At 63.1% G+C, this 54,228-nt stretch carries 62 protein-coding genes and 1 tRNA gene (1 of these 63 only partly in view); 24 read left to right on the forward strand and 39 right to left on the reverse strand.

Features of this window, described 5'->3' with window-relative positions; all coding sequences use genetic code 11:
• The 10 genes from EN949_RS02250 to EN949_RS02295 all read right to left on the reverse strand — a co-directional run.
• Positions 1 to 1,247: NAD(P)-binding domain-containing protein (locus EN949_RS02250; RefSeq protein ID WP_127371623.1), on the reverse strand; the 1,247-nt coding region annotated here is incomplete at its 3' end.
• 44 nt (positions 1,248 to 1,291) lie between these two features.
• Entirely contained in the window at positions 1,292 to 1,609 is a 318-nt protein-coding gene (locus EN949_RS02255) for a metalloregulator ArsR/SmtB family transcription factor (protein ID WP_063168657.1), read from the reverse strand.
• A gap of 63 nt (positions 1,610 to 1,672) precedes the next feature.
• Positions 1,673 to 2,095: an arsenate reductase (glutaredoxin) gene (gene arsC / locus EN949_RS02260; protein ID WP_063168658.1), complete on the reverse strand. Its 423-nt coding sequence runs from the start codon at positions 2,093 to 2,095 to the stop codon at positions 1,673 to 1,675.
• Positions 2,092 to 3,156 carry an ACR3 family arsenite efflux transporter gene (gene arsB / locus EN949_RS02265; RefSeq protein WP_164747183.1) on the reverse strand — a complete coding sequence of 355 codons (1,065 nt, stop codon included), beginning with the start codon at positions 3,154 to 3,156 and terminating at the stop codon, positions 2,092 to 2,094. The genes arsC and arsB overlap by 4 nt, the downstream gene beginning before the upstream one ends.
• A gap of 92 nt (positions 3,157 to 3,248) precedes the next feature.
• Positions 3,249 to 3,581: a metalloregulator ArsR/SmtB family transcription factor gene (locus EN949_RS02270; protein WP_013530549.1), complete on the reverse strand. Its 333-nt coding sequence runs from the start codon at positions 3,579 to 3,581 to the stop codon at positions 3,249 to 3,251.
• 72 nt (positions 3,582 to 3,653) lie between these two features.
• Positions 3,654 to 4,352: an RES family NAD+ phosphorylase gene (locus EN949_RS02275; protein WP_127367436.1), complete on the reverse strand. Its 699-nt coding sequence runs from the start codon at positions 4,350 to 4,352 to the stop codon at positions 3,654 to 3,656.
• On the reverse strand, positions 4,346 to 4,768 hold the full coding sequence (locus EN949_RS02280; protein ID WP_013530547.1) for an MbcA/ParS/Xre antitoxin family protein: 423 nt from the start codon (positions 4,766 to 4,768) through the stop codon (positions 4,346 to 4,348). Before EN949_RS02280 ends, EN949_RS02275 begins: the two co-directional genes overlap by 7 nt.
• Before the next feature lie 144 nt (positions 4,769 to 4,912).
• Positions 4,913 to 6,346: an aldehyde dehydrogenase family protein gene (locus EN949_RS02285; protein ID WP_127371061.1), complete on the reverse strand. Its 1,434-nt coding sequence runs from the start codon at positions 6,344 to 6,346 to the stop codon at positions 4,913 to 4,915.
• 160 nt (positions 6,347 to 6,506) lie between these two features.
• Complete coding sequence (locus EN949_RS02290; RefSeq protein ID WP_064994015.1) at positions 6,507 to 6,890, reverse strand: ACT domain-containing protein; 384 nt, start codon at positions 6,888 to 6,890, stop codon at positions 6,507 to 6,509.
• A 15-nt stretch (positions 6,891 to 6,905) separates the two neighbouring features.
• Positions 6,906 to 7,385: a GNAT family N-acetyltransferase gene (locus tag EN949_RS02295; protein ID WP_024501788.1), complete on the reverse strand. Its 480-nt coding sequence runs from the start codon at positions 7,383 to 7,385 to the stop codon at positions 6,906 to 6,908.
• A gap of 318 nt (positions 7,386 to 7,703) precedes the next feature.
• Between EN949_RS02295 and EN949_RS02300 the strand changes: the two genes are divergently transcribed.
• The gene (locus EN949_RS02300; RefSeq protein WP_127368568.1) at positions 7,704 to 8,294 is read left to right on the forward strand and encodes a cation diffusion facilitator family transporter; all 591 of its coding nucleotides are present in this window, start codon (positions 7,704 to 7,706) and stop codon (positions 8,292 to 8,294) included.
• A 97-nt stretch (positions 8,295 to 8,391) separates the two neighbouring features.
• Here the strand turns inward: EN949_RS02300 and EN949_RS02305 are convergent, their stop codons facing one another.
• Together EN949_RS02305 and EN949_RS02310 are read right to left on the reverse strand one after the other, a co-directional pair.
• On the reverse strand, positions 8,392 to 8,673 hold the full coding sequence (locus EN949_RS02305) for a hypothetical protein (protein ID WP_245461865.1): 282 nt from the start codon (positions 8,671 to 8,673) through the stop codon (positions 8,392 to 8,394).
• Between the two features lie 14 nt (positions 8,674 to 8,687).
• Positions 8,688 to 9,083, reverse strand: coding sequence for a cupin domain-containing protein (locus EN949_RS02310; RefSeq protein ID WP_027160872.1), 396 nt, complete (start codon positions 9,081 to 9,083; stop codon positions 8,688 to 8,690).
• 151 nt (positions 9,084 to 9,234) lie between these two features.
• Here EN949_RS02310 and EN949_RS02315 point away from each other — a divergent pair, with 151 nt between their 5' ends.
• The 6 genes from EN949_RS02315 to EN949_RS02340 all read left to right on the forward strand — a co-directional run bounded on the left by EN949_RS02315 (position 9,235) and on the right by EN949_RS02340 (position 15,788).
• Positions 9,235 to 10,134, forward strand: coding sequence for a LysR family transcriptional regulator (locus EN949_RS02315; protein WP_127371062.1), 900 nt, complete (start codon positions 9,235 to 9,237; stop codon positions 10,132 to 10,134).
• A gap of 121 nt (positions 10,135 to 10,255) precedes the next feature.
• Positions 10,256 to 11,701, forward strand: a complete 1,446-nt coding sequence (locus EN949_RS02320) for a PAS domain S-box protein (protein ID WP_127367500.1) — start codon at positions 10,256 to 10,258, stop codon at positions 11,699 to 11,701.
• Between the two features lie 109 nt (positions 11,702 to 11,810).
• Positions 11,811 to 12,188: an ester cyclase gene (locus EN949_RS02325; RefSeq protein WP_024501791.1), complete on the forward strand. Its 378-nt coding sequence runs from the start codon at positions 11,811 to 11,813 to the stop codon at positions 12,186 to 12,188.
• Between the two features lie 140 nt (positions 12,189 to 12,328).
• Entirely contained in the window at positions 12,329 to 13,384 is a 1,056-nt protein-coding gene (locus tag EN949_RS02330; RefSeq protein ID WP_127366025.1) for a YeiH family protein, read from the forward strand.
• A 99-nt stretch (positions 13,385 to 13,483) separates the two neighbouring features.
• Positions 13,484 to 14,563 carry an AraC family transcriptional regulator gene (locus EN949_RS02335; protein WP_127366026.1) on the forward strand — a complete coding sequence of 360 codons (1,080 nt, stop codon included), beginning with the start codon at positions 13,484 to 13,486 and terminating at the stop codon, positions 14,561 to 14,563.
• Between the two features lie 175 nt (positions 14,564 to 14,738).
• The gene (locus EN949_RS02340; RefSeq protein WP_063168666.1) at positions 14,739 to 15,788 is read left to right on the forward strand and encodes a dienelactone hydrolase; all 1,050 of its coding nucleotides are present in this window, start codon (positions 14,739 to 14,741) and stop codon (positions 15,786 to 15,788) included.
• Positions 15,789 to 15,796: 8 nt separating this feature from the next.
• Here EN949_RS02340 and EN949_RS02345 read toward each other — a convergent pair whose 3' ends face one another.
• From EN949_RS02345 to EN949_RS02355, 3 genes are all read right to left on the reverse strand, one after another.
• Entirely contained in the window at positions 15,797 to 16,294 is a 498-nt protein-coding gene (locus EN949_RS02345) for a GAF domain-containing protein (RefSeq protein ID WP_013530535.1), read from the reverse strand.
• Positions 16,295 to 16,544: 250 nt separating this feature from the next.
• A complete protein-coding gene (groL, locus tag EN949_RS02350; protein ID WP_127371624.1) occupies positions 16,545 to 18,176 on the reverse strand; it encodes a chaperonin GroEL in 1,632 nt (543 codons plus the stop codon).
• Positions 18,177 to 18,209: 33 nt separating this feature from the next.
• Positions 18,210 to 18,572, reverse strand: coding sequence for a co-chaperone GroES (locus tag EN949_RS02355; protein WP_013530533.1), 363 nt, complete (start codon positions 18,570 to 18,572; stop codon positions 18,210 to 18,212).
• 251 nt (positions 18,573 to 18,823) lie between these two features.
• Here EN949_RS02355 and EN949_RS02360 point away from each other — a divergent pair, with 251 nt between their 5' ends.
• Positions 18,824 to 19,072, forward strand: coding sequence for a hypothetical protein (locus tag EN949_RS02360; protein WP_013530532.1), 249 nt, complete (start codon positions 18,824 to 18,826; stop codon positions 19,070 to 19,072).
• Complete coding sequence (locus EN949_RS02365) at positions 19,069 to 19,335, forward strand: DUF1488 domain-containing protein (protein ID WP_013530531.1); 267 nt, start codon at positions 19,069 to 19,071, stop codon at positions 19,333 to 19,335. Before EN949_RS02360 ends, EN949_RS02365 begins: the two co-directional genes overlap by 4 nt.
• 31 nt (positions 19,336 to 19,366) lie before the next feature.
• Here EN949_RS02365 and EN949_RS02370 read toward each other — a convergent pair whose 3' ends face one another.
• The 4 genes from EN949_RS02370 to EN949_RS02385 all read right to left on the reverse strand — a co-directional run bounded on the left by EN949_RS02370 (position 19,367) and on the right by EN949_RS02385 (position 20,320).
• Positions 19,367 to 19,588: a DUF6500 family protein gene (locus tag EN949_RS02370; protein WP_127367757.1), complete on the reverse strand. Its 222-nt coding sequence runs from the start codon at positions 19,586 to 19,588 to the stop codon at positions 19,367 to 19,369.
• A 53-nt stretch (positions 19,589 to 19,641) separates the two neighbouring features.
• Positions 19,642 to 19,833 carry a hypothetical protein gene (locus tag EN949_RS02375; RefSeq protein ID WP_027160878.1) on the reverse strand — a complete coding sequence of 64 codons (192 nt, stop codon included), beginning with the start codon at positions 19,831 to 19,833 and terminating at the stop codon, positions 19,642 to 19,644.
• A gap of 5 nt (positions 19,834 to 19,838) precedes the next feature.
• The gene (locus tag EN949_RS02380) at positions 19,839 to 20,042 is read right to left on the reverse strand and encodes a hypothetical protein (protein WP_127367758.1); all 204 of its coding nucleotides are present in this window, start codon (positions 20,040 to 20,042) and stop codon (positions 19,839 to 19,841) included.
• A gap of 202 nt (positions 20,043 to 20,244) precedes the next feature.
• Positions 20,245 to 20,320: transfer RNA gene (locus EN949_RS02385), tRNA-Cys, on the reverse strand.
• A 458-nt stretch (positions 20,321 to 20,778) separates the two neighbouring features.
• On the opposite strand from EN949_RS02385, the gene EN949_RS02390 reads away from it, so the two are divergent.
• The 5 genes from EN949_RS02390 to EN949_RS02410 all read left to right on the forward strand — a co-directional run bounded on the left by EN949_RS02390 (position 20,779) and on the right by EN949_RS02410 (position 27,182).
• The gene (locus tag EN949_RS02390; RefSeq protein ID WP_127370713.1) at positions 20,779 to 21,822 is read left to right on the forward strand and encodes a LacI family DNA-binding transcriptional regulator; all 1,044 of its coding nucleotides are present in this window, start codon (positions 20,779 to 20,781) and stop codon (positions 21,820 to 21,822) included.
• 63 nt (positions 21,823 to 21,885) lie between these two features.
• Positions 21,886 to 23,133, forward strand: coding sequence for a sugar ABC transporter substrate-binding protein (locus EN949_RS02395; protein ID WP_013530526.1), 1,248 nt, complete (start codon positions 21,886 to 21,888; stop codon positions 23,131 to 23,133).
• Positions 23,134 to 23,407: 274 nt separating this feature from the next.
• Positions 23,408 to 24,331, forward strand: coding sequence for a sugar ABC transporter permease (locus tag EN949_RS02400; protein WP_024503911.1), 924 nt, complete (start codon positions 23,408 to 23,410; stop codon positions 24,329 to 24,331).
• Entirely contained in the window at positions 24,331 to 25,188 is an 858-nt protein-coding gene (locus EN949_RS02405) for a carbohydrate ABC transporter permease (protein WP_127366280.1), read from the forward strand. The genes EN949_RS02400 and EN949_RS02405 overlap by 1 nt, the downstream gene beginning before the upstream one ends.
• A 14-nt stretch (positions 25,189 to 25,202) precedes the next feature.
• Positions 25,203 to 27,182: a glycoside hydrolase family 127 protein gene (locus tag EN949_RS02410; RefSeq protein ID WP_127366281.1), complete on the forward strand. Its 1,980-nt coding sequence runs from the start codon at positions 25,203 to 25,205 to the stop codon at positions 27,180 to 27,182.
• On the opposite strand, the gene EN949_RS02415 is transcribed toward EN949_RS02410, so the two are convergent.
• From EN949_RS02415 to EN949_RS02425, 3 genes are all read right to left on the reverse strand, one after another.
• Positions 27,169 to 28,320, reverse strand: coding sequence for an acyltransferase (locus EN949_RS02415; protein ID WP_063172681.1), 1,152 nt, complete (start codon positions 28,318 to 28,320; stop codon positions 27,169 to 27,171). The two genes, EN949_RS02410 and EN949_RS02415, sit on opposite strands and share 14 nt — an antisense overlap.
• A gap of 196 nt (positions 28,321 to 28,516) precedes the next feature.
• The gene (locus EN949_RS02420; protein WP_063172682.1) at positions 28,517 to 29,251 is read right to left on the reverse strand and encodes a gamma-glutamylcyclotransferase; all 735 of its coding nucleotides are present in this window, start codon (positions 29,249 to 29,251) and stop codon (positions 28,517 to 28,519) included.
• A gap of 126 nt (positions 29,252 to 29,377) precedes the next feature.
• Entirely contained in the window at positions 29,378 to 29,899 is a 522-nt protein-coding gene (locus tag EN949_RS02425) for an Hsp20/alpha crystallin family protein (protein WP_013530520.1), read from the reverse strand.
• A 476-nt stretch (positions 29,900 to 30,375) separates the two neighbouring features.
• Between EN949_RS02425 and EN949_RS02430 the strand changes: the two genes are divergently transcribed.
• On the forward strand, positions 30,376 to 31,068 hold the full coding sequence (locus tag EN949_RS02430; RefSeq protein ID WP_063168672.1) for a DUF2270 domain-containing protein: 693 nt from the start codon (positions 30,376 to 30,378) through the stop codon (positions 31,066 to 31,068).
• 97 nt (positions 31,069 to 31,165) lie between these two features.
• Here EN949_RS02430 and EN949_RS02435 read toward each other — a convergent pair whose 3' ends face one another.
• A complete protein-coding gene (locus tag EN949_RS02435) occupies positions 31,166 to 31,309 on the reverse strand; it encodes a hypothetical protein (protein ID WP_013530518.1) in 144 nt (47 codons plus the stop codon).
• Between the two features lie 435 nt (positions 31,310 to 31,744).
• Here EN949_RS02435 and EN949_RS02440 point away from each other — a divergent pair, with 435 nt between their 5' ends.
• From EN949_RS02440 to EN949_RS02450, 3 genes are all read left to right on the forward strand, one after another.
• Entirely contained in the window at positions 31,745 to 32,188 is a 444-nt protein-coding gene (locus tag EN949_RS02440; RefSeq protein ID WP_013530517.1) for an SRPBCC family protein, read from the forward strand.
• A gap of 153 nt (positions 32,189 to 32,341) precedes the next feature.
• Positions 32,342 to 33,490 carry an amidohydrolase gene (locus EN949_RS02445; protein WP_127366510.1) on the forward strand — a complete coding sequence of 383 codons (1,149 nt, stop codon included), beginning with the start codon at positions 32,342 to 32,344 and terminating at the stop codon, positions 33,488 to 33,490.
• Between the two features lie 43 nt (positions 33,491 to 33,533).
• The gene (locus EN949_RS02450; protein WP_206523580.1) at positions 33,534 to 34,007 is read left to right on the forward strand and encodes a VOC family protein; all 474 of its coding nucleotides are present in this window, start codon (positions 33,534 to 33,536) and stop codon (positions 34,005 to 34,007) included.
• Between the two features lie 20 nt (positions 34,008 to 34,027).
• On the opposite strand, the gene EN949_RS02455 is transcribed toward EN949_RS02450, so the two are convergent.
• Both EN949_RS02455 and EN949_RS02460 read right to left on the reverse strand, forming a co-directional pair.
• Positions 34,028 to 35,029 (reverse strand): NADP-dependent oxidoreductase, encoded by a 1,002-nt coding sequence (locus tag EN949_RS02455; RefSeq protein WP_127366512.1) that lies wholly within the window; start codon positions 35,027 to 35,029, stop codon positions 34,028 to 34,030.
• 65 nt (positions 35,030 to 35,094) lie between these two features.
• Entirely contained in the window at positions 35,095 to 35,910 is an 816-nt protein-coding gene (locus EN949_RS02460; protein WP_127366513.1) for an oxidoreductase, read from the reverse strand.
• 104 nt (positions 35,911 to 36,014) lie between these two features.
• Here EN949_RS02460 and EN949_RS02465 point away from each other — a divergent pair, with 104 nt between their 5' ends.
• On the forward strand, positions 36,015 to 36,584 hold the full coding sequence (locus EN949_RS02465; protein WP_063168675.1) for a TetR/AcrR family transcriptional regulator: 570 nt from the start codon (positions 36,015 to 36,017) through the stop codon (positions 36,582 to 36,584).
• A 118-nt stretch (positions 36,585 to 36,702) separates the two neighbouring features.
• Here EN949_RS02465 and EN949_RS02470 read toward each other — a convergent pair whose 3' ends face one another.
• The 4 genes from EN949_RS02470 to EN949_RS02485 form a co-directional block, all read right to left on the reverse strand.
• Positions 36,703 to 37,566, reverse strand: a complete 864-nt coding sequence (locus EN949_RS02470; protein WP_245459244.1) for a sigma-70 family RNA polymerase sigma factor — start codon at positions 37,564 to 37,566, stop codon at positions 36,703 to 36,705.
• Between the two features lie 62 nt (positions 37,567 to 37,628).
• Positions 37,629 to 38,387: an SDR family oxidoreductase gene (locus EN949_RS02475; RefSeq protein ID WP_127366515.1), complete on the reverse strand. Its 759-nt coding sequence runs from the start codon at positions 38,385 to 38,387 to the stop codon at positions 37,629 to 37,631.
• Between the two features lie 245 nt (positions 38,388 to 38,632).
• Positions 38,633 to 38,830 (reverse strand): hypothetical protein, encoded by a 198-nt coding sequence (locus EN949_RS02480; protein WP_013530509.1) that lies wholly within the window; start codon positions 38,828 to 38,830, stop codon positions 38,633 to 38,635.
• Between the two features lie 120 nt (positions 38,831 to 38,950).
• A complete protein-coding gene (locus EN949_RS02485) occupies positions 38,951 to 39,184 on the reverse strand; it encodes a hypothetical protein (RefSeq protein WP_013530508.1) in 234 nt (77 codons plus the stop codon).
• Positions 39,185 to 39,596: 412 nt separating this feature from the next.
• Here EN949_RS02485 and EN949_RS02490 point away from each other — a divergent pair, with 412 nt between their 5' ends.
• The 4 genes from EN949_RS02490 to EN949_RS02505 are packed head-to-tail and all read left to right on the forward strand — an operon-like array spanning position 39,597 to position 43,485.
• The gene (locus EN949_RS02490; RefSeq protein ID WP_127366886.1) at positions 39,597 to 40,601 is read left to right on the forward strand and encodes a substrate-binding domain-containing protein; all 1,005 of its coding nucleotides are present in this window, start codon (positions 39,597 to 39,599) and stop codon (positions 40,599 to 40,601) included.
• Positions 40,598 to 41,599 carry an ABC transporter permease gene (locus EN949_RS02495; RefSeq protein WP_127366885.1) on the forward strand — a complete coding sequence of 334 codons (1,002 nt, stop codon included), beginning with the start codon at positions 40,598 to 40,600 and terminating at the stop codon, positions 41,597 to 41,599. The genes EN949_RS02490 and EN949_RS02495 overlap by 4 nt, the downstream gene beginning before the upstream one ends.
• Positions 41,596 to 42,360, forward strand: a complete 765-nt coding sequence (locus tag EN949_RS02500; protein ID WP_013530505.1) for an ATP-binding cassette domain-containing protein — start codon at positions 41,596 to 41,598, stop codon at positions 42,358 to 42,360. Before EN949_RS02495 ends, EN949_RS02500 begins: the two co-directional genes overlap by 4 nt.
• Positions 42,361 to 42,399: 39 nt before the next feature.
• Positions 42,400 to 43,485, forward strand: coding sequence for a Gfo/Idh/MocA family oxidoreductase (locus tag EN949_RS02505; protein WP_127366884.1), 1,086 nt, complete (start codon positions 42,400 to 42,402; stop codon positions 43,483 to 43,485).
• A gap of 48 nt (positions 43,486 to 43,533) precedes the next feature.
• Here the strand turns inward: EN949_RS02505 and EN949_RS02510 are convergent, their stop codons facing one another.
• A complete protein-coding gene (locus EN949_RS02510) occupies positions 43,534 to 43,809 on the reverse strand; it encodes a hypothetical protein (RefSeq protein ID WP_013530503.1) in 276 nt (91 codons plus the stop codon).
• Between the two features lie 143 nt (positions 43,810 to 43,952).
• Here EN949_RS02510 and EN949_RS02515 point away from each other — a divergent pair, with 143 nt between their 5' ends.
• A complete protein-coding gene (locus tag EN949_RS02515; RefSeq protein ID WP_127370715.1) occupies positions 43,953 to 45,977 on the forward strand; it encodes an amidase in 2,025 nt (674 codons plus the stop codon).
• 10 nt (positions 45,978 to 45,987) lie between these two features.
• On the opposite strand, the gene EN949_RS02520 is transcribed toward EN949_RS02515, so the two are convergent.
• The 9 genes from EN949_RS02520 to EN949_RS02560 form a co-directional block, all read right to left on the reverse strand.
• The gene (locus EN949_RS02520; protein WP_063168681.1) at positions 45,988 to 46,401 is read right to left on the reverse strand and encodes a hypothetical protein; all 414 of its coding nucleotides are present in this window, start codon (positions 46,399 to 46,401) and stop codon (positions 45,988 to 45,990) included.
• A gap of 94 nt (positions 46,402 to 46,495) precedes the next feature.
• On the reverse strand, positions 46,496 to 46,873 hold the full coding sequence (locus EN949_RS02525) for a hypothetical protein (protein WP_245268615.1): 378 nt from the start codon (positions 46,871 to 46,873) through the stop codon (positions 46,496 to 46,498).
• 26 nt (positions 46,874 to 46,899) lie between these two features.
• Positions 46,900 to 47,547, reverse strand: a complete 648-nt coding sequence (locus EN949_RS02530; RefSeq protein ID WP_027160895.1) for a ThuA domain-containing protein — start codon at positions 47,545 to 47,547, stop codon at positions 46,900 to 46,902.
• Positions 47,548 to 47,588: 41 nt separating this feature from the next.
• Complete coding sequence (locus EN949_RS02535; RefSeq protein ID WP_063168683.1) at positions 47,589 to 48,611, reverse strand: LLM class flavin-dependent oxidoreductase; 1,023 nt, start codon at positions 48,609 to 48,611, stop codon at positions 47,589 to 47,591.
• A gap of 69 nt (positions 48,612 to 48,680) precedes the next feature.
• The gene (locus tag EN949_RS02540) at positions 48,681 to 49,568 is read right to left on the reverse strand and encodes an ABC transporter permease (protein ID WP_013530497.1); all 888 of its coding nucleotides are present in this window, start codon (positions 49,566 to 49,568) and stop codon (positions 48,681 to 48,683) included.
• Positions 49,565 to 50,524: an ABC transporter permease gene (locus EN949_RS02545; RefSeq protein WP_013530496.1), complete on the reverse strand. Its 960-nt coding sequence runs from the start codon at positions 50,522 to 50,524 to the stop codon at positions 49,565 to 49,567. Before EN949_RS02545 ends, EN949_RS02540 begins: the two co-directional genes overlap by 4 nt.
• Before the next feature lie 7 nt (positions 50,525 to 50,531).
• Positions 50,532 to 52,169, reverse strand: a complete 1,638-nt coding sequence (locus tag EN949_RS02550) for an ABC transporter substrate-binding protein (RefSeq protein WP_127367223.1) — start codon at positions 52,167 to 52,169, stop codon at positions 50,532 to 50,534.
• A gap of 35 nt (positions 52,170 to 52,204) precedes the next feature.
• Positions 52,205 to 52,981 carry a DUF427 domain-containing protein gene (locus tag EN949_RS02555; RefSeq protein ID WP_013530494.1) on the reverse strand — a complete coding sequence of 259 codons (777 nt, stop codon included), beginning with the start codon at positions 52,979 to 52,981 and terminating at the stop codon, positions 52,205 to 52,207.
• Between the two features lie 14 nt (positions 52,982 to 52,995).
• Positions 52,996 to 54,228 carry the 3' portion of an LLM class flavin-dependent oxidoreductase gene (locus EN949_RS02560; RefSeq protein ID WP_127370716.1) on the reverse strand. Its footprint extends 126 nt past the window's final position, so only the last 1,233 of its 1,359 coding nucleotides appear in the window; the start codon falls outside the window, past its right edge — the gene reads right to left on this strand; it ends in the stop codon at positions 52,996 to 52,998.

Below are 54,228 nucleotides of genomic sequence, written 5' to 3' on the forward strand. Positions count from 1 at the left end.
GCACTGCACACGCCGGTCTCCGGCAGCACCAGCCGCACCTCGCGGGCCGCGGCATGGTCTCCGGCAATATCGGCCACCACCGAGCGGACCTGCTCGTAGCCGGTCGCCATCAGGAAGGTCGGGGCACGGCCGTAGGATTTCGAGCCGACGATGGTGAAACCGGGTTCGGGATGCGCGAGCTCCGCAATGCCATGCGCGGGAACCGTGCCGCATGAGTGGAAGTTCGGATCGATCAGCGGCGCCAGTGCCGGCGGCGCTTCGACGACGGGATCGAGCGCGATGCGGATTTCGCCGAGGAACGACAGGTCTGGCCTGAAGCCGGTGGTGACGACGATGCGGTCCACGGCCATGCTGAACGGCTTGCCGGCGAGGTGGGCGTCGACGGCAAGCTTCTCGCCTTGCGTCTCGATGCGGTCGACGGCGAAGCCCGTCAGCATGTTCAGCCTGCCGTCCGCCATCGCCTGCCTGGCGGCCAGCCCGAGCGCGCCACGTTCCGGCAACTGGTCGTTCAGCCCGCCGCCGAGCAATCTCTCGATGCTGGCGTGCCGCAGCGCCCAGAAGATTTCGGTGCCAGGCACGCCATCCTGCAACTCCATCAGCGCCAGCGCGACGTTGATGGCCGAGTGCCCGCCGCCGATGACCAGGATGCGCTTGCCCGCATAGTCTTCTCTCGCCTTGCCGACCACGTCGGGAATGCCATAGGCGATGCGTGCCGACGCCTTGCCTTCGCCGGCAACCGGCAGCCCGTCGATGCCGATCGGGTTTGGCCGCCACCATGTTCCGGATGCGTCGATGACGGCGCGTGCGAGAAAGCGGTGCTCACCGCCGCCATCGCGGTAGCGGATGACGAAGGGCGCGTCCTTGCGGCCGTCATTGGCGACCTTGTCGTGCCCCTGACGGGTGATCGCGGTGACCTCGGCGCCGAGCTTCAGATTGGCGGCGATCGCCGGAAGCCGGCCAAGCGGCGCCAGATAGTCGCGCACGATCTCGCCGCCGGTCGGCAGGCCCTGGCTGTCCGGCGCCGTCCAGCCGGAGCGGTCGAGCAGCGCCCGCGCCGCCGCGTCGATGTTGTATTCCCAAGGCGAGAACACCCGCACATGGCCCCATTCGAGCAGTGCGGCCCCAACGCTTTCGCCGCGCTCCAGGATGAGTGGACAGATGCCGCGCTCGACCAGATGCGCCGCGGCGGCAAGGCCGACCGGGCCGGCGCCAATTACCGCGACGGGAAGATCTGTCATCATGTCCATAGGTTCGATCCTTCCGGTATCTTCGAATTATACGCGCAGAAAAATCAGGCCAGTGCTTTGCCGACGGCGGGCGCACAGGCGTCGGCGCAGCACTCGTCGGCGAGATAGCCGATCAGCGCATTCATGCCGGGATAGTTGGCGCGGCAGATCAGCGTCGTCGCTTGCCGTTCCTGCGTGACAAGCCCGGTATCGACCAGCCGTTTGAGGTGATGCGACAGCGTGGAGGACGGAATGTCGAGCCTGCCCTGGACGCTGCCGACGGCAAGCCCGTCATCACCGGCCCGCACCAGGATGCGATAGAGCTGAAGCCGCGTCGGATTGCCGAGCGCTTCAAGCTGCGCGGCTGCTTTTTCGAGTCTCATGGAAATAAGCTACGCAGCACTTTTCGCGCCGTCAACCCAATTTCGAAAATTATGGAAATAGCGTCAACCGGGGCGCTTGCCCGAGGCGTAAATGACCACCTCGCCATCCTCCTTGGTGAACGTGCCGATGTCCGGATTGGGCAGAATGTCCAGCACCTTTTCCGACGGCCGCGCCAGCACGACGCCGAGCGGACTGACGACGATCGGCCGGTTGATCAGGATCGGATGTGCCAGCATGAAATCGAGGATCTGCTGGTCGGACCATTTCGGGTCGGCAAGGCCGAGTTCGGCATAGGGTGTGCCCTTCTCGCGCAGCAGGGCGCGCGGTGTAATGCCCATCGCCGCGATCAGGTCGACCAACCTTTCGCGCGATGGCGGCGTCTTCAGATATTCGATCACCTCCGGCTCCTCGCCCGACTGGCGGATCATGGCCAACGTGTTGCGCGACGTGCCGCAATCGGGATTGTGGTAGATGGTGATGGTCATTTCGAGGTCCTCTCAGCCGACATGGTATTCCGGACGGCGCCGCCCATCTCGTACCAGCCCTTGCTGCGGTTCACGATCCACACCACCGACAGCATGACCGGAACCTCGATGAGCACCCCGACCACAGTGGCAAGGGCCGCGCCAGAATTCAGCCCGAACAGCGCGATCGCGGCGGCCACCGCCAGCTCGAAGAAGTTCGACGCGCCGATCAGCGCCGATGGTCCAGCCACGCAGTGTCGTTCGCCGCTGAGGCGGTTGAGCAGATAGGCAAGACCGGAATTGAAATAGACCTGGATCAGGATCGGCACCGCCAGCAGCACGATCACCAATGGCTGCGCGATGATCTGCTCGCCCTGAAAGCCGAACAGCAGCACCAACGTCGCCAGCAAGGCAACCAGCGACAGGGGCTGCAGCGTGGCAAGCAGGGCCTCAAGCCCGGCCTGTCCCCTCGCTGCCAGCAGCCGGCCACGAACCAACTGCGCGACGATCACCGGCGCGACGATGTAGAGTGCGACCGACAGCATCAGCGTGCCCCATGGCACGGTGATCGCCGACAGGCCGAGCAGCAGGCCGACGATTGGCGCGAAAGCAACGATCATGATAGCGTCGTTGAGCGCTACCTGCGACAGCGTGAAATTCGGCTCGCCGCGCGTCAGGTTCGACCAGACGAAAACCATCGCCGTGCACGGCGCCGCGGCAAGGATGATCAGCCCGGCAATGTAGGAATCGATCTGCACGGCGGGCAGCCACGGCCGGAACAACCAGCCGATGAAGAGCCAGCCCAGCAGCGCCATCGAGAACGGCTTCACCGCCCAGTTGATGAACAGCGTCACGCCGATGCCGCGCCAATAGGTGCCGACCTTGGCCAGCGAGGCGAAATCGACGCGCAAGAGCATCGGCACGATCATCAGCCAGATCAGCACGGCGACAGGAATGTTGACCCTGGCGATCTCGGCCAACGCGATGGCGCCGAACACGCCCGGCAGCAGATGGCCAAGCGCGATGCCCGCGACGATGCACAGTGCCACCCACACCGTCAGATATTTCTCGACGAAGCCGATGCCGGGCCGCACCGCCTCAGCTGTGTTCAGAGCATGATCGGTCATGATGGCTTCCTTGTTCGAACGGCGCGCGGCGGACAGTCACAAGCCCCTCAGCAGTCACAGGTCACGGCATTGATGACCGGGCGGCAGAGCTCCGGCGCGCCATTGCAGCAATCTTCCATCAGATAGGCCAGCAGGTCGCGCAAGCCGGTCATGTCGGCGACATAGCGCACGGTCCTTCCGTCGCGTTCGGGACGGATCAGCCCGGCATGGGCGAGCACCTTCAGATGCGCCGACATGGTGTTCTGGACCGTGTCCAGCCTCGTTGCGATCTCGCCGGCTGGAATGCCTTCCGGGCCGGCACGCACGAGCAGCCGGAAGACATCCAGCCGCGTCTCCTGGCCAAGTGCGGCCAGCGCGTTCAAAGTACCCTTCCTATTCATATATCCGAATCCTTGGATTTATGGATTCGTGAATACCGACTCCCCCACGATCTGTAAAGGGTCCGCCCACCATCACGTGACGGCCAGCACCTTTCCCGTATCGTGCTGGCGCACGAAGTCGACGCGGGCGCCGTCCCAGTGGTAGCTGTAGTGGCGGCCCTGCACTGGAATGGCAATGACATCGGGCCAGAAGATGCCGATGCAGCCGCCGCCCGGCATGCGCACGCTGTTCCACACCAGCCCGTCGCTGCCGGCTGCCCGCAGCGCCCGCCCTTCCGCCTGCGAGGCGGAATAGTCGTCCGGGTCGAGCACGCCGGGCACGGCGTTGACGTCATCGAGGTCGCGGTCGACGTTGCCGATCAGCACGCGGAAATCCGCCGTCCAGCCCGGCCCTTCGTTTGTGGCGCGCATGAATTTCTGATGGTGGTGGATGGTCTCGGCAAGCGCGACGTCCTCGCTGTCGCCGGCATAGTAGATGCCGTAGCTGCCATCCGAGAAGCGTCCCGGCCGCAGCGTCGAACAGTGCACGAAAGGCGCCATCACGAAGCTGGCGCCGGGGCCGGAAACCCGCCTTGCGGCCGAAACCTTGCCGAGATCGCCAATCTCGAACCTTATGCGTGGGTTTGTCTTCGCCTCGACGGCGGCAAGCGCCTCCCAGTCGCGCGGGTCGGCAATGTCTTCGAACAGGTCGATCGGTGGGTGGATGGAACGGATGATGCGGAAGGTCTGGTGCCAGTCGACGCGGCGACGGACCGCAAGCCCACTCACCATGCACCACGCTCCGCATCGAGCCATTCGCGCATCGCCGAGAGATCGGAGATTTCGCCGCGCAGCATCAGGTCGAGCGCCGACTGGCCGCCAAAGGTGGCATTGGGCTTGCGGATCCAGGCATAGCCGCGCGCCGGTTCCGTGAAGAGGTAGCGCAGGCCCTTGTGGATGCCCATCAGATGCGCCATGCGGGTGCGCAGGTCGCGGTCGATCCTGCCGATGCCACCTTCCTTCGCCCCAGTCTTCCAACGCGCCCAGGTGCGCGCCGACATGCCGCCGAGCAGAATGCAGGCCTCCAGGTCGGTGAGATTCCAGGCCTTGAACAGATTGACCGTGGTGCGCGCCAGCGCGCCCGCTTCTTCATCCGAGATAGCGGCTCCGAACGTGGCCGGCGTGGTGACGATGGACTGAAGCTGCATTGCGTTCACCTTGCTGATTGGCAGATATATAGCATGTATTTGCCAATTGGCAAGAATGCGGAGATGGCAAGGCTTGGCTGCAAAATGAAAAGGCGCGGCCCACACCGCAGGCCGCGCCCTTTATTGCATCACACTGTACGGTGCCTACTCAGCCGCCTCATATCCCGCGATGCCCTTGATCTCGAGGAAATCCTCAAGTCCGTATTCGGCATATTCGCGGCCATTGCCCGACTGCTTGTAGCCGCCGAACGGCAGGCCGGCGTCCCACTGGGGATAGTTGATGTAGACATTGCCGGTGCGCATGCGCGCCGCGACTTCGCGCGCCTTCTTCATGTCCTTGGCCTGGATGTAGGAGGCGAGGCCATAGACGGTGTCGTTGGCGGTCTCGACCACCTCGTCGACGCTGTCATAGGGCATGATCGCCAGTACCGGCCCAAAGATCTCCTCGCGCGCGATGCGCATGTCGTGGGTAACGTCGGCGAACACCGTCGGCCTGACATAGTAGCCGCGGTTGAGTTCGGCCGGACGGCCGGGGCCGCCCGCGACCAACGTCGCACCCTCGTCGATGCCGGCCTGGATCAGGTCCTGGATCTTGTCGAACTGAACCTGGCTGACGACCGGGCCGAGCTTGGTGCCGGCAGCGTCGGCCGGACCGACGGTGAATTTTTCCGCCGCAACCTTGGCATAGCGGGCCGCCTCGTCATGGCGCTCGCGCGGCACGAACATGCGCGTTGGCGCGTTGCAGGACTGGCCGCTGTTGCTGAAGCAACCGGCCACGCCCTTGCTGACCGCGCTTGCGAGGTCGACGTCGGGGAACAGAATGTTGGCCGACTTGCCACCAAGCTCCTGATGCACGCGCTTGACCGTGTCGGCAGCGGCCTTGGCCACCAGGATGCCGGCGCGGGTCGAACCGGTGAACGACATCATGTCGATGTCAGGATGGCTGGACAACGCCTGGCCGACGCCCGGTCCGTCGCCATTGACGAGGTTGAAGACGCCCTTCGGCACGCCGGCCTCGTCGAGGATCTCGGCGAAGATGATGGCGTCGAGCGGCGCGATCTCGGATGGCTTGAGCACCATGGTGCAGCCGGCGGCGAGCGCCGGACCCACCTTGCAGGTGATCTGGTTGAGCGGCCAGTTCCACGGCGTGATCAGCCCGACGACACCGATCGGCTCCTTGACCACGAGATGATTGCCCTTCACGTGGCGGAATTCGAAAGCCTTCAGCGTCTCGGCCATTTTGGTCAGATGCGCCAGCCCAATGCCGACCTGGCTGTCCAACGCCATCTGGCGCGGCGCGCCCATCTCGCGCGACACGGCAACCGCAAGATCGCCACTGCGCTTCTTGTAGACCGCGATGATGCGGTTCAACAGGTCGAGCCGCTCGCTAACTTCGGTGAAACCAAAGCTGTTGAAGGCACGCTTGGCGGCAGCCACCGCCTTGTCGACATCGGCCTTGGAGCCGAGCGAAATCTGCGCAAAAGCGTCCTCATTCGAGGGATCGATGACGTCCAATGGGCTGGGCACAACAGGATCGACCCACGCGCCATCGATGTAGAACTGCAGATTGTGTGACATGGTTTTCTCCTTGGCCGCATGGTCGCGCCGGGCCGTCATATCTGGCTGGAGATAACGATGCACAAACGCCGCTGTCAAACACAACCCCCGAAGTGGTTGAGCCAGTGCGGCAGTGATTGAGCCAGAGCGGTTGGGCAGCAACCGGCTTGGTGAGGATGGACTACAGCAAGGTATGCCCGGCCTCGACCAGAAACCGCCTCGCCGCGGCCTGATCCGTGGCTTTCACCAGGAGATGGTCGCCATCGAAAGTGGACACCACGAAGATGCCCAACCCGTTTTCCGACAACGGCCTGATGACCGACAGCACGATACCGGTTTCGTCGAAGGCGAACGGGCCCAGGAGCTTGAAGGCCACCCAGTCGATATCCTGCTTGATGGCATGCGGCACGCGGTCCTGCAGGCAAACGATCGAAAGCTCGTCGTCGGTCCTTGTGATGCTGACGAAGCCTGGTCCGTCCGCCCAACCGGGAATGGTTTCGCCCGCCGCCAGCCGGGAAACCGCGTAAGACCCCGGGAGTTGCTTAAGCCTGACCTTGGCAGCCATTATCGAAATCCTTCCTCAGATCGCCGGTGATCCCGCTAGCCTCTTGCTCATATAGACCGTCATGCCGCCCATGAACGGCTCGTCCCGATCCACGATATAGCCCTGCCTCTTGTAGAGCGATACGTTCGCCTCGAACGCGCCATTGGTCAGCAGGCGAAGCTCGTCGCGGCCCGACTCGATCGCCTTGCGCTCGGCCCACTCCAGCAACAGCCGGCCAATCCCCCTGCCCTGCGCATCCGGTGCGACACAGACATTCTCGATCCACAGGTGATCCTCGGCCAGCATGGTTTCAATCATTCCCACGATCCGATCATCCTCGACGGCGAGATCGAACGGATGCTCGGCAACAGCCTTCTCGTAGTCGGCGCGCATCGGCAGAGGCTCGCGGCCGATCACCGCTACCCATTTGGCATAGGCGGCGCGCACGATATCCCGGATCGCGGCGGCGTCAGCGGGCGCGGCCGGCCGAAGCCGGATGGAAGAATTGTTTGTCATCAAACTGCTCCAGACATGAAAAATCCCGCCGGCGGTTTCGCGGGCGGGGCTGGAAACGAAAGAACCGGGTCTATCCTGCCGGTCTTTGTCGTCGCGCAGTCAGCTTGCCGCTCCGCACTGTGCAGGGGCGACGTCGCTTGGTGTTGGCAGGCGCGAAAACGAACATGGCGCCAAGTTGGAACAGGAAGCGCGGCGATGTCAAGGCGACCGCTCGATCGACAGTGTCTCGCATCGGCGACAAGGTTCTGGTCCTCGCGCCCGCAGGGCATAGAATCGCTATATGCTTTGTGCCAACGGCAGCTAATCGATGGGCAAACTATGACCGGGACGCTGAACAAAGCGGTGCGGATGGTGGCCATCCTGAACCTGGCCTATTTCGGGATCGAATTTGCCGTAGCCGTTTGGATCGGATCGGTATCGCTGTTCGCGGACAGCATCGATTTTCTGGAGGACGCATCCGTCAATCTCCTGATCATGGTCGCGTTGGGCTGGACCGTCCGCAATCGAGCGCGGCTCGGAATGGCGCTGGCCGGGATACTTCTGATCCCCGCATTGGCGACCCTTTGGACAGCCTGGGAGAAATTCAACATTCCAATTCCGCCAGCTCCCGTTCCGCTAACGCTCACAGCGGCTGGCGCGATGCTCGTCAACCTGTCGTGCGCGCTCATGCTCGCTCGCTATCGCCATCACAGCGGCAGCCTCACCCGCGCCGCCTTCCTGTCGGCGCGCAACGACGTCCTGGCCAATGTGGCAATCATTGCCGCCGGCCTGGTCACGGCATTTGTGTGGAATTCGGCTTGGCCAGATATTGTCATTGGGCTGGCAATCGCCATCATGAATGCGGATGCTGCCCGCGAGGTTTTCACGGCCGCAAGACGCGAGTTCGCAGAAGGCCAAATTTCAAACTGAAACGCTGCCACCCGATCCGCGCACGATCCCCTCAACTCCTGCGCCGTCGGCCGGAATGGCTACCCGGTCGTCGAGTGCCCTCAGCCTGCGCCTGGCTCTAGCGATCGATCCTTGCTTCCTGTTGCGGAGAATAGCGCGCTCCCTGTACGGCGATCACCGAGACCGCGTCCTCGATGTCGGCAAGATCGTTCGCCGTCAGCGCGACAGTGACCGATCCGATGTTCTCTTCGAGGCGATTGAGCTTGGTGGTGGGGATCGGAACGATCCAGGGCTGTATCTGCCAAGCGCGGGAGCGATATCGGAGAATGGGCTTTTCAGCCTTGGAACATCGGTCATGGTGGTCTCCTTCGTAGAGTGCGGGCGTTGAACTCGGCGCCACGCGCCGATACCTGGTCAAATCCCGTATTGTTCGTCGCTGACATGCTCCAACCAGTCGACGACCTTGCCGTCGAGCGCTTCGGCGATAGCGATGTGGCTCATCGCCGTGGTCGGCGCGGCGCCATGCCAATGCTTCTCTCCGGGCGCGAACCAGACGATGTCGCCGGGCTGGATCGATTCGATCGGGCCGCCCTCGCGCTGCGCCAGGCCGGCGCCCGACAGGACGATCAGCGTCTGGCCGAGCGGATGCGTGTGCCAGGCGGTGCGCGCGCCGGGCTCGAAAGTCACGGTGGCGCCGCCGACCCGGGCGGGCTCGCTGCCCTTGAACGGCGCGTCGATGCGCACCGCACCGGTGAAATAGTCGGCCGATCCCTTGGCCGAGGCCTGAGAGCCGTTTCGCGTGATGTCCATGGTTTTGTCCCTTCCTGGCAACAGCCATGACACGACCCGCCCGGCTTTAGAGACGGCCGGAGGTGCCCGGTGTGATAACGCCTATCTAGGGTCTGCGATTGGTGCCGATTAGGTGCTATATCCAGCATGATCTTATGAAGGGGGCTCATGAATGCCACGTGACAACCTGAATGAGCTAACCGCCTTCCTCGCTGTGGCGCGCGAGGAAAGCTTCACCAGGGCGGCGGCCAAGCTCGGGGTTTCCCAATCGGCGCTCAGCCACACGGTGCGGGCGCTGGAGGAGCGGCTGGGTGTACGGCTCCTGACCCGAACCACGCGCAACGTGTCGCCCACCGAAGCCGGGGAGCGGCTGCTTCGCACCGTCGGGCCGCGGCTGGACGAGATCGAGACCGAGCTCATTGCCTTGAGCGCATTGCGGGAAAAACCCGCCGGCACCATCCGCATCAGCGCCGGTGAGCACGCCGCCGATGCGGCCCTGTGGCCGGCGATCGCCCCGCTGCTGCCCGACTATCCCGACATCAAGGTCGAGATCATCGTCGACTATGGACTGACCGACATCGTCGCCGAGCGCTTCGACGCCGGCGTGCGGCTGGGCGAACAGGTGGCGCGCGACATGATCGCGGTGCGCATCGGCCCCGACATGCGCATGGCGGTGGTCGGCTCGCCAGCCTATTTCGCTACCCGACCAAAGCCGCGCACGCCGCAGGACCTGACCACCCACAATTGCATCAATCTGCGGCTGCCCACCTATGGCGGGCTCTATGCCTGGGAGTTCGAGAAGGCCGGACGCGAGCTGAAGGTTCGGGTCGAAGGCCAGCTTGTGTTCAACACGGCCGCGCTGCGCATGAACGCGGTGCTCGCCGGCCTCGGCCTTGCCTATCTGCCTGAGGAGCAGGTGACGGCCCATCTGGCCAACGGCCGGCTGGTGCGTGTGCTCGCCGACTGGTGCGGGCCCTTCCCCGGCTACCACCTCTATTACCCCAGCCGCCGGCAAGCCACGCCGGCCTTCTCGCTGCTGGTCGACGCGCTGCGCTACCGGGGCAAGGTGTAAATCGGTGAGCAGCTTCCACCCGGCTTTGACTCGCCGCCGCCTGCGGTGACTATCCCCGGAAATGGTCGCGGAACCATTTCCGCGGCACCGCGTTCACTGCGGTTAACTGGAACTCCTATACGTGGCGCAAGTGACGAAAACCTCGAGCTCGACCTTTGATCTGCCCCACCAAATCCTCGATAATCTTCCCGTAGCAATCTACACCACCGACACCGAAGGCAAGATCACCTATTTCAATCGGGCCGCGGCAGATTTCGCTGGGCGCGAACCCGAGCTCGGAAAAGACCAATGGTGTGTGACGCACAAGCTGTTCACGACCGACGGTGAAATGTTGCCGCATGACCAATGCCCGATGGCTGTCGCGCTAAAGGAGAACCGGCCGGTCAGAAACCAGTCGGCTATCTCCCAACGCCCGGACGGCACGCGTGTGCCGTTCCTTCCCTATCCCACACCGCTTCATGACGAGCAGGGCAGACTGGTCGGCGCCGTCAATATGCTGTTCGATCTCACTGACCGCCATCATGCCGACGAGGCCAGGCATCATCTGTCAGCCATCGTGGAGTCTTCCTTCGATGCCATCGTCAGCAAGGATTTGAACGGAGTCATCAGGAGCTGGAACTCAGCCGCCCAACGTCTGTTCGGTTACACCGCCGACGAAGCAATCGGAAGGTCGGTAACTATGCTGATACCGGACGACCATTTGGACGAAGAGCCGCGCATATTGGAGCGCATCCGCAAAGGCGAGCAGGTCGAGACCTACGAAACCATCCGCCGCCGCAAGGACGGCAGCCTTGTGCCCGTATCCCTGACAATCTCGCCGGTGCGCAACGCCGTCGGGCAGATCGTCGGCGCCTCGAAGATCGCCCGCGACATATCAGTAGCCAAGGAGAACGAATATCGCATCCGCATGCTGATGCGCGAGGTCAACCACCGGGTGAAGAACCAGTATTCCGTCATCATCTCGATGATCCGGGAGACCAGCAAGCGGTCATCGACGCCGGCCCAGTTCGAACGTCAGGTGCGCGAGCGCATCATGGCGTTGTCGCTCTCGCATGACCTTCTGGTTTCCGGCGACTGGAAGGGCGCCACGATCTTCGAACTGCTGCTTGCGCAGGCCAAACCGTTCGGCAACGAGGAGCGGATCTCAATGTCGGGCCCTTCCCTGACGCTGAGCCCCAATGCCGTCCAGTACCTCGGCATAGCGTTTCATGAACTCGCGACCAATTCCGCTAAATACGGCGTCCTTTCGGCCGCAGTGGGAACGATAACGGTGCAATGGAAGGTAACCGGACTGGTCGGCCAGAAACAGTTCCAGCTGATCTGGAAAGAGAGAGATGGTCCTGAAGTACAGACGATCGGCCATGGTGGTTTCGGCAGCGTGGTGCTGCGGCGCGTCGCTCCAGCCGCGGTGAGCGGCACCGGTGTTCTCGAGCATGATAGCCACGGTGTCACCTGGACGCTGCAAGCACCGTTGACCCAACTTGAGGCCTCGGTTGACAGCGAGCACGTTGATCAGCGTGCATTGGACCAGGTGATGAGCGGACACGAATTCGGAATTGTTCCCTGAACTTGGGCACTGGCAACAGGACTACGGCCCGCTATGTGTTGCTTTTATTGTACGTCCTGGCCTTCAGCCCTGTCGCAATATGGCGGGCATCAGCACCGGAGCCATCGCCGTGACCGTGACCGACCTCTATCGAGGCTATATCGCCTGCCTCAACAATCAGGACTGGCAGAAGCTGCATCGCTTCGTTCATGACGAGGTGCACTACAATGGTGACCGCGTCGGACTGTCGGGTTACCAGGACATGCTGGAGCGCGATTTTCGGGAAATCCCAGACCTCTATTTCGATATCCAGTTGCTGATCGCCGAACCGCCGTTCCTAGCCAGCCGGCTTCAGTTCAACTGCACGCCGAAGGGAACCTTCTTCGGGCTCCCTATAAACGGCAGGAAGGTGTCCTTCAGCGAGAACGTCTTCTATGAATTCCTCGACGACCGGATCAGGAACGTCTGGTCGGTGATCGACAAGGCCGCGATCGAGGCGCAGCTTTAGTCAGGTCGCCCAGAAAGCGACGTCTGCGCGGCAGCGTCCGTGGATCGTTCGCAAAAATCGATCATTCTAACGAAAATAATTCGTTGGAAAGATTGGTTTAGGAATGGCATTCTCCCGGCATACTCGCCTGGAGCATTGCATTGTCTTCCGTTTCCCACTTTGCGAACGATATTCCAAAAAGCGCGTTTCCTGCCGATGTCGCGCAAGGGCGAAAATCCCTCAGCTGGAATGGCATCGTCCCCGGCATCGTGCTGGTCACGATGATCACTGCCGTCGCCTTCTCGGCCCGCAATGTTTCCGGCTTCGCGCTGTTCAGTCCAATGATCCTCGCCGTCGTCGCCGGCATGATCTACTCCAACGTGCTCGGCACACCCGTGCACGCCAAAGCCGGTATCGCATTCTCGCAAAAGCGCCTGTTGCGCTTCGCCATCGTGCTGCTCGGCTTCCAGCTGACGCTCGGCCAGGTGGTCTCGATCGGCGCTGGCGGCGTCGGCATTGTCGCGGCGACGCTTGGCGCCACCTTCGTTTTCACCATCACGCTTGGCCGGCTGATCGGCGTCGACGCCAAGCTGGCGCAGTTGATCGCCGCCGGCACCTCGATCTGCGGCGCTTCGGCCATCGTCGCCACCAACATCGTCACCGATGCGCGCGACGAGGACGTCACCTACGCCGTCGCCTCGATCACCTTGTTCGGCACCGTCGCCATGCTCGGCTTCCCACTCATGGCGCCCATGCTCGGCCTCGACCAGCACGCTTTCGGCCTGTGGGCCGGCGCCTCGATCCACGAGGTGGCGCAAGTCATCGGCGCCGGCTTTCAGAACGGCACCCAGTCCGGCGAGATCGCCACCGTCGCCAAGCTGACCCGCGTCGCCATGCTGGCGCCGACGGTCGTCGCGCTCGGCCTGATGGCGCGCGGCAGGAGCAGCAGTGAGGTGGCGGCGCGGCCGCCCATGCCGTGGTTCGTCGCCGCCTTCGTCGCTGTCGTGGCGTTGAACAGCTTGGTCACGGTGCCCACCGAGGTGAAATCGGCAATGGCGCTCGCCACCACCATCATGCTGACCATGGGACTGGCCGCCATGGGCCTGCAGGCCGACATCTCTCAGTTGCGCTCGCGCGGCCTGCGCCCGCTGGCGCTCGCCTTCTCGGCCTTCCTGTTCATCGGCTGCTTCAGCCTGATGCTGGTGAAGTTCGCCTGAGCTTGATCGCCGGCACGCAGACGGCACAAGCGAGTTTGGGAATCAAATCACATCGGCTACGGTCTGCCGCGCATCAACACGCGAGCCCGCACCCGATCCATGCCGTTTGTTCCCTTACCCTTCGTCGTCGCCCTGTCGCTGTTCATCCTGCTTTGGGTCGTCGCCAGCCGCCAGGATGAGGCAGCACCGAACCTGCCGTTTCTCGCCCTGATCCTCGTTGCAGCGTTGCAATCGGTGCTCACCGGACTGCGCTGGGGCTATGGCATCAGCGAAGTCGGCTATATCGCCCCCGTATCCGCCGCGATCATGCCGTCTCTGCTCTACGCCGGCGTATCGAGCCTGGTTCGCACCAGCGACCGCCGGTGGCCGGCCCTGCTGGGGCTCCACGCGACACCCGCGGTCATCATCATCATGCTGATAATCTTTTGGCGCGAGGCGATCGACGTGGCGCTGACATCAATCGATTTCATCTACGCCGCCGCCATTCTCTGGCTGCTTCGCTCCGGCGCCGACGGGCTTCGCCTTGCGCCCTTCGACGGCGCGGTCCCGGTCTACAGGGCCATCCTTTTCGCGGCAGCTACGCTGTGCCTGTCGGGAGCCGTCGACATGCTGGTGTCCTTCGATCTGGCGTCGGGACATGGCGCTCGCGCGGCAACCGTGATCGGCATCGGCAATCTTTTCATGCTCGTCATTGTCGGCGTGGCGGCGGCTGCGGCCAGCCAAAGCCATGTCCCGCTCAATGCCGCCGAGCCCGTCGAGAGTCCGTCCCCACCCGACGCCGGCGAGAACGCCGATGCGATCGCCAGGGTCAACGAGTTGATGCAGGAGAAAAAACTATATCGCGACGCCAATCTCAACCTCAACCGGCTTGCCCGGCGCGCCGGAATTCCAGCACGGCAGATCTCAATGGCGATCAACCGGGCCACGGCCAGGAACGTCTCGCAATATGTCAACGGACACCGCATCACCGAGGCCTGCCGGCTGCTGAGCGAGACCGATCAGTCCGTGACGGAGATCATGTTTGCGGTCGGCTTCCAGACCAAGTCGAACTTCAACCGCGAATTCCGCCGCGTCACCGATATGACCCCGCTCGCCTGGCGGGACCGGAACGCGCCTGACGCGGCGCCCTCGCTTGCGAACCGGCGGGCGGCTGAAATCGGCAGCGCCGTTCCGCACTGAACGGTACTCAATCGCGATAAAGCACGTCCTTGATCGCGATCAAGGTCGCGGACTTCGCTCCGATCCGGTGACATCGGGTCGCTAACACTGCAATCGAACATGACCGCCAGCTTGCCCGGACGCTGTAGCCTCCGGCCTTGCCACCTATAGGGCGCGTTCGACAACGGAGATTTCAATGAAATTCTGGACTATGCTCTGCGCCGTCGCTGTTTCCACGGCGCTCATGCAACATCCCGCAGACGCCGGCGACAATGTCGGCGTTCGTCAGTTCCCTGCCCCATCCAAGGAGCGCGGCATCGATCTCGATGTGACGGTCTGGTATCCCGCGCAACCGGGCGGCGAGATGGTTATATCAGGCGACACCGCGCTTTTCGCCGGAACGGCCGCCATGCGCGATGCGCCTATCGCTGGCGGAAAATTTCCGCTTATCCTGCTTTCGCATGGCGCTGGCCTGGCGGGAACCCCACACGCCCTGAGCTGGATTGCAACGCCTCTGGCCAGGCAGGGATTCGTCGTCGCCGCTCCCACACACCCGGGAAATACGGGGAAAAACAGATCCGCCGCCGAGACGATGAAACTCTGGTTGCGGCCCGCCGATCTCACGGCTGCCCTGACCGCGACGGCGAAGGACGCTTTCTTCGCAGGGCACCTCGAACAAGGCAAAGTAGGCGTCCTCGGTCTTTCCATGGGCGGCAACACGGCGCTGGCGATAGCCGGTGCCCGCATCGATCCGAAATTGCTGGCGGCCTATTGCGATACGGACCTGCTCAATGCCTCGCTCTGCGACTGGGTCAGGCAAAGCGGCGTCGATCTTCACGCCATGGATTTGCAGGCCGCCGGTCGGGACAACCGGGATGAGCGCATTCATTTCGCCATGGCGATCGATCCTGCCCCATCCGATGTCTTCGATGTCAAAAGCTTTGCCGGTATCAAAATTCCGGTCGCTATCGTCAATCTTGGCCGACCAGGAAAGATTCCCGTGACCGCCGACGCATCCGAGATCGCAAAAGCAATTTCAAAGGCGAGCTATGCGACGATCGCGGATGCGAGCCACTACAGCATGTTCGGCGAATGTAAGCCCGGCGCTGCCGGCATCATTGCGGCCGAACAGATCGGCGACCCGGTTTGCGATGACGGTGGAGCACGATCGCGCGGTGATATTCACGCGCAACTGATCGACATGACGATTGCAGCTTTCAATCGCGCGCTGAAGACCGAGCCGTAGGACGCAGCTCAGTCCTCGAACGAACTCGCCGCGGCATAGATCGCCGCCAGCGTCTCGATGCCGGCCTGGTCGGCCTTGTCGAAGCGGCCGGGCAGCGGGCTGTCGAGATCGAGCACGCCGAAGACGCCTTCATCGTCCTCGAGCAGCACCACCAGTTCCGAGCGCGAATCGGCATCGCAGGCGATGTGGCCGGGAAAATCATGCACGTCCTTGATCAGCATCGAGGTGCCGAGTTCGACCGCCGTTCCGCACACGCCCTTGCCGACGGCGATGCGCACACAGGCCGGCTTGCCCTGGAACGGCCCGAGCACCATTTCCTCGTCCGACTGCAGGAAATAGAAACCGGCCCAGTTGAGGTCCGGCACCATCTGGAAGATGAGTGCTGCGGTGTTGGCGGCGTTGGCGATCGAATCGCGCTCACCCTCGAGCAGCGCCTTCAATTGGGTGGCGAGGTCGCGGTAGAACGTGGGCTTGTCTGAGGTGTCGATGGCCTTGGCCGCAAACATGAACGTGTCTCCGTGTCGGGGATGGCGGTTCGTCCGATCGCTTGCCAAAGTCCGGCGAGCTCCGCAACCAGACGGCCGCCTGGACAGTCTAGCGTGGATTGCGTCCCCTTCGAAAGCCGCAAGATCATGATTGCCTCCCGGGATTGAGCCGGGCGACTGCGTAAACTTTGCGATGATCATCTTGAGAATCGTAGCGGCCCCGATCGGGGCCGCCATTCACATCTCCAACAGATCGGACAAATCCTGGGTTTTAGTAGCCGCCCATGCCGCCACCGCCGCCACCCGCAGGTGCTGCATCCTTGGCCGGAACGTCGGTGATCATCGCTTCGGCGGTGATCAGAAGGGCTGCGATCGAGCCGGCATCCTGGAGTGCGGTGCGCACCACTTTCGCCGGATCGACGATGCCTGCCTTGATCATGTCGACATAGACCTCGTTCTGGGCGTCAAAACCCTGATTGTGGTCCTTGCTGTCGGTGAGCTTGCCGACGACGATTGAGCCTTCGACGCCGGAATTCTCGGCGATCTGGCGGATCGGCGCTTCGAGCGCCCGCAGCACGATCGTGATGCCGGCCGTGACATCGGCATTGGCGCCGGTCAGGCCGCCAAGCGCCGAGCGGGCACGCAGCAGAGCGACGCCGCCGCCGGGCACGATGCCTTCCTCGACCGCCGCGCGGGTGGCGTTCAGCGCATCGTCGATGCGGTCCTTCTTTTCCTTGACTTCCGACTCGGTGACGCCGCCGACGCGGATGACGGCAACGCCGCCGGCGAGCTTGGCCAGCCGCTCCTGCAGCTTTTCCTTGTCGTAGTCTGACGTCGTCTCCTCGATCTGGCCCCTGATCTGAGCGACGCGCGCCTGGATGGTCGCCTTGGTGCCGGCACCGTCGATGATCGTGGTGGTGTCCTTCTCGATCAGCACGCGCTTGGCGCGGCCGAGCATCTCGATGGTGACGTTTTCGAGCTTGATGCCGAGGTCCTCGGAGATCATCTGGCCCGACGTGAGCACGGCGATGTCTTCCAGCATCGCCTTGCGGCGATCGCCGAAGCCAGGCGCCTTGACGGCCGCGACCTTGAGGCCGCCGCGCAGCTTGTTGACGACCAGCGTCGCCAGAGCCTCGCCCTCGACGTCCTCGGAGATGATCAGCAGCGGCCTGCCGCTCTGCACCACCGCTTCGAGGATCGGCAGCATCGCCTGCAGATTGCCGAGCTTCTTCTCGTGGATGAGGATGTAGGGTTCTTCCAGCTCGACGCGCATCTTGTCGGCATTGGTGACGAAATAGGGCGAGAGATAGCCGCGGTCGAACTGCATGCCTTCGACGACGTCGAGTTCGGTCTCTGCGGTCTTGGCTTCCTCGACGGTGATGACGCCGTCATTGCCGACCTTGTCCATAGCCTTGGCGATCATCTCGCCGACGCTGGCATCGCCATTGGCGGCGATGGTGCCGACCTGCGCGATCTCGGCCGACGACTTGACCTTCTTGGCGCGCGCCTGGATTTCCTTGACCACGGCGGAAACCGCCTGGTCGATGCCGCGCTTCAAATCCATGGGATTCATGCCGGCGGCGACCAGCTTGGCGCCTTCGCGCAGGATCGAGGCGGCCAGCACCGTGGCGGTGGTGGTGCCGTCACCGGCGAGGTCGTTGGTCTTCGAGGCCACTTCGCGCACCATCTGGGCGCCCATGTTCTCGAACTTGTCGGCAAGCTCGATTTCCTTGGCGACGGTGACGCCGTCCTTGGTGATGCGCGGCGCGCCATAGGCCTTGTCGATGATGACGTTGCGGCCCTTGGGGCCGAGCGTGACCTTCACAGCATTGGTAAGGATCTCGACGCCGCGCAGCATGCGGTCGCGCGCGTCGGTGGAGAATTTGATTTCCTTGGCAGACATGATTTTTATCCAGTACGTTCGGAGAAAATAAGGTCAGGCAGCTTTCTTGGCGGCCACGGTCTTGTCGGTTGCAGCGGTCTCGCCCTTGTCGATGATGCCAGTCTCGTCCTTGTCGATGACGCCCATAATGTCGGCTTCCTTCATGATCAGAAGGTCCTCGCCGTCGATCTTGACCTCGGTGCCCGACCATTTGCCGAACAGGATGAAGTCGCCGGCCTTGACGTCGAGCGGAACAAGCGCGCCGTTTTCGTCGCGTGCGCCAGGGCCGACAGCGATGACTTCGCCCTCCTGCGGCTTTTCCTTGGCAGTGTCGGGGATGATGATCCCGCCCTTGGATTTGATATCGCCTTCGGCGCGACGAATGACGACGCGGTCGTGGAGTGGCCGAAATTTCATGGGAACTTTCTTTCTGGGGGCCGGCACAGGCGGCCACGCCCCTCCTCTATAGACGCGTTGGCACTCGATAGATAGGAGTGCCAAAAATTATTCGCGTACCAAATTAAATATTCAAAAGTATTATTTCAGCTGGCCGTTTCGTGATATCCGCAGAATGTCAAATAATTCAAAAGATTGAATTTTGCCGATCGAGTACCTATTTATCGGACAAGTTCACTTTCACGATTTCAGGCACAAGGGAGATTTCTTCGATGGCCGAAGGCAATCAGACGATCATGGAAAAAGCTGAAGCCCGCTTTGTCGACAAGCAGAAGAAGACAGCGGAGAAAAACAAGGCGACCGCCGAATATATGTCCGAGGCAAGAGCCAGGGAGATCAAGACGGCAAGGCTGAGGGAGCTTCGGCTGGCCAAGGAAGAGGCTGATCGTGTCGCCGAGGCCCTCAATCCGACGCCGAAGAAGAAGCGGGTGACCAAGAAAGTCACGGAGGCCAAGACATGAGCCTCACCTTCCCCAACCGCAGCCGCAGCTATGACGAGGCGGGCCAGCGCATTCGTTTCGTCGGCCATGACGGCATGTTCCAGATCTCGTTTTCCGTCGCCGCCGACGCCATGGCCAAGATGCGGCCGGGAACCGCGGCCGATGAAGCCGGTTATCTCCAGACATTCGACACCGAGAGCAGTGCCATCCGCGAGGTCGCGTCGAAGGCCTACGACCGCACCCACAAGAGCATGTATGTTCTGACGGCGTCCGATTTCGGCTGATCAGTCCATTGCATGTCGCTCAAAACGACGATTAAAGATCCATCTCCTCGACCATCGCGCGTATCTTCGCAGCCTTTTCGAAATGGTCGAGGCGGTGGGTTCTGATCCACCATTCGGCGGCTTCCATCAGGAGTTCGGGGTTGTCGTTTCTGTTGGCGAAAAACGCATAGAACGACACGCCGACGCCGGCCCCCTTCTCGGAGATCTTGCGGTCGCAAACCTCCAGTATCTTCTGCTTCAGGCTGGCTCTCACGGGAATCCCTTGATTTGCGGTGCGGCAGGCTTCCGCCGGCGGGCCGCTACGGATCAGGCCTTGCGCTCGGCCCGTTCGCGGCGTTTGACATCGCGGACATTCATCTGCACGACCATGTCCTCGGCCTCGCGCGGCCCCATCCCGACCATCACCTTTTGCCGGACCACCGCAGGCTGGCCGGTGAAGACATCGATGATGCTCCAGCTCTGGGGAAGCTCCATACGCAGCGTGTAGCGGTTGGCCATGCCGGTCAGCCTTGCATCGTGAAAAACACGGCGCCCAGGATCAGCACCGTCCAGGCGACGACCGACAGTTTCAGCACCATGCCGCCATGCACAGCCAGAAGCTTCCGCAGGTGCGACACACCTGCCGACGAGGCCGGTGCCGCCGCCAGGGCGGCAGGAACCTTGAGGCCAAGTTTTCCAAAGACGGGCAGCAGTGACGGTTCACGCACGAAAGGCCTCGAATGTCAGGAAAAAGCGAAGCAAGAACGCTCGGCTCCCTTCCATACCACTCTTTTCGCGCGTGCCGGCATGCCAAATGCAAGACAGGACTGCTTTAACGTCCGGTCCGCACCGCCTTCGTAACGCACAAATCTATTCGTGGGGACTGACTGCCCTTGGGGCAGATTGGGACTGCTGTTCGACGCGAAATTTTGGAGGCCTCGCCTCGGAATCGAACCGAGGCTTCAGAGATTTGCCGTCTCCAGCGTAGCCGCTCCGCCACGAGGCCATGGCTGTTGAAGTAGCGGCCAAATATTTACGGAAAGGTTAATCCCGAGGGACTGTTCAGAATTTTCGGCACGATCTTCAGACCGTCCGCCAGCACATATTGCGGCCAGGTTTGCTGCCCGGCAGCGCCAACCCTTTGCCGGACCTCGCATCCCGCGCACGCTGCGATCCTTCACGCCTCAAGCGGCAGCCCGCCCCGTCTCGACCGAGGGCCTCCAGCACTGCGACTGGCGCTCTTCCCCTGAGCTAAGTGCTGCCGGCGCTGCTTTAACCCGCGTTTGCATTCGAAGGAAGAGAGCCGAGGCCCAACCAGCTTTTCCCTTGAACGGCGATCCAATCTGGTCTAGCCTCAGCTGAGAAAAGGTTTTCTCAAACAATTTCAGTCGGGCTTGGCCACCTGCCGGGCCTCTTTCAGATTGGTAAGAGAAAACCTTTTTCCAACTAAGGACTCTCGGCGCGATGCCATCGGATGATCAGCCTGTTCCGGTCTTTTCCAAGCCAGTCACCTTGCGTGACGTGGCCGCGCAGGCCGGAGTCAGCGTCGCTACCGCATCCAAGGCGCTCAACAGCCAGGGCCGGATGACAGCCGAGACGCGCGAACGCATTCGCGAGACCGCCCGGCGGCTTGGCTTCCGGCCCAACAGCCTGGCGCAAAGCCTGCTCCGACGCCGCAGCTTCACCGTCGGCCTGCTCACCAACGATACCTATGGCCGCTTCTCGCTGCCGCTGATGTCGGGCATTTCGGACGCGCTGGTCGACAATGGCGTCTCGGTGTTCCTGTGCAATGTCGAGGAGGATCCGCGGCTGGGCCAGATGCATGTCGACGCCATGCTCGACAAGCGCGTTGACGGCATCATCGCCACTGGCAAGCGCATCGATCGTCATCTGCCCGTCGACCTCTCCAATCTGCGCGTCCCGGTGATCTATGCCTTCACGCAGCCCGACCCCGACGCCGTCGCCTTCGTCTCGGACGATGTTGGCGGCGCCCGGCTGGCCGTCGAGCATTTTTGCCGGCTTGGCCGCAAGCGCATCGCCCACGTCACCGGGCCGGCGAGCTTTGCCGTGGTACACGCGCGCGTTCAGGCTTACCGCGACGTGCTCGCCGAAAACGGCCTGACGGTCAGCGAGCCGCTGCTCGGCTCCTGGTCGGAAGCCTGGGGTCACCAGGCGGTTGCGCAACTGTTCGACGGCAAAAGCGAAAGGCCCGACGCGGTCTTCTGCGGCAACGACCAGATCGCGCGCGGCGTCATCGATGCTCTGCGCGAACGCGGCCTCGACGTACCCAGGGATGTCGGCGTCATCGGTTTCGACAATTGGGAGATCGTGGCCGAGGCGACGCGCCCGCCGCTGACCTCTGTCGACATGAACCTGGTCGCGCTCGGGCGCGAGGCCGGGTTGACCCTGCTTTCGCTGGTCGGCGGCAAGCCCGCCGCGCCCGGCATTCGAAAACTGCCGTGCCGGCTGGTGGTGCGGCAGTCATGCGGCCATCCGCCGGGTGGCTGAAAACGAAGCGCCGCGCAATCGGCGCCAAGCCGCGGACCGCGGCCAACCTTGGAGGAGGAGAACATGAGGAACCTGATTGCCAAACTGGCCCTGGCCGCTGCCGTTCTGGGCGGCGGTCTCGGCACTGCCGCCGCCGAGACGGCCAACATATGGGTGCGCGCCGACGGTTCGAATTTCATGCCGAGGATCGTCGATGCCTACAACAAGGCGCACACCAACCAGGTCAAGCTCGATATCATCCCCAATGCCGAGATCATCCCCAAATACGGTGCCGCGGCCGCCGGCGGCACAGCGCCCGACGCGCTGTCGCTCGACCTGATCTACACGCCCTCCTTCGCCGCAGCCGGCCAATTGGAGGACATCACCGACTGGGCAAAGTCCCTGCCCTATTTTGCCAGCCTGTCGCCGGCGCATGTGAAGACCGGCACCTACAAAGACCACATTTACGGCCTGCCCTTCTCCGCCGACGCCTCGGTGCTGATCTGGAACAAGAAGCTGTTCAAGCAGGCCGGCCTCGATCCCGAAAAAGGCCCGGCCAACTGGGCCGAGATCGCGGCCGATGCCGAGAAGGTCAACGCGCTCGGCGGCAACATCAAGGGCTTCTACTTCTCCGGCAATTGCGGCGGCTGCAACATCTTCACCTTCACGCCCCTGATCTGGGCGTCTGGTGGCGACATCCTGAGCGAAGACGGCTCGAAGGCGACGCTGGACAGCCCGCAGCTGCGCGGCGCCATCGATCTCTACCGCTCGATGGTCAAGAAGGATCTGGTACCGGCAGGCGCACAGACCGACACCGGCGCCAATTTCTTTGCCGCCTTCGCCGCCGGCAATATCGGCATCTCGCCGTCCGGCGCCTTTGCCATCGGCGCGCTCAACACCCAGTATCCCGACATCGATTACGGCGTCACCTTCCTGCCGGGCAAGGACAGCGGCTGGTCCTCCTTTGCGGGCGGCGACAATTTCGTCGTCACCAAGGGCACCACGAAACTGCCCGTGGTGAAGGAGTTCCTCGACTTCGCCTATTCGCTCGAGGGCCAGACCATCCTTGCCAAATACGGAAGCCTGCCGGTGCGCGGCGACATCGCCAAGGACGCGTTGAAGGATCTCGATCCGCGCTACCAGATCGCCGCCGAAGCCATGGCCAAGGGCAAGACGCCCTATTCGGTGGTGTTCAACGACCTGATCAACTCCGCCAACGGCCCGTGGACGCAGATGATCAACGAGGTCTTCTTCGGCGACGATGTCGATGGCGCGATAGCCAATGCGCAGGAAACGATGCAGTCGATCATCGACCAGGCGCCGCAGAAGTAGCGGACGCCTGCTGGCCGCCCGCCTGTCTCCCTGGGCGGGTGGCCGGATACCGCATCGCCAACGGCAGGGCTATCGCGTTGAGAAAAGACCCCCTCATCCGGCCGCTTCGCGGCCACCTTCTCCCCGCTGGGGAGAAGAGGCTGGCACCATCCCCGGCAACCTCCTCTCCCCTCGGGGAGAGGTCGGATTGCCCCGAATTGCTCTCTTCAATTGGGTTGGCAATCCGGGTGAGGGGGTTCTTTGCCAATGTCCCAATAGCATCGAGCGCGCAGTCATGACCGTCATCACCGCAGCAACCCCTGCCCCGCCCCGCGCCCGCAAGGTCGCCAGCCGCCACCAATGGATCGGCCTGCTCTATGTCGCGCCGGCTGTCGCGCTGGTCGTCGTCTTTTTCCTGATCCCGCTCGGCATGACGGCGTGGATGTCGCTGCACAACTGGCCCCTGATGGGCGAGCACAGCTTTATCGGCCTCGGCAACTATGTCGCCATCCTGCGCGACACCCGGTTCTGGAACGCGCTGCGCTTCACCGCCTACTACACCGTGATCGTCACCATCGCGATCTTCGTGGTGGCGTTTCCGCTGGCACTGTTCGTCGAGCGGCCGCGGCCGCTGACCAATCTTTACCGGACGATGTTCTTCATGCCGGCGGTTGTCGGCTTTGCCTCGGCCAGCCTGCTCTGGTCATGGCTGTTGAACGTCGATTCCGGCCTATTCAGCCCGGCCGCCTACGACCTTGGCCTGATCGACAGGAAGTTCAACCTTTTGGCCACCTTCCAGCCGGCCTTCTGGTCGATCATCGCCATGGTCGTCTGGAAGGTCGCCGGCTTCACCATGATCATTCTGATGGCCGGCCTGCAATCGATCCCGCAGGATCTGCAGGAGGCGGCCGTCATCGACGGCGCCGGTCCGTTCGCCAGGTTCAGGGCGATCACTTTGCCGCTGATGCGCCGCACGCTGGCGCTGGCCCTGATCCTGTCGGTCGCCGGCTCGATCCTCGCCTTCGACCAGTTCTACATCATCCTGCGCGGCGGCCCACGCAACCAGACGCTGACGGCGGTCTACTGGATCTTCAACCAGTCCTTCGTGTCGTTCAAGCTCGGCTACGGCGCGGCTTTGTCGATGGTGCTGCTGGTGATCCTGGTGGCGCTCAGCCTCGTCCAGCTGTGGCTGCTGCGCAAGCCGGAGGGGCTCGACTGATGGCGCAGGCCGCTTCCCGCAACCGCCGGCTCTTGAGCCGCATCGGCGAGCATTCGACCGGCATCGTCGCCTCGGTGCTGTTTGCCGCGCCGATCGTGTGGGCGGTGCTGTCGGCGTTCAAGCCAGCGACCGAAGCGCGCCTGCCGCCGCTGCCGCCCTGGCCGACATCAGGCTTCTCGCTGGAGAACTACGCCACGCTCAACAGCTTCGGCGACGGGCTGTGGGTCTCGGCGCAAAACAGCATCTACGTCTCGGTGATGACCGTCGTGCTGTCGGTCGCCGTCAGCGTGCTGGCCGGCTACGGCTTTTCGCGGTTCCGGTTTCCGTTCAAGGACCTGTTCTTCATCCTCATCCTGTCGACGATCATGATCCCGTTCCAGTCGATCCTGACGCCGATCTTCCTGGTGCTGACCAAGCTTGGCCTGCACAACACGCTGACCGGCCTGGTCGGCGTTTATGTGACGCTGCAACTGCCGTTTTCGATCTTCATGATGCGCAACGCCTTCGACGCAGTGCCGCGCGAGATCGAGGAAGCCGCCCGCATGGACGGCGCCGGCAATCTCACCATGCTTTGGAAGGTGATGCTGCCGCTGGTCTGGCCGGGCGTCGTCACCATCGCCCTGTTTGCCTTCCTCGGCGCCTGGAACGAATTCCTCGCCGCCCTCGTGCTGATGACCGATCAATCCAAATTCACGCTGCCCGTGATGATGACCGCACTGCAGTCGGGCCGCTTCGGCGCCATCGACTGGGGCGCGGTGCAGGCGGGCGTCACCGTGATGATGGTGCCGTGCCTCATCCTGTTCCTGGCGCTGCAGCGCTTCTACATCCGCGGCCTGATGGCCGGGGCCGTCAAATAGAATGGAGTAAATTCATGACCGCATCGCCATCCGCAAAAACCGGGAAACCGAAGCTCGCCTTCCGCCCGCTGCCGGTGCCGCAGGTCGACGTGCACGGCTTCTGGGGCGATCGCGCCGACGCTGTCGCCGCCCGCACCGCCGATATCCTTTACGAGCGCTGCGTGGAGGCCCGCATGCTGGAGCAGATCGATCCGGACCGTCCCTCGCCTGGCATAGTCATCCCCTTCCACTCGCCCTCTCCCGACGAAGCCGACCGCCAGGGCGCGGAATTCACCGGATCGACGGTGACCACGCAGATGTTCTGGGATTCCGATCTCGGCAAGACGATCGAGACCGCGGCCTATTCGCTGTACCGGCGCAAGAATCCCGAACTGGAGAAGAAGATCGATGCCGTCATCGACATGTATAGCAGGCTGCAGCAGGACGACGGCTATCTCTCCAGCTGGTACCAACGCATCCAGCCCGGCAAGCGCTGGACCAATCTGCGCGACTGCCACGAGCTCTATTGCGCCGGGCACCTGATCGAGGGCGCGGTCGCCTACTACCAGGCGACGGGAAAACGCAAGCTGCTCGATATCATGTGCCGCTATGCCGACCACATCGCGTCGGTACTCGGCCCGGAGCCCGGCAAGAAGAAGGGCTATTGCGGCCACGAGGAGATCGAGCTGGCGCTGGTCAAGCTGGCACGGGTGACCGGCGAGCGGAAATATATGGAGTTGGCCAGATACTTCATCGACCAGCGCGGTCAGCAGCCGCATTATTTCGACGAGGAGGCCCGCGCCCGCGGCGCCGACCCGAAGGCCTATCATTTCAAGACCTATGAATACAGCCAGTCGCATATCCCGGTGCGAGAACAGAACAAGGTCGTCGGCCATGCTGTCAGGGCGATGTACCTCTATTCCGGCATGGCCGATATCGCGACCGAATATGGCGATGATACGCTGCGAGCAGCACTCGACCTTCTGTGGGACGATCTCACCACCAAGAGTCTCTACATCACTGGCGGACTGGGGCCGTCGGCGCACAATGAGGGCTTCACCAGCGACTACGACCTGCCCAACGAAAGCGCCTATGCCGAGACCTGTGCGGCGGTCGGCTTGGTGTTCTGGGCCAGCCGCATGCTCGGCATGGGGCCGAACGCGCGCTACGCCGACATGATGGAACGCGCCCTCTACAACGGTTCGATCTCGGGCCTGTCGCTCGACGGCTCGCTGTTTTTCTACGAGAATCCATTGGAAAGCCGGGGCAAGCACAACAGGTGGAAGTGGCACCGCTGCCCGTGCTGCCCGCCCAATATCGGGCGCATGGTCGCCTCGATCGGCAGCTATTTCTACAGCCTGGCCGACGATGCGCTGGCCGTCCACCTCTATGGCGACTCGACCGCGCGCTTCGATATATCGGGCGTCCCGGTGAGCCTGACGCAGGTTAGCAGCTATCCCTGGGACGGCGCCGTCGACATCATGCTCGAACCGCGGGCGCCGGTCGAGTTCACTTTGCACCTGCGCATTCCCGCCTGGAGCGCCAGTGCCGGGTTGAAGATAAACGGCGAAGCCATCAGGCTGGCGGATATCACCAGCGACGGCTACGCCGCGATCAAGCGGACATGGAAAAAGGGCGACAATGTCCGGCTCGATCTCGAAATGCCGATCGAGCGGCTTTATGCCAACCCGCAGGTGCGCCAGGATGCTGGCCGCGTCGCGCTGTCACGCGGCCCGCTGATCTATTGCGTCGAGGCATCAGACAATGACAGCCAGCCGCATCGCCTGACGCTGCCGCGGACGGCCACCATCGAAGCGCAGCACCGGCCGGAACTTCTCGGCGGCGTGGTGACGCTGTCGACCGCGGCACTTGCCGATGTCTCCGACGGCTGGCAGGACGGGCTCTACAGGCCCGAGCCGCCGGCCACCGCCGAGACGCGCCTGACCTACATTCCCTATTTCGCCTGGGACAATCGCGAGCCCGGCGAGATGCTGGTATGGCTCAGGGACGGCTGAACGAGGTCGGTGTATCGGCGATGACCGATCCAAGCTCAGCCGCGGTCGATGCCGCGGTTTCGGGCTTTTGGTCCATATAGCGCAGACGCAGGCGCAGGAATGGCGCCTCGACGCAGGTATAGCTGAGATAGCCGATCGGGATCGTCGCCACGAAGCACAATGCGGACCAGAGGCATGCGACGTAGAAATTGCTGATGCTCATGACATTCGTGTCTATGAACGCTGCCAATTGCATGACGAAGAACAGGTGCAGAAGATAGATCGAATAGCTGTAGGCCCCAGCCTTCTCCAGTACCCTGAATGGCGGGCTTGTTCGCTTTCTCGAAAAGCTCGTGTCGTAGTAGGCGATGCCGAATGAATAGGCTGTCGCCTCCAGGGTCGGCAGGATGATCCATATCCAATGAGGCGACGGATAGCGGCCCAGTTGGTAAAATCCGCCGGCTGCATCGAACCACCAGAAGAACCCCGAAAAAGCCATGAGAACGGCCAGCGCCAGCCAGTGTTGGTTCTTCGCGTGGGCACGCAGGTGAAAGGCAAGAATGCCGGCCAGGAACTGATCCGCATGGCCTATGATGGTTGCGGACGCCGCCGACTGCACTTCGCCGATCTGCACATACAGGACGGACCTCAGCACAATGGCTGCCGCGATGAACAGCAAGGGCGCGAACACAAACCGCCTGGATACCATCAGCAAGAACGGCAGCAACAGGTAGAAGTGCGCTTCGATCGTTATCGACCAGCCGCCATTCGGGAGGGTGGGAAAAAGAAACCCCAATCCGACGCCCGTGAAATACCCGTCGAGGGACTGGCCGGCCACGTACCTGCGGCAGGCCTCGATGCATAGCACGACCAGGAGAAGCGGAAGCAGCCTGAGGGCCCTGTTGGCAAAGAAGGGCAGATAGTTGATCTGCTTTCCATCGAGCAGCTTGGCGAACAGGTAGCCGGAAAGCGCCATGAACAGGGAAACGCCAGTATGCCCCTCATCCAGAACGCTGAAGATAGGAAGAGCCGGCACGAAGTCATAAGGCACGGGGCCTTCAGGAGAAGCATGAAGGAAATGCCAGGTAAAGACAAGAAAAGCCGCCAGGCCACGAACATGATCCAGCGCTGGGTAGTGCTCTCCGGTCGAGGATTTCATGATTGGCCCACGCGCACCGTGTCCTGCGCCGGTGTTCAGGTCATCGTTGGCCCAGAACTGTTTTCAATTCATTAAACCTTCACTGCGGAGACTTCCGAAATCAGAGATTTGCTTCGCAAGGTGCTGTGGCCTGCAAGCATCCGGAGCCAAACACGACTGAAGCGTGCCGCGTCTGAGCGGATCACTTCTGGGCGGATCACTTCTGGGCGACGGTCAGCCCGATCTCTTCCGCCACCAGTTCCTGCAGCCGCCACAGATTGCGGTCGCGGATGCCGCAGGCTTCGAGGTGGCGGATCGTCTCGAATAGATATTGCGCGCCCGAGCCCCAATGACCGACGGCTGTCACCAGCGTCGCCGCGATCGCCTGCTTGTCGAGCTTGCCGGCATAACGCGGATTGGCGGGATCGACGACGAAGCCAAGCGCGCGACATGGGCCGCCTTCGGTCCTGACCTGCAGCCAGCGCGGCACGTTGACGGCGGGCAGGATGGTCATTTCGCGGCGCAGCAGCGCTTCGAGGTTGGCCGCCACCGGTTCCGCGATCTCGAACACCACGCCCTGGCACTGGCCGCCGCGATCGAGCGCCATCATCAAGCCGGGCTGCTCGACCGTGCCGCGAAAACGCTGCACCGTGAAGCAGAACGAACGATGCCAGCCGCTGGCCACCGCGCGTTCTCCGCCCCTCACCTCGCCGGCGGGCTTCCACAGCAGCGAGCCATAGGCAAATAGTTTCAGCGGCCCGGCCGGAGCGCCGGCCAGCACCTCGTCGCGGATGCGCGCATAGTCGGCGTCGGTCATGTGAACCATGCCCGGCGTCGGCCCGGCATCCTCGACAGCACGCATAGTGCGCGCGACCAACGCCTCGGTCAGCGCCATCGGCGTGTTGCGCGGCACGGACTTGCGCGGCGATATGGCAGAAATCGGCTGGTTCATTTCATACCCTCTACCGTCGCCGTCATGTTGCCGAAGGCAGAGGGATTCTCAAGGGTCCATGTGACCGGCGCAAAATTCAACGGCCGATGCCGGGCGGGTGACCCTCCCGCCCGGCATCCAATCATTCTAGTGCTTGGTGCTCTTGCCGCCGATGGGGATGCGCCTCATCTTGTTCTGTGCCTTCTCGGATTTCGGCAAGGTGACGAACAGCACGCCGTTGCGGAAATCGGCAGCGACCTTGTCTTCTTCGACTTCGAAGCCGATCGGAATGCGACGTTCGAAGCGGCCGTAGAATCGCTCGGAGAACTGACGTTCCTTGTCGTCGGTTTCGGCGTGTTTTTCACCGCGCAACGTCAGGACGCCGTCATCGAGCAACACCTCGATGTCCTTTTCCTCCATGCCGGGTATCTCGGCGGTCACGCGGATTTCCTTGTCCGTTTCCGAGATTTCCACGCTAGGCCAGCCACCGCCCGCTGAAGAGAGCCTGCCCAAGGATGGAAGACGTGAACCGAAACCGCGGAACATGTCGTCAACAAGGCGGTTCATCTCGCGATGCAGGCTCATGAATGGGTCCTGATCGCGGTCGCCTGAGAGGGTCTGAACCTGGTTTGGATCGCGACCCCATGGCATCAGATCACGAATGGTCATTGCATTTGCTCCTTTCTTGATCCTGTCTATCGTTCGTTTGCATGCTCTGGTTGCCATGCTCGGACGATGCGCGTCTGCGCCATTGGCGCTCCGGTCCCGTTGGAAACGCCTGGATCAGTGGCGGGGGCTCGCGCACCTGAGCCTGCCCGAAGGCCACCGCCCCTGACCCGCGCGGCGCCCGTGAAGCCGGCGCCTCGTCGGCACTGGTGCGGAGGATTTTGGACTCCGTCGCGGGTGGGTCAAGACCTCGTAATGTAATGTGATTGGTGCATGCAGGTGCCTGCGTCACCGGTGCTGTCCACATCAGTCGTGCCCTTCGATCGGCACTTCGCGAAACAGTGGTCAACCGCCAGCTTGGTGTCTGCTGGACCGGAGCCGCCTCGGCCTCAACGCGCGGCTGGTCGGCTGGATCGGCGGTCTCGAGGACAGGGAACAATGCCGCTGGCAGGCCGTTCTGTTCCTTGCCGGAGGATGCCATGAACGACGCGTCGGCAAAGCCCGCTGGCCCCGTCCTTTCATCGGCGGAGCGCGTCAACACGCTGTCGCATTTTCACCGCGCCGAGATCGCTCGCATGGCGGGATGGCGCGACCGGCTGGACAGGACAACCAACTGGGCAATCACGGTGGTGGCGGCGCTGCTTTCGGTATCGCTGTCGACGGCCAGTGCGCATCACGGCGTGCTGCTTTTCGCCATGCTGCTGATCTTGCTGCTGCTATGGATCGAGGCGCGCCGCTATCGGTTCTTCGATTTCTATCGGGCGCGCGTACGCCAGTTCGAGCGCCACTATTTCGCGCAGATCTTTTCCCCACAGCCCGACTTTGCCTCGGACTGGCTGCTCATCGTCGGGGAAGGCCTACGCGCGCCGAAGTTCCTGCTGTCGCAGCGCGTCGCGCTGGCCCGTCGGCTGCGGCGAAATTACATCTACCTGTTCCTGATCCTCTTGCTGGCCTGGGTGCTCAAGATATCCACCCCCAGCCTTCAAACCGTGGGCGTCAGGACCGGCTTTGCCGGTTCGCTTCGCGAAGCCGTAGACAGCGCCGCCCTTGGCCCCGTTCCCGGTGTGGCGATCGTGGTTGTCGTGGCCGCATTCTATGTCGGGTTGCTTGCCATCGTCTTTTTCACGGCCGATAACGACGGCGAACTGTCCTTTGGCGACGTGCATGTTTGACGTTGATGCCCGGCAACACGCCGCTGCAACGCAAACGGCGGCCCGCGCGCTGAGATGGTCGGTCCGCCGAGACGTTTGAGGGAACGGAACTTCGCGCCTAGATGCCGAAGAACTGCTTGCCAACCATGTAACCCAGTGCCGCCACGACCAGCGGAAACAGCGCCGGCGCGGCTTTGCCCAGAAGGGAGACCTGCGGGTCCTTCGCCGGCGTATGACGTGCATTGCCGAGATTCTTGGTCATTGCTTGCCTCAGGTTCGAAAGACTCATTAGCAAATGCTGATTAACAGCATGGCCGCATTAACGGCTTGATAGGAAATCAACTCTGATCAGATGCAAATTCTAATGATCGGCACATGGACGGCAAAGACGCGCTGCCCTATTTGGCGGCGTTCGAAGCATTGACGGGGACGCGCGGCCGTTCGCGGCAATCGACAAAAACACGCCCGAACAACAAGATGGCTCAGGAACTCGATTTAGCAGGTGAGCGCCAGCTCCGAAGCCGGTGCAGTTCATCCGCCGCCTCGCCCGAGCTTCGTGTTGATAGCTCGGGGTCGAACGCATGTCCGCGGCGTAGGCAGGCCGCCTCCCGTCAAAAAATTCGCAAACCAATGTCGGACTGGCTAGGCTTCGTCCGTCCTTGGGGTATCGAACAGGCATTCATGAAAGGATCCAGCAATGCCCGGCACCGTACGTTTGCACCGCGTTCTGACGACCAGCCCGGAAAAGGTCTATCGCGCCTTCGTTGAAGCGGACGCGCTGGCCAAGTGGCTTCCGCCAAACGGCTTCACCTGCACGGTCCATAATTTCGAGGCAAAGGTCGGAGGCACGTTCAAGATGTCGTTCCGCAATTTCACCACCGGCGACAGCCACGCCTTCGGCGGCGAATACCTTGAACTCGTTCCGGGCGAGCGCCTGCTCTACACCGACAGGTTCGACGATCCCAACCTGCCCGGCGAGATACGGGTGACCGTGGTCTTGAAAAAAGTGTCGGTCGGCACTGAAATCGACATTACCCAGGCCGGCATTCCGGACGTCATTCCGGTCGAGGCCTGCTATCTCGGCTGGCAGGAATCGCTCAGAAATCTGGCAAAGCTCGTCGAGCCCGAGATCAATCAATAGGCTGCGGATGGCCGGGAGAACGGCCGTTTCTGGCATGCCGAAGCCTGAAACTTGGACTGTGGCGGGAACTGCCCTTTGTCGCTAGCAATTCATCATTGCGGCACCCCTGTGCCTGGACGTGTCGATGAAGAATGCAGCGGAGGTTGAAAAAGCATGACTCTGACCAACCGAGACATCGTCGAGTTGACGGCGTGGCGGCGCCAGCTGCACCAGAATCCGGAAATCTCGAATGAAGAGGAGAAGACGGCAAAGGAGGTCGTCGCCTTCCTCGCCGATACGGGGCCGGACAAGGTGCTGACACAGCTCGGCGGGCACGGCGTCGCGGTCACATATGACAGCGGCAAAGCAGGGCCGACGGTGCTGTTCCGTTCGGAACTCGATGCCTTGCCTATCGAAGAACTTTCAGGCGTGCCGCATGCGTCGCGCGTGCCGGGCAAGTCGCATATGTGCGGCCATGACGGACACACCGCCATCCTGGCATCCCTCGGTCGGCAGTTGGGGCGCGAGCGGCCTGCAAGTGGCCGCGTCGTGCTGATGTTCCAGCCGGCGGAGGAAACCGGCAATGGCGCAGCCGGCGTCGTTGCCGATCCCCGCTTCGGCGAGATCGCGCCGGATTTCGCTTTCTCGCTGCACAACCTGCCTGGCGTGCCGTTCGGCGAGGTGCGGCTCAAGCCCGGCGTGGTCAACTGTGCGTCACGCGGCATGCGCATCGTGCTGGAGGGCAAGACCGCCCATTCATCCATGCCGGAGACCGGCACCTCGCCGATGCTGGCGATCAGTGAGCTGATGCCGGCGCTGCCGGCGCTCGGGCGCGGAACCTTCGCCGACGACGACTTCTCCATGCTGACCGTCACCCATGCCGCGATGGGCGAAGCCGTGTTCGGCATCGCGCCTGCTCATGCGCAGGTGTGGGCAACGCTGCGCACCCGGCGTGACGAGCGCATGGCGAACCTTTGTGCTGCTGCCGAAGCACTGGTCGCCAGGATCGCGGGCGAGCATCGCCTTACCGCCCGCTGGGACTATCACGAGATCTTCGTCGCCAGCGTCAACGCGCCGGACGCGGTGGAGCATCTGCGGCGCGCGCTCGATGAAGAGGGCGTATCGCACGGCGAAGAGGCCCTGCCGATGCGCGCCTCGGAAGATTTCGGCCTGTTCGGCCATAGTGCCAAGTCGGCGATGTTCTTCCTCGGTGCGGGCGAGCGGCACCCCGCCTTGCACAATCCCGACTATGACTTTCCCGACGACCTGATCCCGATCGGGTCGAGGATCTTCATGCGCACGGCACGCAATCTCCTGGGTTGACCTCCGCCAACTCCAACGCCGAAAGGAACATGCAATGCCAAAGATACCGAAGAACACGATTTGCCTTTGGTTCGACAAGGACGCCGAGGCTGCGGCGCGCTTCTACGCAGAGACCTTTCCCGACACCAGCGTGGGCGCCGTTCACCGTGCGCCGAGCGATTTTCCGTCCGGCATGAAAGGCGACGTGTTGACGGTCGAATTTACCGTCGCCGGCATTCCCTGCATCGGATTGAACGGCGGCTCCACATTCAAGCAGAACGAGGCCTTCTCGTTCCAGATCGCCACCGACGATCAGCAGGAAACCGACCGCTACTGGAATGCCATCGTCGGCAATGGCGGCCAGGAGAGCGTGTGCGGCTGGTGCAAGGACAAATGGGGCGTGTCCTGGCAAATCACGCCGCGCACGCTGACCGAGGCCACGGCGGCCGGCGGCGAGGAAGCCAAACGCGCCTTTGATGCGATGATGGAGATGACGAAGATCGACGTCGCGGCGATCGACGCAGCCCGGCGCGGCTGACCTCGATCGGGGCTGAGTTGCTATCTGACCTTGATGACGACCTTGCCCTTGGCGCGTCCTGTTTCGACATAGGCCAGCGCCTCATTGGTCGCCTCGAAGGGAAATATCCGATCGACGACCGGGCGGATCGCGCCGGATTCGATGAGCGATGCGATCTTGCTCAGCTGCTCGCCCTGCGCCCACATGAAAAGGAACGAGAACGTCACGCCACGGCGCTTGGCTTTCGCTCGAATACCGCGGCTCAGCAGGCGAAGCACCAGCCTCAGCACCACGTTCAGTCCCTTTTCCCTGGCAAATTCCGGATCCGGTGGGCCGGAGATGGAGATGAGCTTGCCACCCGGTTTCAGCACATTCAGTGATTTTTCAAGTGTCTTGGCGTCCTGGCTGTTCAAGACGACGTCGTAGCCCGAAAGGACTTTCTCGAAATCGTCTTTCCTGTAGTCGACGACGATATCGGCGCCGAGCCCCTTGACCAGACCGGCACTCGCCGCGCTGGCGGTGGTCGCAATGGTCGCGCCGAGATGCTTTGCCAGTTGGATGGCGAATGTCCCCACGCCGCCGGAACCGGCTTGAATGAAGACCTTCTGTCCCTTCTTCAGCTTGGCCCTTTCGACGAGCGCCTGCCAGGCGGTCAGGCCGACCAGCGGGATCGAGGCCGCCTCCTCCATGCTGAGGTTCCCGGGTTTCAGGGCCACGTCGGCTTCATCCATGGCTATGAACTCGGCGAACGTCCCGATCCGGCCATCGCGCGGCCGCGCATAGACGTCGTCGCCCAGGTTGAATTTGCGGACTTTCGATCCCACGCGCACAACCCTCCCGGCCACGTCGTGACCCAGGATGAAGGGCCGGCGATAGGGCAGGATCAGCTTGAACTCTCCGGTTTTGACCTTGGAATCGAGCAGGTTCACCGCCGCTGCGTGGACCTCGACCAGGACATCGCTGTCCCCGAGTTTCGGCTCCGGCATTTCGGCTAGCCGCAGAGTGCCGTTCTTGCTGTACTTGTCGACGACGAATGCCTTCATGGCAGTGACTTTCTGAGAGTGATTTTGGTGTGTCGCATGTGCGTGAAATCCTCTGCTCGCTGCGTTCAAACGGGCAGGCGGAATTGTTTCCGCAGGCTCTTGTCGAATATCCCCGCGGGAGCAAAGCGACGCAGCAGGCTGACCTGGCGCGCAGCCTTGCCGGCGGTGTAGCGCCGTTGCGGACGGGCATCGGTCGCTGCCTTGACGACCACGTGCGCCACCACTTCCGGCCGGTCGGCGACAGGCATCACGTCGCGAAGCAGCGCTTCCAGCGTAGCTCGGGCTTGATCGTATTCCTGCAACGGCGAATCCGGCTGGATCCCGTTCTGGTCGAAGACAGTACGAACGAATGCCGGCTCGATGACCGAAACGCGGATATTGAAGGCGCGAACCTCGTGGTCGAGCGATTCCGAATAGCCCTCGAGCGCGTGCTTGACCGCCGAATAATGCGCTGAATACGGCGCCGGCACCAGTCCCAGCACAGAGCCGATATTGATGATGTGCCCCTCGCCACGCTGCCGCATCGACGGCAGCACCGCATTGGTCATGCGGATGACGCCGAACAGATTGACGTCGAACAGAGCCTGCACCTGGGCAATCGAGAATTCCTCGGCGCCTCCAAGCTGGCCGACCCCGGCATTGTTGACCAAGAGGTCGATCCGGCCGGTCTGCGAGAGCACCGTCGAAACGAGTGCGGCAACGGCCTCACTGTCGGTCACGTCGCAGATCAGCATGGTCACCCCGTCCGGATCGTTGCCGGCCTTGCGCCGGCTGGTTCCGAAGACGGTGAACCCGGCCCGCGCAAGGGCTTCGGCACTGGCGCGGCCGATGCCCGAAGAGGCCCCGGTCACAACGGCGGTTTTTCCGGCATTCGTTTTCATTTCGTGCTCCAAACTCATGGGGGGCTAGCTTTTTTTCATCCGTTAAATTACAGTCGTAATATCAGATTATGACCATAATGCAATAGCAGAAAGGAATAGCAGCCATGCGCTACGAAAAGGGCAGGAAGGACGCGTCGCGCGGCCGGATCCTGGAGGTCGCCGCGGAACGCTTTCGGAAAAACGGCATAGCGGCGTCCGGACTGGCAACCATCATGGGCGACGCCGGGCTGACGAACGGGGCTTTCTATCCCCACTTTCAATCAAAGGCGGCGCTTGTCCGTGAAACGGTCGCTGCAGCTCTCGAGGATCAGTCCGACGAGATACGGCAAGCATTGGCCTCCGGCGGCTTGGCAATGGCCATAGACACATATCTGTCGGCGGCGCATCGGGATAACCCCGGGAAGGGCTGCGCCTCTGCCGCCTTGCTGGCGGAAATCGCCCGTGAGCCACCCGAAACGCGTCAGCTTTATACCGAGCGTTTGCTGACCCAGGTACGCCAGGTGTCGGTAGAGCTGCCGCCGCAAACTCCTGATCCGGAGGGCGTTGCGTTCGCTATCTTTGCGACCCTCATTGGCACGCTTCAGCTGGCCCGTGCCGTGGAGGGAACGGAATTGTCGGATCGTATCCTTGCGGCAGGGAAAGCTGCGGCGCGCGCGCTGATCGAGCAGAGTTAAGGGCATACCACGCGTGGGCACGTCAAAGTCATTCTCATGCGGTATGACGCCCAGCCCCGCATCGGCCCCTTGGCAGGAACAGCACCGCCCGTATGATGATCAGATGCGCGCCCGCTCTTCAGGTGCCGCGACCGAAGGACCTGGCGTCCTTGGCCAGCACCAGCTCGGCATCGTCGGTAACATAGCTGACATAGCGATAGTCGCGGATGAAGCTGATCTGACCTTCCCGCCACTCCAGCCACATGAAATGATGCGGTTTCTGGTCGGCATGGCTTTCGAACACAGCGATCACCTCGCGGCCGTCGAGCCAGGCCGGCGTCAGCCACACGCGGTCGCTTTTGGCGTAGATCGTGAAGAACATGCCGACATCCGCCGCACCCGAGCGCGTCGCATGCAGGGACTGATGAAGCCTGACGTCGTCGGCAAGCAGGGCGCGCAAGCCGTCCCAATCGCGCTGGTTGAACAGGGTCGCATAACGGACCACGGCGGCCGACGCGATACGCGCATCGGGAGCCGAGCTGGCCTGCGCACTGACTTCCCTAAGCCGGGCGCGGCCGCGCGCCAAGTGCCCTTTCACCGCATCGACCGTGATGCCGAGCAAAGCAGCGATCTCGGCCAGCGGCTCGTCGAGCACATCTCTGAGGATGACGACGCTGCGCTGGAGCAGCGGAAGCTCCGCGAAGCGCGACACTGCGGTCTGTATAGCTTGCCTGCGCATCAGCGTCTCCACCGGATCGGCTTTGGTGTCGTCGGCAATTTCAAGCGCCGCCTCGATAGGCTCCGCCGCGCGGATCGCGCGGCTGCGCAGCAGGTCAAGCGCACGGTTGTGGGCGACGCGGAACAGCCAGGGCCTGAGCTGCGGCACCTCGCCCAGCTCATTCAGCGCAACGAAGACCCGCGCAAACGTGTCCTGCACGACATCCTCGCCGTCGATGACCGAGCCCATCAGGCGCGCGCAATAGCGGTGCAGCTCTGGCCGCATGGCGGCGGCAAGGGCAAGCAGCCCTTCCCGTCGGTCGCGGTCCACGGCAGTATCTCGTTCGCTCAAGCCGCAGCCCCCTCCATCACGGTTACGCCCGCGTCGCCATTGAGGCCGAAGACGATCCCCTCGGCATATTGCGGGTCTTCCAGCACGGAAACCACCCTGTCGCCGAAGGTTCGGGGCGGCATCGGCGCACCGAAGCGGGTGACGAATTGTTCGGGCGTGATGCCCATGGATCCGGAATAGGCGCCGGCCGCCGCATCGCCTGTTCCGGTGCCGAGGATCATCTGCCGCGGCACGATCGCCTGAAAGCGGATGCCGAGCTTCTTCTCCTGCGAAACGCCGTTGGCGTACTTCGCCATGAACCACAGCATGCGCTTGGCGCCGCCATAGCCCCCCGACAACTGCGACCCGGTGACGGCGGCACCGCTCGATCCCACCAGAACACGGCTGCCCGGCTTGAGCGGCAGGTTGAGCGCCGCCTGCAGCCAGTATAGCCCGGCCTTGACGTCGGTTTCCCAGGCGATTGAAAAATCTTCCCAGCTCAGTTGGTCCAACCGGCCCATCCGGGGCGTGGCACCAGCATTCAGGACCACGACGTCAGGACGAACCTCGCTAAGAATGCGATAGGCCGCGCCCTCCTCCGCAACGTCGGCGCGGATAGTGGCGACCCCAAGCCGCGCACCGACCGCATCCAGCGCCTCGACGCCACGGGCAACGACGGTCACGCTGGCGCCCTGTTCGACCAGCGCCTCGACCAATCCGAGGCCAAGCCCACGGCTGCCACCGGTGACCACGATTTCTTTATTCCTGAGGCTCATCGACCCTGCTCCTTAGCTTCACTGTAGCTAAGACGTTTGAGGGTCGGAAAAAGAGCCAAGGTTTGGCGAGGCGCGCTGTCGCGGCGACGATCCGCGACATGCCGGCAATACTGGCGATCGGGCGGAAAGCTGCCTGTCCGCTTTCGGCCTAAAATGCGATGCCCGATATTGGACGCAGTAAGGTTAGAGGCTGCCGGCGATGAAAGCGCTGCCGGTCCATGCTGCAGCATCCCAGCCGGATATGTTCAGAAGTCGAGAGCGACCATCATGCCGCGGACTTCGGCCATTTCCAGCAGCAGGTCTTGGAGTCTTTCGTCCAGTGCGGCACCGGTCAGCGCCAGAAGCTCGGTGACGCTCTCTCTCATCGATATGACGGCGGCGCCTGTCTTCTCGGCGAGCAGCCGTCCGATGGCAGCTCGGATCAGGTCGTCCTGATCAGACATTGCTTCACCTCCCAACGCACTGCAACCTCCCCTTGCTTTCCATGCCTCACCGCCGCTTTCGACAACAGGGCGTGATTTCCCATACCGTATGATTTTTGATGCGACATCGGGCAGCTTTGCTCATGCCAGCAGATCGTCTCGATGAGCCCGCCAGTCGTTCAACACCGACAATGAGGGCAGGAGCGAAAAATGGCCGGGCTGGACCGTTTCAACCGCTGCAAGCAGTGCCAGAGGCACTTCGTGCCGATAAAGCCCAATGCACACGCCCCCTTTGGCCGTTGCCGGCAATTCCGTGACGGTGTCGAAAATCGAAAACGTACCCGTTGGCTCTTCCACGATTTCGAAACGCCCCACCCCAAACCTCCCTCTGCACAAAAGTAGCGACCAACGCGGACATCCCCCTAGTGGTTCCCTAGGCTGGCAGTTTTTTTCGCGCCTTGGTTGTAGCGCATGCCGGCAGGACAGTCATGCCCGCAGGGCGCGCAGTCAAAAATCGCTACGCACATTTTAAATCTTGACGCGTGTCAATTTTTTATAAAACATGCGCAAACGCCGGCATGGCATCGGCCGGCGCTCTGGGAGGAGCAATGCCTGACATCGAAAAGCGCCCGAACCGGGGCGGCAGTCCGCACATCCCCAAGCTGGCAGCAGTCCGTTGGCGGATCGTCGCGCCAGGGGCCGGGGTCGCTTGCGCGCCGTCGGACATTGCAGTCGCCGGACGGCGACATCGATGCAGCCCATAAAACAATCAGGAGGAGGAAAAACCATGCGCATGTTCAATTGCCTGAAACTCGGCACGAGCCTGCTTGGCGCCGGCATGCTTGCAACCATCGTCTCGGCACCCGCCCACGCCGAGGATGCGGCGAAAGTCGCCGCCATCGTCAAAGGCCTCGACAATCCATTCTTCCAGACCATGCAGAAGGGCATCGAGGAGCAGGCCAAGGCCAACGGCGTCAGTGTCAGCGTCCAGGCCGCCGCCAACATGGGTGACGCCACCGGCCAGGCCGACCGCCTGACCGCCATGGCCATGCAGGATTTCGATTGCTACCTGGTCAACCCGATCAGCGTCTCCAACCTCGTCCAGGCGCTGGTGCCGGTCGCCCAGAAGAAGAAGCCGATCGTCAACATCGACTCGACCATCGACCCCGAGCAGGCCAAGGCCGCCGGCTTTGCCGTCTCGACCTATATCGGCACCGACAACGTCGCCGCAGGCGTGCTGGCCGGCGAAGAGATGCTGAAGCTGGTGCCTAAGGGTTCCAAGGTCGCGCTGGTCGCCGGCATCGTCGGCGATGTCGGCTCCAACGCCCGCATCAAGGGCTTCAGGCAGGCCGTCGAAGGCAAGCTCGAAATCGTGGTGATGGTCAGCGCTGACTGGGATCGCGAAAAGGCGTTGACCGCCGCCACCGATATCCTCGCCGCCCATCCGGACCTCGCCGGCTTCTTCGCCGCCAACGACATCATGGCCCTTGGCGTCGAGCGCGCCGTGCGGACGTCGGGCAAGGACGTCAAGGTGATCGGCCTAGACGGCATTGTCGATGCGCTGAAGTCGATCGCATCAGGCGAACTCACCGCCACCGTCGCCCAATATCCCTACGTCGTCGGCGCCATGGGCCTCGAAGCCTGTGCGGTCGCGGCCAAGGGCAAGGAACTGCCGGCCAACGTGCCGGCACCTGTGCTGTTGATCAACAAGGACAATGCCGAAGCGTCGCTGAAGAATTTTCCGCGTCCCGGCGGCGACTATCCCGATCCCTTCCGCGAGATGCTGAAGTGAGCACACCTGCAGACAACGCGCCCGCCGCCCATTCGGCGGGTGCGGAGGAGAGCCGTCCCTCCCTGGCGGCTCTCCTCCTCGATCCCTCCTTCTGGGCCGACTGGGCATCCGTCGTCGGCCTGGTCGGCCTCGTCATCGTCTTCGGCATCGCCCAGCCGGTCTTTCTCAGCGTCGCCAATCTGCAGGCGCTGCTGCTGGCGGCTGCGATCCTGGTCGTGCTGTCGATCGGCCAGACCTTCGTCATCGCCACCTCGGGCATCGATCTGTCGTTGGCGGCAGCCGTCATGCTCGGCGCCATCATCCTCGGCCTCGTCAATGCCGCCGGCTACGGCATCTTCATCGCCTGCGTGCTCGCGATTCTCGCCACCAGCGCGGTGGGCTTCCTCAACGGGCTGATCATCACAGCAGGCAAAATCCCCGATTTCGTGGTGACGCTCGGCACGCTGTCGGGCATCACTGGCCTTGGCCTCATCCTGTCGGGCGGTGAACCGACCATGGTCGGTTCGACCTTTCTGCTCAGGCTCGCTTCCGGCTCGTTCGGACCGTTCGGCTATCCCGTATGGGTGGCGATCGCAGCCGTCAGCGTCGCCCATATCGCGCTCTACCACACGCGCTTCGGCGTGCATCTGCTGGCCACCGGCGGCCAGGCCGAAAGTGCCGGCGCGCTCGGCATCCGCACCAACCGGGTCAAGATCGCCGCCTATACGATTTCCGGTCTCTGCGCCGGCGTCGCGGCCATTCTCCTGGTCGCCCGCATCGGCTCGGCCGAACCGCAGATCAACACCAGCCTGCTCTTGAATTCGGTGGCGGCGGTGGTGCTGGGCGGCGTCAGCCTGTTCGGCGGCCGCGCCAGCATTCTTGGGCCCGCCATCGGCGCGCTGATGCTCACGGCACTCGTCAATGGCCTGACCTTGCTCAATGTGTCGGCTTTCTACCAACCGCTTGCCGTGGGAGCCATCGTGGTGCTGGCGGCGCTGATCATGCGGTATCAGAAATGAGCGCTCCCCATCACATCCCCGCCGCTGAGGCGATCATCGCCTGCGAAGGGCTGAGCAAGCATTTCGGCGGCATCCGCGCCTTCACCGACGTCGCCTTCCAGGCCCGCCGCGGCGAGGTCACCGCCGTGATCGGCGACAATGGCGCCGGCAAGTCGACGCTGGTCCGCAGCCTGGTCGGCGTGCATCAGCCCGACGCCGGCGATCTGTTCTTCGACGGCCAGGCGCGGCCCTTCGCCAATCCCGACGAGGCGCGCAAGGCCGGCATCGAGACCGTGCACCAGAACCTGGCGCTGATCGACGAACTGACGGTCGCGCAGAACCTGTTCCTCAACCGCGAGATCGTGCGCCGCATCGGTCCCTTCGCTTTCCTCGACCGCAAGGCGATGAAACGCGAGGCCCGTTCCATGCTGTCGCGCCTGTCGATCAACGTGCCGTCGATCAACCAGCGTGTGCGGCGCCTGTCGGGCGGCCAGCGGCAGGCGATCTCGATCTGCCGCGCTGTCGGCTCCGGCGCCAAGCTGGTGGTGATGGACGAACCGACGGCAGCGCTTGGCGTGCAGGAGACGGCCAATGTCGAGGCGCTGATCCGGCGCCTGCGCGAGCAGTCGGTCTCAGTCATCCTGGTCAGCCACAATTTCGATCAGGTCCGCCGCCTGTCCGACCAGATCTGGGTGATGCGGGCGGGAAAGATGGCGGCGACCGTGCGCGCCTCGGAGACATCAGGCAACGAGCTCGTCGCGCTGGTCACCGGCGCGGCATAGTCCTGCAGCATCAGACTTGAAATCAAAGGGAGTTTGCCGGTGGCACCAATTCGTGTCGGACTTATAGGTCTTGGAGAGGTCGCCCAGTCGATCCATCTGCCGGTGCTGAGCGATCAGCGCGAGCGCTGGGTGATCGCGGGCGTGTACGACGTGTCGCCCAGCCTGGTGGCGCTGTGCACCTCGCAACACCCGACGGCAAGAACCTTCGAGACGGCCGAGGCGCTAATAGCGTCACCCGACATCGACGCGGTGTTCGTGCTGTCATCCGACGACACCCACAGCCGCTTCGTGCACGCGGCGATTGCCGCCAACAAGCACATCCTGCTGGAAAAGCCCGCCTGTCTGACGGTGCGCGAGATCGACGATCTGCTGGCGCTGATGCCGGGCTACGACAAGACCCTGTTCGTCGGCTATATGCGCCGCTACGCGCCGGCATATCTGGCCGCCAGGGACGAGCTGCCGGCCTTCGCCGACATCACCCATGTCCGCATCTTCGACCTGATCTCGGAGGGCCGGCATTTCCTCAAGAAGAGCCAGAACGTCCTCTATCCCGACGACATAGACCCGGCCCTGCTGGCGCGTGGTGCCAAGGAGCGCGACGCGCTGATCCGCGAAGTCGTCGGTGCCGACGCGCCGGCCGACCTGGTGCGCGCCTATCGCGGGCTGACGGCGCTTTCCTCGCACCACATTTCGGCGATGCGCGGGCTGATCGGCGAGCCGGCGCGCGTGCTGGCCGCGCACCGCACCAATGGCGGCGCCAACACATCGGTCACCTTCGACTATGGCCATTTCGCTTGTCTCTACGACGCGGTGGTCGACGATCTCGGCCTGTTCGACGCAATGATCGAGGTGCGCTCCAACACCAGGCGCGTGCGCATCATCTACGACACGCCCTACATCCGCAGCCTGCCGACGCGGCTGGAGGTCACCGATGCCGGCCCGCTCGGCCCGGTGACGAAAGCCTTCGGCCCTCTCTACGGCGATGCTTTCTCGAATGAACTCGAGATTTTCCACCGCCACATCGCCGAAGGAACAAAGCCGCTGACCGACCTCGCCGATTCCCGCCGCGACCTGGCGCTGATGGCCGAAATCATCGAGCGTATGAAGGAGAGCGGCCAGCGTTGAGGCGCTCCCTACTGCCCTACTGCCCTACTGCCCTACTGCCCTACTGCCTTATTTCCCGCAGTGATGATCGTTGATCTTGTTCAATGCATTCGCGTCGGGTCCAACGCGATGGTAGGAGCACGCGCCAGCCGCCGTCGTCACCAACTGCTGATCGTAGTAGTGCGGGCCGCCGAACAGGATATCGATGAGATCGCCTTCGGCGGGAACGTAGCGTTCGGAGTGGACCCGGCGGTCGTGATGCCGGTCGCCAGCCAAGGCCGGGGCGCAAAGACTCGCGCCCGTAGCAACCGCGAGAGCCAGGATCGCAACGCATTTCGTGGTCATCGGCACACCCTTCTGGCCATTCCGGAATCGCACCATACATCCAAAACCGCCAGCCGGACAAAAGTTCCGAGAAGACCGCGATAGGCCCTTGCCGAAGCCTGCGGCCTCGCTCATCCATGGTGCGTGGAAATGTGGGATCCGTGATGACCGACGCCAGCCTTCACCTCGTCGAAGCGACGATCGACCAACTGCGCCGCGCGCTCGATGACGGCACCGTCACCAGCGTCGAACTGGTCGGGGCGTATCTGAGGCGCATCGCGCATTTCGACAGGCACGGCATCAGCCTCAATGCCGTCCCGGTGCTCAACCCTGACATGTTCGAGGAAGCCGCCGCCTCCGACCGGCGCCGCCGCAACGGCGCCGTGCTCGGACCGCTCGACGGCATCCCCTACACCGCCAAGGACAGCTACAAGGTTGCAGGCCTGACGGTGGCCGCCGGCTCGCCGGCCTTCGAGCATCTCATTGCCAATGAGGATGCCTTCACCATCGCCCGGCTGCGCGCCGGCGGCGCCGTGCTGCTCGGGCTGACCAACATGCCGCCAATGGCCAATGGCGGCATGCAGCGGGGTGTCTATGGCCGCGCCGAAAGTCCGTACAATGGCGATTATCTCACCGCCGCCTTCGCATCGGGTTCGTCCAATGGCTCCGGCACGGCGACAGCGGCCAGCTTCTGCGCCTTCGGGCTTGGCGAGGAAACCTGGTCGTCCGGACGGGCGCCGGCCACCAACAATGCGCTGGTCGCCTACACGCCGTCGCGCGGCGTCATTTCGGTGCGCGGCAACTGGCCGCTGGTGCCGACCATGGATGTCGTCGTGCCGCACGCGCGCAGCGTGCCCGACATGCTCGAACTGCTCGACGTGATCGTCGCCGACGATCCCGAGGCGCGAGGCGATTTCTGGCGCGCGCAGCCTTGGGTCAAGCTGCCGAAAAGCTCCGATGTGCGGCCGCCCCGTTATACCGATCTCGCACTGGCGGGGTCGTTGAAAGGCAAGCGCCTGGGCGTGCCCAGAATGTATATCGGCCGCGACAGCGAGGCCGATGCGCCGATCGAAACCCGCGCCTCGGTGCTTGCCCTGTGGGAGCAGGCAGCGGCCGATCTCGCGCGGCTTGGCGCCGAGGTGGTCGAGGTCGATTTCCCCGTCGTCTCCAACTACGAGCGCGACCGCCCCGGGGCGCGCACCATGGTCGAGCGCGGGCTGGTGCCGCAGGACTTCGCCGAGCGCGAACTCTGGGATCTCAGCATCTGGGGCTGGGACGACTTTTTGCGCGCCAATGCCGACCCGGCCGTGCCCGATCTCGTCTCCGTCGACGGCCCAAAGATCTTCCCGCAGCCGCCCGGCACGCTGCCCGACCGCTATGAGGGCGGCTTCGATCTGAGAGAATATGTGGAACGGGCCCGGTCCGGCGTCACGCCGTTCGCAGACATTCCAACGCTGGAAGACGGACTGAAGGGCCTCGAAGCAACAAGGCGGATCGATTTCGAGGTCTGGCTGGACGGCCAAGACATCGACGCCGTGGTGCTGCCCGCCGCCGCCGATGTCGGACCGGCCGATGCAGACATCGACGAGGCATCCGCCGCCCTTGCCTGGCGCAATGGCACCTGGGTCGCCAACGGCAATCTGGTCTGGCGCCATTTCGGCATCCCGACCGTCACCGTGCCGATGGGAACCATGGCCGATATCGGCATGCCGGTCGGCCTGACCTTCGCCGGTAAGGCCTATGACGACGAAAGGCTGCTGCGCATGGCCGGCGACTACGAACTGTCGACCCGGCGCCGCACCCTGCCCCCACGCACGCCGGAACTGACTGAAGATGTATTTTCCCGCCGGCCCACGCAAACCGGTAACGGCAAGGCACCTCCGCTCGTCATCGCGCTTGCCGCCGAGACGCGCACGACCGGCGATCAGGACGAGATCACCATCACCCTCGACCTGCCGATCGACGCCGAGGCGGAACACGCCAGCGTCAAGGTGCATGTCAACGGCGAGCCTGTCGCCATGCAGCGAAGCGGAGCGCGCTGCTGTGGACAGGCATTGGTTCCGGCCGCAGAGCACCAGCGGTTCCACAGCGTCTGGCGTGGCTCGTATGGCTCGATCGTGACGGCTATTGTGCGGCTGGAGGATGGGCGCAGCGCCGGCGCCTATCTGGTTACGGGCGGGATTGGATGAACGCCAGCAGCTAGGAAGGCAGCGAAGTCAGCCATTCTTCCCAAAATTCCTGCTGCATATGGACGAAAACCGGAACCACGTCGACGCCATCATCAAATATGTCGACCAGATCGCTCTCTTGCGGAAATTGCCCCGTCTTCACCTTGCAGGCTATCAATCCGCGACTTTTCTCCATCACGGTATTTTCCGGATAAACATTGGCGCTTGCTCCGTAACAGAAGGGTAGCAGGCCATCGACTTCGAGTGCCTGACGGATTTGGAACAGAGCCTCGAAAAAGTCTTCCTCTTCTGCCTCGATCACCTTGTCCCGATAACTGCATTTCAGATTGCAGGCAGCGCCGTTCACGTGCAGCGTGAACACGGCTTGCTCGTCGTCACCAACGGAACCTGCTCCGATCAGAAAAACAGTACGCTGATGGTCCATCTCATCCCCCTCGCCATGTGACGGGATGGTAGTACGACAACGGCCGCTTTCCAGCATGGCAGGGATTGGGACGCGGCCGCACTCCCTGCCGTCGTCATCCGCTGGCCGGGCGTCCCGCCGCAAAGGCAAGGTCCCGCCGAATGACATCCCGCTTGTCTTGCGACAGACCGGCAAGCAGCTTTTCATCGAGGCAGCCTGCTCGGATGAGATGAGTGAAGACATAAAGGAGCTGCGAATAGCGGTAGTCGAACGTCCGATCGATATCCCGCCGCTGTTCACGCAAATAGGCTTCCAGCTCCCACATCTGGGAGGGAACCGTCACCGCACTGGCCTTGCTCTTGAATTCGGCCATCGTCTTTGCGAGGGCCGCCTCAAGAGCCTTATCGAAGGCGTGGCGGGCGAGCTTCTTTTCGGAAGCGGACCAACTGGAATCGTTCATTGGATATCTCCGTAGATTTCCTGTGAATTCCATCAGATTTTCACGAACTTCGCCTGCTTCTACCCCCGCGCCGCCCAAAGCAAACCCCGCTCCACCATCAGCGCCATTTCCGGCACCGCGAACTCATCCGCCGTGTGACCAAGGGAACTGTAGAAAACCTTCCCCGCCCCATAGCGCCGTTTCCAGACGACCGGCATGACAACGCCGCCGATGCCCGGAAAATGCGCGTCGGTGAAGGTGGTGGTCGCCAGCACCTCATTGCTCGGGTCGACATGCATGTAATATTGCTCCGACCGGTAGGCGAAATCGCTGATGCCTTTTGTGATCGGATCGTCCGGCCGGGTGATGGCGACGTGATAGTCGATGATGTTGCCGGGATGCGCCACCCATTGGCCGCCGGTCATGAACTGATAGTCGGGCTCGTTGCGGAAACTGTCGCCCATAGTGCCGTGGAAACCGCCGAGCCCGCTTCCCCCGCGAACCGCAAGCGTCAGGTTCTGCAACTCGGCCTTTTCGATCGTCGACATCGTGATGACGGGCACGATGAGATCGAAGGAAGCAAGCTCCGGACCGGCGAACATCGCCGTGCCCTCACCCAGCGTGACGTCGAAGCCGTTTCGCTCAAGCAAGGTGCGAACGAGCTTCGCGCTCTGCTCCGGCGTATGGCCCTCCCAGCCGCCCCAGGCGATCAAGGCCTTCTTTGGCATTGTGTACCTCCCTGGAAAACTCGGCCCTGATCGATCCGGCGTCAGCGCCAGCCCAGCGCTGGAGCGACATGGGTCAGGATCGCCTCGATGACATGCGCGTTGTAGTCGACGCCGAGCTGGTTTGGAACGGTGAGCAACAGCGTATCCGCCTCGGCGATCGCCTCGTCCTGCGCCAATTCCTTGATCAGCACATCCGGCTCGGCCGCGTAGCTGCGCCCGAAAATCGCCTTGGTGTTCTCCTCGATGAAGCCGATCTGGTCGCGGCTCTCATTGCCGCGGCCGAAATAGGCGCGGTCGCGATCGTCGACCAGCGCGAAGATGCTGCGGCTGACCGAGACGCGCGGCTCGCGCTTGTGGCCGGCTGCCTTCCAGGCCTCGCGATAGATGCGGATCTGCTCGGCCTGCTGGATGTGGAACGGCTTGCCGCTCTCGTCGAATTTGAGCGTCGAGCTCTGCAGGTTCATGCCGAGCTTGGCTGCCCATTCCGACGTGGCGTTGGTAGCCGCACCCCACCAGATCCGCTCGCGCAAACCCTCCGAATGCGGCTCGAGGCGCAAGAGGCCGGGCGGGTTGGGGAACATTGGCCGTGGATTGGGCTGGGCGAACCCCTCGCCGCGCAGCGTCTCGAGGAAGACCTCGGCGTGGTGCCTTGCCATGTCGGCGTCGCTCTGCCCTTCCGGCGGCGCGTAGCCAAAATGGCGCCAGCCATCGATCACCTGCTCGGGCGAGCCACGGCTGATGCCGAGCTGCAGGCGCCCGCCGGCGATGATGTCGGCGGCACCGGCATCCTCGGCCATGTAGAGCGGGTTCTCGTAGCGCATGTCGATGACCGCGGTGCCGATCTCGATGCGGCTGGTCCTGGCGCCGACCGCCGCCAGCAGCGGGAACGGCGACGCGAGCTGGCGGGCGAAGTGATGCACGCGAAAATACGCGCCGTCCGCGCCCAGCTGCTCGGCGGCGACAGCCAGCTCTATGGATTGCAAAAGCGCGTCCGAAGCCGAGCGCACTTGCGATTGCGACGAGGGCGTCCAGTGCCCGAACGACAGGAACCCGATTTTCTTCATAATCATGCGATATAAGGATGCGCGTCAGGCTTCAATGCAAAAGAGATTTTTTGGCGCCCGGATCAAGGCTCATGCATCGCTATTCTCGAAGGCGCCAATGCCTTGTGCGATCAGGTTGGTCGCCATCACCAGCGAGACGATTGCCCCGGAATTGAAGACGACGACCCACCATTTTCCGCCGGTCAGGAAGCCATAGCCGTCGGCGACGGCCAGTCCCCAGTCGGCCGATGGCGGCTGAATGCCGAGGCCGAGAAAGCTCAGCGTCGCGATCGAGAAGAACGCGTAGCCCAGCCTTGTGACGAGTTCGATGAGGATCGTTTCCCTGATGTTGGGCAGGATCTCCAGGAACATGATGGCGAGCGGGCCTTCACCGCCAAGCCGCGCGGCGCTGACATAGTCGCGCTGCTTCTGCTCACGCACGGCGGCGCGAACGGTGCGCGCCACCAGCGGCGCGTAGGCGATGCCGATCACCAGGATGACGGTCAGGTTCGACGGGCCGATCGCCACCAGCGTCATGGTGACGAGAACGATGAACGGAAACGCCATCAGCGTATCGAGCAGCCGCGCGCCGATGGCATCAGTGAGGCCCTCGAAATAGCCGAGCACCAGGCCGATGATGCTGCCGGCGGCAACCCCGGCCAGCGTCGCCAGCGGCGCAACCAGCAGGATGTCGCGCGAACCGACGATGATGCGGGACAGCACATCGCGGCCGAGCTGATCGGTCCCGAACCAGTGCAGCGCATCGGGCGGCGTCAGCGTCGCCAGGAAATCCTCGGCATAGGGATCGTAGGGAACGAAGAGGTTGCCTGCTATGGCGCAAGCGACCCAGAACAAAAGCAGCAGCAATCCGACCACGACCGACGGCGGCAATCCGGCGAAAGCACTGCGAATCCGGCGCACTGCCGAAAAGCCCGCCACGGCGCGCTGCAGTGCGGGAAACTCGGCCAGATCCGTCATGGCGAGGTCCGGCGGCGTTGCCGCGGATCGAGCAGCGCCAGCAAGAGGTCGCCGGCCGCCGCCGACAGCACGAAGATGGCCGCCATCACCAATACGCCTGCCTCCAGCATCGGGAAATCACGGGCCTTGGCCGCGTTCAGGACCAGATTGCCAAGTCCCTGGATGCCGAACAACGCCTCGATCACCACCAGCCCACCCAGCATGTATCCGGTCTGCGTCGCCAGCACCGCGACGGTCGGCGTCAGCGCATTGCGCAGCACGTGCCGAAAGATGATCTCGCGCCGCTCGAGCCCTTTCAGGACGGCGGTGCGCGTGTAATCGGCGGCGATCGCCTCGATCACGCCTGCTCGCGTCATCCGGGCGATATAGCCGGAAAGGTTCAGCACCAGCGGCAGCGCCGGCAGGATCAGATAATAGCCATGCGTCCAGAAGCCCGCGCCATCGGGCGCAACTCCGGAGATCGGGAACCAGTTCAGCCACAGGCCGAAAACGATGAGCAGCATCAGGCCGGAAACGAAATCAGGCACAATGCCGAAGGAGACGCCCGCCATCACGATCAGCCGGTCGATGAGGCGGCCCGCATTGAGACCGGCGATGACGCCGGCACCAACGCCGAGCGGAACGAGGAAGAGCAAAATAATCCCGGCAAGCGCCGCGGAGCGCTTGAGGCTTTCCAGCACGAAGGGCGCCACCGGCCCGCGCATCGACAGCGAGGTGCCGAAGTCACCGGTGACCGCTTTGCTGAACCAGAGCCAATACTGGACGAGAACCGGCTGGTCGGCGCCTAGCCGCTTGTTCAGTTCCGCCACCGCTTGCGCGTCGGCAAAAGGCCCGAGCATGACACGGCCCACATCGCCGGGCAGGACCTGCCCGGCGAAGAACACCAGAATGCTGACCAGCCACAGGGTGAGGACAAGTGTGCCCACACGCGCTGACAGAATGCGACCGGTCAGCATGTCGCGATCATGCCTGGACGAAGGAAACGCGGTCGAGCAGGAGATGCGAAATCGCGGTGAAGCGCACGCCCTCGACCTTGGAGCTGACGATGCGGCTGTATTGCGAGAAGTAGCTGATGATCGCCGGCGTCTCGTCGAGCAGCAAGGTCTGGATCTTGCGGGCAACAAGGCGCTGTGCCTGCAGGTCGCGCGCCTTCGAGTAGTCAAGCAGCAGCGCGTCATAGGCCGGGTTGTTGAAATGTGCCGCGTTCCAAGCTCCCGAACTCTTTAGCGTGGCGTTGAGGAAGATGTCGGGCGTGCCGCGGTGGCCATAGTCGGTGATGCCGAGCACCGAATCCAGCCATGGCGAACTGCCGAACGTCGCCGAGCCGTAATAGGCGTCCTGCGGCAGGACATTGAGCTTGACGTCGATGCGGGCCTTCTTGGCGAAGTTCTGGATGATGACCGCATAGTCGGGAATGTCATAGGCGCGTTCGGTGGTCAGCGTCACCTCGAAGCCGTTGGGCACGCCCGCCTCGCCAAGCAGCCGCTTGGCCTCGGCAATGTCCTGCTTGCGCTGCGGCACCGATGGATCGGCCGAGGGGAAGATCGGCGCGAACGGCGTGTCGTTGCCGACGATGGCGCGGCGCTTGAGCAGGCCCTTGACCACAGCCTCTCGGTCGATCGTGAGCGCCAGCGCGCGGCGGATGCGCTTGTCGGTAAACGGCGCCTGGTCGGTCCTGAGATGCACCTGGTCGTGCGAGCTCGCCTGCACGCTCAGCAGCTTGAAGTTGGGATTGCCCTCGATCGCCAGCTCCAGCCGCGTCGTGCTCGGGATGACGTCGAGCTGGCCGGCCTGCAAAGCCAGCACCTGTGCCTGCTCGTCGTCGAAGAACTTGATCTCGATCCGGTCGGGCAGCGCCTTGTCGCCCCAGTAATTCTCATTGCGCACGAAGCTGGCGCCTTGCTTGGGGCGGAAGGATTCGAGCTTGAACGGACCGGTGCCGTTAAAAGTCTTCTCGAAATCACCGGCATAGTCGGCAGGCAGGATGACGGCATTGTAGACGTCGGAGGAGACATAGAACGGGAAGTTGCTGTTCGGACCGTCGAGATCGAAGGCGACGGTTTCGTCGTCGACCAGCTTGGCGCCGCCCTTGGAAAGGATGCCCTTGTAGGCGGACAACGCCGACGAGCCGCTGGCCGGATCGACCAGCCGCTCGAAGCTCGCCACAACGTCTTTGGCGGTGACCGCGCGGCCATCGTGGAATTTTACCCCTTGCCGCAATTTGAAGGTCCAGCGGCTGGCTGTCTCGTTGGCCTCCCAGGACAGAGCCAGCTTCGGCTGCAGACCATCCTTCGGATCGTCGAGGATCAGATACTCGCCGACCTGGCTGATCACCCCGATGCTGGCCGGATCGGTGACCGAAACCGGATCGATCGCCTTGGTCGGCTGGCCGAGCCCGACGCGAACCGTGCCGCCGCCGGCAGCCGCGGCGCGCGCGCCTCCCAATCCCTGCGAGGCGGCAAAGCCGGTCAGGCCGAGCAGTGCGGCATATCTGAGGAGATCGCGGCGCTTGAGAAAGCCGCCCTGATGTTCGTCGACGGCGACATTCCAGATGTCCCCCGACAGATTGCGAACTGCGTCGATATCTCTGCGTCTGGTCATTTTGAAACCCCTGCTTTGAAATGAAGATTGAAAATCTATGCGACGGGCTCGCCGTCGAGATGGATGCGTTCGACGGCCTGCGGATAGAAGGCGATGAGGCCCTTGATCTTCGGCATTTCCTCAATGGGATCCCGGTAGCTCCAGGCGATATCAGGGCGCACTGAACCGTCGCTCAGCAGGCCGGACCAGTAAGAGGCGATGCCCTTGTAGGGACATCGCGTCGTGGTGACGGACGCTGTCAGCCGCTCCAGCCGGATGTCTTCCGCGGGCAGATAAAAACGCGTCGGCAGATGCGTCTCGAACAGCAGCACCGGGCGGTGGCTGTCGGCGATCGGCTCGCCGTCGAACCAGATCTGCAAATGGCTCGAGCTTTGCAGAACATCGATGCGTGCATAGGGATCGCGGGCGTGGACGAAGACTTCCTCTTCCTCCTCGAACCACTGGTCGACGGCCTTCCAGGTGAATGCAATGCGGCCGGCCAGCGGCGCCAGGTTTTCATCCGGCGGCGACACGAACGACCACGCCGCGTTGGCGCTGCGCCTGTCGCCGCTGTCGATATCCCAATAGGCGGTCTCGCCACCGACCGGATGCGGCTCGCGATGCAGCGAAGGTTTCAGCACCGATGGGTCGACCGCTGACGGCGGGAAGAAATAGATCGGCAGGAAATGGTTGGAGCGCAGCACCAGCACGTTGCGGCTGTCGGCGATGGTGCGGCCGCCGAATTTGACGCGCACACGCTTGGGGCTGTGCAGGACATTGACGAGCTGCGGCGCGGTCGCTTCGCGTGGCTGCAATCTTGGTGCGACGGTCATGATCGTTCTTCCGGTCAGGACACGGCACGCGCATTGTCGCGCTGCTCGGCGAAGCGGTTGGCGGGCCGCGCCAGGCCGAAACGGTCGCGCAGCGTTCCCGGCCCGTATTCGGTCGGGAAGACGCCGCGCCGCTGCAGCTCCGGCACCACCTGTTCGGCAAAATTCACCCAGTCTTCTGGCAGCAGCGGGAACATCAGGTTGAAGCCGTCAGCGGCACCCGAAACGAACCAGTCCTGCAACTGGTCCGCGATCTGTACCGGCGTGCCGGCAACCGTCGGCACCGAACCGCTGTTGGCGAGCTTGCGCGCGATCTCGCGCAGGCTGAGATTCTGCTTCGCCCACTGCTTGACCCGGTTGAGCGATGTGCGCCCGCCATTGAACGTGCTTTCGTCCGGCAGCGGCGGCAGCGGCCCGTCCGGCGGGAACAGCGACAGGTCCAACCCGCTCCAGCTCGACAGAAGGTCGATGCCGACCTGATCCGGCAGCAAGGTCTGCAGGTATTCCTGCTTTTCCCGGCCTTCCGCTTCGGAGGCGGCGACGATCGGCAGGATGCCGGGCAGGATCTTGAAGCTCTCCGGCCGCCTGCCGTGGCGGGCCAGCCGCTCGTTGATGTCCTGACGGTATTTGACGCCATCCTGCTTGGTGCTGTAGATGGCGAAGTGCGCATCGGCCTGGGCGGTGGCGAAGTTCTTGCCATCTTCGGACGAGCCGGCCTGGACGATTAGCGGATGGCCTTGCGGCGGCCGCGAGACGTTGAGCGGCCCACGCACCTTGAAGTGCTTGCCCTTGTGATCGATGGGATGGACCTTGTCGGGGTCGGCGAAATGGCCTGACGCCTTGTCGATCAGCAGCGCCTCGTCTTCCCAGCTGTCCCACAGCGCCTTGACGATATCGAGGAATTCGGCCGCGCGTTCATAGCGGAAAGCATGTTCGATATTGCCGTCGCGGCCGAAATTGCGCGCCTCCTCATCCATGGCCGAGGTGACGACGTTCCAAGACGCCCTGCCCTTGCTGATATGGTCGAGCGAGGCGAACATGCGCGCCACATTGTACGGCTCGCTGTAGGAACTCGACGCCGTGGTGATCAGGCCGATATGCTTGGTCACGCTAGCCAGCGCCGATAGCAGCGTCAGCGGTTCGAGGCGGGCATTGGCGTAATGGGCGACGCCGCTCTTGACTGAATCCCAGATCGACACGTGGTCGGCGACGAAGATGGTGTCGATCCTGGCGCGTTCGGCCGCCTGCAC

Source organism: Mesorhizobium sp. M7A.F.Ca.US.007.01.2.1, assembly GCF_003998165.1.
Classification (GTDB): Bacteria; Pseudomonadota; Alphaproteobacteria; order Rhizobiales; family Rhizobiaceae; genus Mesorhizobium; species Mesorhizobium ciceri.

Excerpts from the sequence above, each read along its gene's own strand:
- EN949_RS02255 (WP_063168657.1), bottom strand. The coding sequence starts at position 1,609 with ATGAGACTCGAAAAAGCAGCCGCGCAGCTTGAAGCGCTCGGCAATCCG.
- arsC (WP_063168658.1), bottom strand. The coding sequence starts at position 2,095 with ATGACCATCACCATCTACCACAATCCCGATTGCGGCACGTCGCGCAAC.
- EN949_RS02270 (WP_013530549.1), bottom strand. The coding sequence starts at position 3,581 with ATGAATAGGAAGGGTACTTTGAACGCGCTGGCCGCACTTGGCCAGGAG.
- EN949_RS02275 (WP_127367436.1), bottom strand. The coding sequence starts at position 4,352 with ATGGTGAGTGGGCTTGCGGTCCGTCGCCGCGTCGACTGGCACCAGACC.
- EN949_RS02280 (WP_013530547.1), bottom strand. The coding sequence starts at position 4,768 with ATGCAGCTTCAGTCCATCGTCACCACGCCGGCCACGTTCGGAGCCGCT.
- EN949_RS02285 (WP_127371061.1), bottom strand. The coding sequence starts at position 6,346 with ATGTCACACAATCTGCAGTTCTACATCGATGGCGCGTGGGTCGATCCT.
- EN949_RS02290 (WP_064994015.1), bottom strand. The coding sequence starts at position 6,890 with ATGGCTGCCAAGGTCAGGCTTAAGCAACTCCCGGGGTCTTACGCGGTT.
- EN949_RS02295 (WP_024501788.1), bottom strand. The coding sequence starts at position 7,385 with ATGACAAACAATTCTTCCATCCGGCTTCGGCCGGCCGCGCCCGCTGAC.
- EN949_RS02300 (WP_127368568.1), top strand. The coding sequence starts at position 7,704 with ATGACCGGGACGCTGAACAAAGCGGTGCGGATGGTGGCCATCCTGAAC.
- EN949_RS02310 (WP_027160872.1), bottom strand. The coding sequence starts at position 9,083 with ATGGACATCACGCGAAACGGCTCTCAGGCCTCGGCCAAGGGATCGGCC.
- EN949_RS02315 (WP_127371062.1), top strand. The coding sequence starts at position 9,235 with ATGCCACGTGACAACCTGAATGAGCTAACCGCCTTCCTCGCTGTGGCG.
- EN949_RS02335 (WP_127366026.1), top strand. The coding sequence starts at position 13,484 with ATGCCGTTTGTTCCCTTACCCTTCGTCGTCGCCCTGTCGCTGTTCATC.
- EN949_RS02340 (WP_063168666.1), top strand. The coding sequence starts at position 14,739 with ATGAAATTCTGGACTATGCTCTGCGCCGTCGCTGTTTCCACGGCGCTC.
- EN949_RS02345 (WP_013530535.1), bottom strand. The coding sequence starts at position 16,294 with ATGTTTGCGGCCAAGGCCATCGACACCTCAGACAAGCCCACGTTCTAC.
- groL (WP_127371624.1), bottom strand. The coding sequence starts at position 18,176 with ATGTCTGCCAAGGAAATCAAATTCTCCACCGACGCGCGCGACCGCATG.
- EN949_RS02355 (WP_013530533.1), bottom strand. The coding sequence starts at position 18,572 with ATGAAATTTCGGCCACTCCACGACCGCGTCGTCATTCGTCGCGCCGAA.
- EN949_RS02360 (WP_013530532.1), top strand. The coding sequence starts at position 18,824 with ATGGCCGAAGGCAATCAGACGATCATGGAAAAAGCTGAAGCCCGCTTT.
- EN949_RS02365 (WP_013530531.1), top strand. The coding sequence starts at position 19,069 with ATGAGCCTCACCTTCCCCAACCGCAGCCGCAGCTATGACGAGGCGGGC.
- EN949_RS02375 (WP_027160878.1), bottom strand. The coding sequence starts at position 19,833 with ATGGCCAACCGCTACACGCTGCGTATGGAGCTTCCCCAGAGCTGGAGC.
- EN949_RS02390 (WP_127370713.1), top strand. The coding sequence starts at position 20,779 with ATGCCATCGGATGATCAGCCTGTTCCGGTCTTTTCCAAGCCAGTCACC.
- EN949_RS02395 (WP_013530526.1), top strand. The coding sequence starts at position 21,886 with ATGAGGAACCTGATTGCCAAACTGGCCCTGGCCGCTGCCGTTCTGGGC.
- EN949_RS02400 (WP_024503911.1), top strand. The coding sequence starts at position 23,408 with ATGACCGTCATCACCGCAGCAACCCCTGCCCCGCCCCGCGCCCGCAAG.
- EN949_RS02405 (WP_127366280.1), top strand. The coding sequence starts at position 24,331 with ATGGCGCAGGCCGCTTCCCGCAACCGCCGGCTCTTGAGCCGCATCGGC.
- EN949_RS02410 (WP_127366281.1), top strand. The coding sequence starts at position 25,203 with ATGACCGCATCGCCATCCGCAAAAACCGGGAAACCGAAGCTCGCCTTC.
- EN949_RS02415 (WP_063172681.1), bottom strand. The coding sequence starts at position 28,320 with ATGAAATCCTCGACCGGAGAGCACTACCCAGCGCTGGATCATGTTCGT.
- EN949_RS02420 (WP_063172682.1), bottom strand. The coding sequence starts at position 29,251 with ATGAACCAGCCGATTTCTGCCATATCGCCGCGCAAGTCCGTGCCGCGC.
- EN949_RS02425 (WP_013530520.1), bottom strand. The coding sequence starts at position 29,899 with ATGACCATTCGTGATCTGATGCCATGGGGTCGCGATCCAAACCAGGTT.
- EN949_RS02430 (WP_063168672.1), top strand. The coding sequence starts at position 30,376 with ATGAACGACGCGTCGGCAAAGCCCGCTGGCCCCGTCCTTTCATCGGCG.
- EN949_RS02435 (WP_013530518.1), bottom strand. The coding sequence starts at position 31,309 with ATGACCAAGAATCTCGGCAATGCACGTCATACGCCGGCGAAGGACCCG.
- EN949_RS02440 (WP_013530517.1), top strand. The coding sequence starts at position 31,745 with ATGCCCGGCACCGTACGTTTGCACCGCGTTCTGACGACCAGCCCGGAA.
- EN949_RS02445 (WP_127366510.1), top strand. The coding sequence starts at position 32,342 with ATGACTCTGACCAACCGAGACATCGTCGAGTTGACGGCGTGGCGGCGC.
- EN949_RS02455 (WP_127366512.1), bottom strand. The coding sequence starts at position 35,029 with ATGAAGGCATTCGTCGTCGACAAGTACAGCAAGAACGGCACTCTGCGG.
- EN949_RS02460 (WP_127366513.1), bottom strand. The coding sequence starts at position 35,910 with ATGAAAACGAATGCCGGAAAAACCGCCGTTGTGACCGGGGCCTCTTCG.
- EN949_RS02465 (WP_063168675.1), top strand. The coding sequence starts at position 36,015 with ATGCGCTACGAAAAGGGCAGGAAGGACGCGTCGCGCGGCCGGATCCTG.
- EN949_RS02470 (WP_245459244.1), bottom strand. The coding sequence starts at position 37,566 with ATGCGGCCAGAGCTGCACCGCTATTGCGCGCGCCTGATGGGCTCGGTC.
- EN949_RS02475 (WP_127366515.1), bottom strand. The coding sequence starts at position 38,387 with ATGAGCCTCAGGAATAAAGAAATCGTGGTCACCGGTGGCAGCCGTGGG.
- EN949_RS02480 (WP_013530509.1), bottom strand. The coding sequence starts at position 38,830 with ATGTCTGATCAGGACGACCTGATCCGAGCTGCCATCGGACGGCTGCTC.
- EN949_RS02490 (WP_127366886.1), top strand. The coding sequence starts at position 39,597 with ATGCGCATGTTCAATTGCCTGAAACTCGGCACGAGCCTGCTTGGCGCC.
- EN949_RS02500 (WP_013530505.1), top strand. The coding sequence starts at position 41,596 with ATGAGCGCTCCCCATCACATCCCCGCCGCTGAGGCGATCATCGCCTGC.
- EN949_RS02510 (WP_013530503.1), bottom strand. The coding sequence starts at position 43,809 with ATGACCACGAAATGCGTTGCGATCCTGGCTCTCGCGGTTGCTACGGGC.
- EN949_RS02515 (WP_127370715.1), top strand. The coding sequence starts at position 43,953 with ATGACCGACGCCAGCCTTCACCTCGTCGAAGCGACGATCGACCAACTG.
- EN949_RS02520 (WP_063168681.1), bottom strand. The coding sequence starts at position 46,401 with ATGGACCATCAGCGTACTGTTTTTCTGATCGGAGCAGGTTCCGTTGGT.
- EN949_RS02525 (WP_245268615.1), bottom strand. The coding sequence starts at position 46,873 with ATGGAATTCACAGGAAATCTACGGAGATATCCAATGAACGATTCCAGT.
- EN949_RS02530 (WP_027160895.1), bottom strand. The coding sequence starts at position 47,547 with ATGCCAAAGAAGGCCTTGATCGCCTGGGGCGGCTGGGAGGGCCATACG.
- EN949_RS02535 (WP_063168683.1), bottom strand. The coding sequence starts at position 48,611 with ATGAAGAAAATCGGGTTCCTGTCGTTCGGGCACTGGACGCCCTCGTCG.
- EN949_RS02540 (WP_013530497.1), bottom strand. The coding sequence starts at position 49,568 with ATGACGGATCTGGCCGAGTTTCCCGCACTGCAGCGCGCCGTGGCGGGC.
- EN949_RS02545 (WP_013530496.1), bottom strand. The coding sequence starts at position 50,524 with ATGCTGACCGGTCGCATTCTGTCAGCGCGTGTGGGCACACTTGTCCTC.
- EN949_RS02550 (WP_127367223.1), bottom strand. The coding sequence starts at position 52,169 with ATGACCAGACGCAGAGATATCGACGCAGTTCGCAATCTGTCGGGGGAC.
- EN949_RS02555 (WP_013530494.1), bottom strand. The coding sequence starts at position 52,981 with ATGACCGTCGCACCAAGATTGCAGCCACGCGAAGCGACCGCGCCGCAG.